General features: G+C 67.6%; 51 protein-coding genes and 1 tRNA gene (2 of these 52 running past the window's edge). 32 read left to right on the top strand and 20 right to left on the bottom strand.

Annotated elements, in window-relative coordinates:
* Window positions 1-1434, bottom strand: partial view of a xanthine dehydrogenase family protein molybdopterin-binding subunit gene (locus GQE99_RS17265; RefSeq protein ID WP_161352876.1) — the 5' portion only. 855 nt of this gene lie to the left of the window's left edge; only the first 1434 of its 2289 coding nucleotides appear in the window; the start codon lies at window positions 1432-1434; its stop codon lies off the left edge, out of view.
* A gap of 30 nt (window positions 1435-1464) precedes the next feature.
* Window positions 1465-2616: a type III PLP-dependent enzyme gene (locus GQE99_RS17260; protein ID WP_161352875.1), complete on the bottom strand. Its 1152-nt coding sequence runs from the start codon at window positions 2614-2616 to the stop codon at window positions 1465-1467.
* 115 nt (window positions 2617-2731) lie between these two features.
* Between GQE99_RS17260 and GQE99_RS17255 the strand changes: the two genes are divergently transcribed.
* From GQE99_RS17255 to GQE99_RS17240, 4 genes are all read left to right on the top strand, one after another.
* Window positions 2732-3163, top strand: coding sequence for an Lrp/AsnC family transcriptional regulator (locus GQE99_RS17255; RefSeq protein WP_161352874.1), 432 nt, complete (start codon window positions 2732-2734; stop codon window positions 3161-3163).
* Between the two features lie 29 nt (window positions 3164-3192).
* Complete coding sequence (locus GQE99_RS17250) at window positions 3193-4821, top strand: alpha-D-glucose phosphate-specific phosphoglucomutase (protein ID WP_161352873.1); 1629 nt, start codon at window positions 3193-3195, stop codon at window positions 4819-4821.
* Between the two features lie 277 nt (window positions 4822-5098).
* Window positions 5099-8191, top strand: coding sequence for a valine--tRNA ligase (locus GQE99_RS17245; protein ID WP_161352872.1), 3093 nt, complete (start codon window positions 5099-5101; stop codon window positions 8189-8191).
* Between the two features lie 175 nt (window positions 8192-8366).
* Window positions 8367-9305: a bifunctional riboflavin kinase/FAD synthetase gene (locus tag GQE99_RS17240; protein ID WP_161352871.1), complete on the top strand. Its 939-nt coding sequence runs from the start codon at window positions 8367-8369 to the stop codon at window positions 9303-9305.
* A gap of 72 nt (window positions 9306-9377) precedes the next feature.
* Here the strand turns inward: GQE99_RS17240 and GQE99_RS17235 are convergent.
* Together GQE99_RS17235 and GQE99_RS17230 are read right to left on the bottom strand one after the other, a co-directional pair.
* Window positions 9378-9464, bottom strand: a tRNA-Leu gene (locus tag GQE99_RS17235).
* Window positions 9465-9552: 88 nt separating this feature from the next.
* Window positions 9553-10068, bottom strand: a complete 516-nt coding sequence (locus GQE99_RS17230) for a DUF2306 domain-containing protein (RefSeq protein ID WP_161352870.1) — start codon at window positions 10066-10068, stop codon at window positions 9553-9555.
* Window positions 10069-10166: 98 nt separating this feature from the next.
* On the opposite strand from GQE99_RS17230, the gene GQE99_RS21890 reads away from it, so the two are divergent.
* The 6 genes from GQE99_RS21890 (at window position 10167) to GQE99_RS17200 (ending at window position 15460) form a co-directional block, all read left to right on the top strand.
* Window positions 10167-10943, top strand: a complete 777-nt coding sequence (locus GQE99_RS21890; protein WP_161352869.1) for a LytTR family DNA-binding domain-containing protein — start codon at window positions 10167-10169, stop codon at window positions 10941-10943.
* A 5-nt stretch (window positions 10944-10948) separates the two neighbouring features.
* Window positions 10949-11599, top strand: coding sequence for a lipoyl(octanoyl) transferase LipB (lipB, locus tag GQE99_RS17220; RefSeq protein ID WP_161352868.1), 651 nt, complete (start codon window positions 10949-10951; stop codon window positions 11597-11599).
* Window positions 11600-11885: 286 nt separating this feature from the next.
* Entirely contained in the window at window positions 11886-12356 is a 471-nt protein-coding gene (locus GQE99_RS17215) for a c-type cytochrome (protein ID WP_161352867.1), read from the top strand.
* 318 nt (window positions 12357-12674) lie between these two features.
* Complete coding sequence (locus GQE99_RS17210; RefSeq protein ID WP_161352866.1) at window positions 12675-14348, top strand: cytochrome c oxidase subunit I; 1674 nt, start codon at window positions 12675-12677, stop codon at window positions 14346-14348.
* Window positions 14349-14417: 69 nt separating this feature from the next.
* Window positions 14418-14915 carry a hypothetical protein gene (locus GQE99_RS17205; RefSeq protein ID WP_161352865.1) on the top strand — a complete coding sequence of 166 codons (498 nt, stop codon included), beginning with the start codon at window positions 14418-14420 and terminating at the stop codon, window positions 14913-14915.
* Window positions 14915-15460 carry a DUF2244 domain-containing protein gene (locus tag GQE99_RS17200; protein ID WP_161352864.1) on the top strand — a complete coding sequence of 182 codons (546 nt, stop codon included), beginning with the start codon at window positions 14915-14917 and terminating at the stop codon, window positions 15458-15460. The genes GQE99_RS17205 and GQE99_RS17200 overlap by 1 nt, the downstream gene beginning before the upstream one ends.
* 150 nt (window positions 15461-15610) lie before the next feature.
* Here the strand turns inward: GQE99_RS17200 and GQE99_RS17195 are convergent, their stop codons facing one another.
* The gene (locus GQE99_RS17195) at window positions 15611-16066 is read right to left on the bottom strand and encodes a GatB/YqeY domain-containing protein (RefSeq protein WP_161352863.1); all 456 of its coding nucleotides are present in this window, start codon (window positions 16064-16066) and stop codon (window positions 15611-15613) included.
* 137 nt (window positions 16067-16203) lie between these two features.
* Here GQE99_RS17195 and carA point away from each other — a divergent pair, with 137 nt between their 5' ends.
* Both carA and GQE99_RS17185 read left to right on the top strand, forming a co-directional pair.
* Window positions 16204-17361, top strand: coding sequence for a glutamine-hydrolyzing carbamoyl-phosphate synthase small subunit (carA, locus tag GQE99_RS17190; RefSeq protein ID WP_161352862.1), 1158 nt, complete (start codon window positions 16204-16206; stop codon window positions 17359-17361).
* A 77-nt stretch (window positions 17362-17438) separates the two neighbouring features.
* Complete coding sequence (locus GQE99_RS17185) at window positions 17439-19439, top strand: glycosyltransferase family 2 protein (RefSeq protein ID WP_235917267.1); 2001 nt, start codon at window positions 17439-17441, stop codon at window positions 19437-19439.
* On the opposite strand, the gene GQE99_RS17180 is transcribed toward GQE99_RS17185, so the two are convergent.
* Window positions 19414-20055 carry a GntR family transcriptional regulator gene (locus GQE99_RS17180; protein WP_161352860.1) on the bottom strand — a complete coding sequence of 214 codons (642 nt, stop codon included), beginning with the start codon at window positions 20053-20055 and terminating at the stop codon, window positions 19414-19416. The two genes, GQE99_RS17185 and GQE99_RS17180, sit on opposite strands and share 26 nt — an antisense overlap.
* A gap of 110 nt (window positions 20056-20165) precedes the next feature.
* On the opposite strand from GQE99_RS17180, the gene GQE99_RS17175 reads away from it, so the two are divergent.
* The 3 genes from GQE99_RS17175 (at window position 20166) to GQE99_RS17165 (ending at window position 22325) form a co-directional block, all read left to right on the top strand.
* Window positions 20166-20843 (top strand): pyrimidine 5'-nucleotidase, encoded by a 678-nt coding sequence (locus GQE99_RS17175; RefSeq protein WP_161352859.1) that lies wholly within the window; start codon window positions 20166-20168, stop codon window positions 20841-20843.
* 2 nt (window positions 20844-20845) lie between these two features.
* A complete protein-coding gene (locus GQE99_RS17170; RefSeq protein WP_161352858.1) occupies window positions 20846-22045 on the top strand; it encodes an FAD-dependent monooxygenase in 1200 nt (399 codons plus the stop codon).
* Window positions 22046-22136: 91 nt separating this feature from the next.
* Window positions 22137-22325 (top strand): hypothetical protein, encoded by a 189-nt coding sequence (locus GQE99_RS17165; protein WP_161352857.1) that lies wholly within the window; start codon window positions 22137-22139, stop codon window positions 22323-22325.
* Between the two features lie 10 nt (window positions 22326-22335).
* Here the strand turns inward: GQE99_RS17165 and GQE99_RS17160 are convergent, their stop codons facing one another.
* The 6 genes from GQE99_RS17160 to rpsD form a co-directional block, all read right to left on the bottom strand.
* Window positions 22336-23460 (bottom strand): aminotransferase class V-fold PLP-dependent enzyme, encoded by a 1125-nt coding sequence (locus tag GQE99_RS17160; RefSeq protein ID WP_161352856.1) that lies wholly within the window; start codon window positions 23458-23460, stop codon window positions 22336-22338.
* Window positions 23461-23471: 11 nt separating this feature from the next.
* The gene (locus GQE99_RS17155) at window positions 23472-24296 is read right to left on the bottom strand and encodes an extensin-like domain-containing protein (RefSeq protein WP_161352855.1); all 825 of its coding nucleotides are present in this window, start codon (window positions 24294-24296) and stop codon (window positions 23472-23474) included.
* Window positions 24297-24325: 29 nt separating this feature from the next.
* Entirely contained in the window at window positions 24326-25252 is a 927-nt protein-coding gene (locus GQE99_RS17150; protein ID WP_161352854.1) for a prephenate/arogenate dehydrogenase family protein, read from the bottom strand.
* Entirely contained in the window at window positions 25242-26339 is a 1098-nt protein-coding gene (hisC, locus tag GQE99_RS17145) for a histidinol-phosphate transaminase (RefSeq protein ID WP_161352853.1), read from the bottom strand. Before hisC ends, GQE99_RS17150 begins: the two co-directional genes overlap by 11 nt.
* 116 nt (window positions 26340-26455) lie before the next feature.
* Window positions 26456-26833: a rhodanese-like domain-containing protein gene (locus GQE99_RS17140; protein WP_161352852.1), complete on the bottom strand. Its 378-nt coding sequence runs from the start codon at window positions 26831-26833 to the stop codon at window positions 26456-26458.
* 176 nt (window positions 26834-27009) lie between these two features.
* Window positions 27010-27630 carry a 30S ribosomal protein S4 gene (gene rpsD / locus GQE99_RS17135; protein WP_161352851.1) on the bottom strand — a complete coding sequence of 207 codons (621 nt, stop codon included), beginning with the start codon at window positions 27628-27630 and terminating at the stop codon, window positions 27010-27012.
* A 472-nt stretch (window positions 27631-28102) separates the two neighbouring features.
* On the opposite strand from rpsD, the gene rsgA reads away from it, so the two are divergent.
* The 9 genes from rsgA to GQE99_RS17090 all read left to right on the top strand — a co-directional run bounded on the left by rsgA (window position 28103) and on the right by GQE99_RS17090 (window position 37659).
* A complete protein-coding gene (gene rsgA, locus GQE99_RS17130; protein WP_161352850.1) occupies window positions 28103-29167 on the top strand; it encodes a ribosome small subunit-dependent GTPase A in 1065 nt (354 codons plus the stop codon).
* A 56-nt stretch (window positions 29168-29223) separates the two neighbouring features.
* Entirely contained in the window at window positions 29224-30105 is an 882-nt protein-coding gene (locus GQE99_RS17125; RefSeq protein ID WP_161352849.1) for a LysR family transcriptional regulator, read from the top strand.
* 83 nt (window positions 30106-30188) lie between these two features.
* Entirely contained in the window at window positions 30189-30671 is a 483-nt protein-coding gene (locus GQE99_RS17120) for a formate dehydrogenase subunit gamma (protein ID WP_161352848.1), read from the top strand.
* Complete coding sequence (locus tag GQE99_RS17115; RefSeq protein ID WP_161352847.1) at window positions 30668-32167, top strand: NADH-ubiquinone oxidoreductase-F iron-sulfur binding region domain-containing protein; 1500 nt, start codon at window positions 30668-30670, stop codon at window positions 32165-32167. The genes GQE99_RS17120 and GQE99_RS17115 overlap by 4 nt, the downstream gene beginning before the upstream one ends.
* Window positions 32164-35079: a formate dehydrogenase subunit alpha gene (fdhF, locus tag GQE99_RS17110; RefSeq protein ID WP_161352846.1), complete on the top strand. Its 2916-nt coding sequence runs from the start codon at window positions 32164-32166 to the stop codon at window positions 35077-35079. Before GQE99_RS17115 ends, fdhF begins: the two co-directional genes overlap by 4 nt.
* Window positions 35076-35891 (top strand): formate dehydrogenase accessory sulfurtransferase FdhD, encoded by an 816-nt coding sequence (gene fdhD / locus GQE99_RS17105; RefSeq protein ID WP_161352845.1) that lies wholly within the window; start codon window positions 35076-35078, stop codon window positions 35889-35891. Before fdhF ends, fdhD begins: the two co-directional genes overlap by 4 nt.
* Window positions 35881-36099, top strand: coding sequence for a formate dehydrogenase subunit delta (locus GQE99_RS17100; protein ID WP_161352844.1), 219 nt, complete (start codon window positions 35881-35883; stop codon window positions 36097-36099). The genes fdhD and GQE99_RS17100 overlap by 11 nt, the downstream gene beginning before the upstream one ends.
* A 56-nt stretch (window positions 36100-36155) precedes the next feature.
* Complete coding sequence (locus GQE99_RS17095) at window positions 36156-37052, top strand: alpha/beta hydrolase fold domain-containing protein (RefSeq protein WP_161352843.1); 897 nt, start codon at window positions 36156-36158, stop codon at window positions 37050-37052.
* Between the two features lie 103 nt (window positions 37053-37155).
* Window positions 37156-37659, top strand: a complete 504-nt coding sequence (locus GQE99_RS17090; protein WP_161352842.1) for a fasciclin domain-containing protein — start codon at window positions 37156-37158, stop codon at window positions 37657-37659.
* A 183-nt stretch (window positions 37660-37842) separates the two neighbouring features.
* Here GQE99_RS17090 and GQE99_RS17085 read toward each other — a convergent pair whose 3' ends face one another.
* A complete protein-coding gene (locus GQE99_RS17085; protein WP_161352841.1) occupies window positions 37843-38697 on the bottom strand; it encodes an asparaginase domain-containing protein in 855 nt (284 codons plus the stop codon).
* Window positions 38698-38798: 101 nt separating this feature from the next.
* Here GQE99_RS17085 and GQE99_RS17080 point away from each other — a divergent pair, with 101 nt between their 5' ends.
* The 4 genes from GQE99_RS17080 to GQE99_RS17065 all read left to right on the top strand — a co-directional run bounded on the left by GQE99_RS17080 (window position 38799) and on the right by GQE99_RS17065 (window position 44438).
* Window positions 38799-39890, top strand: coding sequence for an AI-2E family transporter (locus GQE99_RS17080; protein WP_161352840.1), 1092 nt, complete (start codon window positions 38799-38801; stop codon window positions 39888-39890).
* A gap of 1 nt (window position 39891) precedes the next feature.
* A complete protein-coding gene (locus GQE99_RS17075; RefSeq protein ID WP_161352839.1) occupies window positions 39892-40575 on the top strand; it encodes a P-loop NTPase family protein in 684 nt (227 codons plus the stop codon).
* 21 nt (window positions 40576-40596) lie between these two features.
* The gene (locus tag GQE99_RS17070) at window positions 40597-42801 is read left to right on the top strand and encodes an RNA degradosome polyphosphate kinase (protein WP_235917266.1); all 2205 of its coding nucleotides are present in this window, start codon (window positions 40597-40599) and stop codon (window positions 42799-42801) included.
* 101 nt (window positions 42802-42902) lie between these two features.
* Complete coding sequence (locus tag GQE99_RS17065) at window positions 42903-44438, top strand: Ppx/GppA family phosphatase (protein ID WP_161352838.1); 1536 nt, start codon at window positions 42903-42905, stop codon at window positions 44436-44438.
* Between the two features lie 16 nt (window positions 44439-44454).
* On the opposite strand, the gene GQE99_RS17060 is transcribed toward GQE99_RS17065, so the two are convergent.
* From GQE99_RS17060 to fsa, 5 genes are all read right to left on the bottom strand, one after another.
* Window positions 44455-45156: a CDP-alcohol phosphatidyltransferase family protein gene (locus GQE99_RS17060; protein ID WP_161352837.1), complete on the bottom strand. Its 702-nt coding sequence runs from the start codon at window positions 45154-45156 to the stop codon at window positions 44455-44457.
* Between the two features lie 48 nt (window positions 45157-45204).
* Window positions 45205-45516: a hypothetical protein gene (locus tag GQE99_RS17055; RefSeq protein ID WP_161352836.1), complete on the bottom strand. Its 312-nt coding sequence runs from the start codon at window positions 45514-45516 to the stop codon at window positions 45205-45207.
* Window positions 45517-45580: 64 nt separating this feature from the next.
* Window positions 45581-46513 (bottom strand): tyrosine recombinase XerC, encoded by a 933-nt coding sequence (locus GQE99_RS17050; protein WP_161352835.1) that lies wholly within the window; start codon window positions 46511-46513, stop codon window positions 45581-45583.
* 13 nt (window positions 46514-46526) lie between these two features.
* A complete protein-coding gene (locus tag GQE99_RS17045) occupies window positions 46527-47234 on the bottom strand; it encodes a DUF484 family protein (RefSeq protein ID WP_161352834.1) in 708 nt (235 codons plus the stop codon).
* 139 nt (window positions 47235-47373) lie between these two features.
* Entirely contained in the window at window positions 47374-48027 is a 654-nt protein-coding gene (gene fsa, locus GQE99_RS17040; RefSeq protein ID WP_161352833.1) for a fructose-6-phosphate aldolase, read from the bottom strand.
* A 113-nt stretch (window positions 48028-48140) separates the two neighbouring features.
* Between fsa and GQE99_RS17035 the strand changes: the two genes are divergently transcribed.
* Complete coding sequence (locus GQE99_RS17035; protein ID WP_161352832.1) at window positions 48141-50330, top strand: primosomal protein N'; 2190 nt, start codon at window positions 48141-48143, stop codon at window positions 50328-50330.
* Between the two features lie 303 nt (window positions 50331-50633).
* Here the strand turns inward: GQE99_RS17035 and GQE99_RS17030 are convergent, their stop codons facing one another.
* Window positions 50634-51770 carry a Gfo/Idh/MocA family protein gene (locus GQE99_RS17030; protein ID WP_161352831.1) on the bottom strand — a complete coding sequence of 379 codons (1137 nt, stop codon included), beginning with the start codon at window positions 51768-51770 and terminating at the stop codon, window positions 50634-50636.
* A 141-nt stretch (window positions 51771-51911) separates the two neighbouring features.
* On the opposite strand from GQE99_RS17030, the gene GQE99_RS17025 reads away from it, so the two are divergent.
* The 3 genes from GQE99_RS17025 (at window position 51912) to GQE99_RS17015 (ending at window position 56340) form a co-directional block, all read left to right on the top strand.
* Entirely contained in the window at window positions 51912-53513 is a 1602-nt protein-coding gene (locus GQE99_RS17025; protein WP_161352830.1) for a GMC family oxidoreductase, read from the top strand.
* Window positions 53510-54517 carry an inositol 2-dehydrogenase gene (gene iolG / locus GQE99_RS17020; protein ID WP_161352829.1) on the top strand — a complete coding sequence of 336 codons (1008 nt, stop codon included), beginning with the start codon at window positions 53510-53512 and terminating at the stop codon, window positions 54515-54517. Before GQE99_RS17025 ends, iolG begins: the two co-directional genes overlap by 4 nt.
* Window positions 54518-54636: 119 nt before the next feature.
* Window positions 54637-56340 (top strand): ABC transporter substrate-binding protein, encoded by a 1704-nt coding sequence (locus tag GQE99_RS17015; RefSeq protein WP_161352828.1) that lies wholly within the window; start codon window positions 54637-54639, stop codon window positions 56338-56340.
* Window positions 56341-56494: 154 nt separating this feature from the next.
* On the opposite strand, the gene GQE99_RS17010 is transcribed toward GQE99_RS17015, so the two are convergent.
* Window positions 56495-56664: the final stretch of a sugar ABC transporter ATP-binding protein gene (locus GQE99_RS17010; protein ID WP_161352827.1), read on the bottom strand. The gene runs 1339 nt beyond the window's last position; the window shows 170 of its 1509 coding nt (coding positions 1340-1509); its start codon lies beyond the right edge, outside the window; it ends in the stop codon at window positions 56495-56497.

Genomic DNA, 56664 nt, shown 5'->3' with positions numbered 1-56664 from the left:
CCGGCCGTCGTCGGTGAACTCCAGGGTCGCGTCCTCTTCCGGGGCGCCCAGGATGGATTCGATGTAGTATGCGAGCCCGATGCCGCGCAGCTTTCCGGCAGCCTCGGACTGCTCGTGGCGCTTGGTGTAGCCCGCGAGGTCGGCCTCTTCGGCCACGCGCGACAGGACGCGGTTGAAATCGCCGACATCGTAGGTCTCGCCCGAGATCGTGTCGTAGGGGAACGCATCGGCGGGAATGAAATTGCGGCGCCGGATCTCCCACGGGTCGAGCCCCAGCTCGCGCGCGGCGCGGTCCATCATCGTTTCGAGCAGGTAGATCGCCTCGGGCCGGCCTGCGCCGCGGTAGGCATCGACCTGCACCGTGTTGGTGTAGATGCCCCGCGCGTTCTGCCAGGCCACGCGGATGTCGTAGACCCCGGTCAGCACGCGGGCGAACAGGTTGGACTGGATCATCTGCCCGAATTGGGAGCTGTAGGCCCCGAGGTCGCTGAGGGTTTCGACCTTGTAGCCGGTAATCTTGTAATCTTCGTCGAAGGCCAGCGTCGCAGTGTGGGTGAGCGCGCGCCCCGCATTGTCGGAAAGAAGCGATTCCGTGCGGTCCGCCATCCAGCGCACCGGGTGCTTCAGCGTCCGCGCGGCATGGGCCATGACGATGTATTCCGGGTACATCTGCGCCTTCATGCCGAAACCGCCGCCCACGTCGGGCGTGGTCACGCGCAGGTCGTCGGGCTCGATGCCCAGCGCCTTGGCGATCTGGTTCTTCGGGCCCCAGACACCCTGCCCCGACAGCGCGACGTGCAGCCGGCCATCCTCCATCACCTCGGCGAAGCCGCCGCGCGGCTCCATCGACACGGCGGCCACGCGGGTGTCGTCGACCTCGCAGGTGACGACATGCGCCGCCTCGGCGATCGCCGCCTCGGTCGCGGCCTCGTCGCCCAGCCCGAAATCGTAGGCCAGGTTGTCGGGCACGTCGTCGTGGACCAGTGGCCCGCCCGGCGCGATTTCGAGATGCGGCTCGAGCTCGTCGAAATCCAGTTCGATCATCTCGGCCGCGTCCTTGGCGGCTTCGATGCTGTCGGCGACGATGAAGGCCACCGCCTCGCCCACGAAGCGCAGCTTGCGGTGGGCAAGCAGCGGCCGATCCGGCACGGTTCCCTTCGATCCGTCGCGGTTCGGCGTGCGCGCGGCGAACATTTTCATCGCGACGCCGGCCTCGATCAGGTCGTCGGCGGTGAGCACGAGATGCACACCCTCCACCTCGCGCGCGTCCGCGACGTTGAGCTCACCGATCTCGGCATGTGCGACGGGAGAGCGCAGGAAATAGCCGAAATATGCCTTTTCCGGCGCGATATCGTCGATATACCGCCCTTCCCCTTTCAAGAACCGCACATCTTCCAGCCGGGTGAAGGGTTGGGCTCGTCCGAACTTTTCCATTGTGACTCCCGCTCGTTACCGCGGGTGAGACTAGCTCTGCGTCGCGCGATGTCCACCCCGGCGCACGGTCACGATCTCATGTGCCCCGTAGCCGTTGAACCGGGTGTTGGTCGCGGTGGAATAGGCGCCGATGCCGTCGAAGACGAGGTAATCGCCCTCGTGCACGTCGCCGGGCAGCGCCACCTCGCCCGGAAGACGGTCGAGCGAGTCGCAGGTCGGCCCGTAGAGCACGCGGGGAACGGCGGCCCCGCCGCGGGCCTGCCCGTCCGGCGAAACGACGCGCAGACGGACATGCGACCCCATGATCGGAACCTCGGCCAGAAGGCCGTAGATCCCGTCGGTCAGGAACAGCGAGCCGCATTCGCGCACGGCCTTCACGGCGACGGCGAGCGACATCGATTCCGCCACCATCGCACGCCCCGGTTCGCACAGCAGGCGGGGACGGTCGGGGCCGAAGGCTTCCGCCACGCTCCGGGCGATTTCGCCGAAGATTGGCTCGAGCCGCGCGCCCTCGCCCCGGTCCGACGGAAAGCCGCCGCCCACGTTGAGCCGGGACAGCCGCACGCCGGCCTCGCGCGCCACCTCGGCGCAGGTCGCGATGTAGCGCGACCAGGCCGTGGGGTCGGTGCACTGGGTGCCGGGGTGGAAGGTCATCGACGGGGTGAACCCTGCGGCGGCCACCGCGCGCAGAAGCGTCACGCAGCCTTCCGGCCCCTCGCCGAACTTCGCCCCGAAATCATAGGCCGCTCCGGGCACCGGCAGTGCCAGCCGCACGGAGACCTCTGTCCCCCGTGGAACGCGCCCCTCGAGCTTGGCCAGCTCCGACAGCCCGTCCACGGCGTAGGATGACACGCCGGCCGACACCGCCGCGTCGATTTCGCCCGGGCTGCGCACGGGGTTGTTGTAGTGAAGGGCCGCCTCGGGGACGAGACGACGGACCAGGTCGATTTCGTAGGGCGACGCCACGTCGAAGGCCCGGATGCCGGCCTGCGCGAGCGTGTCGGTCACCGCCGGGTTGTCGTTGGCCTTGACCGCATAGGTGACGAGCCCCGGAAAGCCGGTGCGGAACCGCCGCGCGGTCTCCGCCAGCGTCTCGGGCGAGAAATAGAGGACCGGGTGGTCCGGTCCGACGGATTTGATGTGGTCGATCTCGGTCGGCCAGATGCGGGAATGCCTGCTCATTTGATGCCCCTGTTCGACGTGTTTCCTTCAGCGTCCCCCGGAATTCCGTCGATTCAAATGGTCAGATCGGTCGATCTGTGCTTTTCTTTCGTCATACCGACGGAGAAACCGACATATGGACGAAACCGACCGCCGCCTGCTGGCCCGTCTTGGCGAAAACGCCCGCGCCCCGATCGCCACGCTCGCCCGCGATCTGGGCCTCGCGCGCTCCACCGTGCAGGCCCGGATCGAACGTTTGGAACGCAGCGGGGTGATCGCGGGTTACGCCCTGAGACTCGGAGATGCGACGCGGGCCGGCCAGATCCGCGCGACCGTCCTGCTGGCGCTCGAGCCGCGGGCGACGGCCGCGGTTCTGAAACGGCTGGAGAAGATGCCCGAGGTCGAGGCCGCGCATACCGCGTCGGGCCGCGCCGACCTCGTGCTGACGCTCGCCGCGCCGAACACCGCGGCCCTCGATGCCACGCTCGACGTGATCGGGGAGATTGACGGTGTGAAAGGGTCAGAGACGTTGATACATTTATCAACGAAAATCCAACGGCCGGGCTGAGCCCGGCGGGCTACAGGTTTCGAAGCACGATGCAGATCACGACGCACGCCACCCAACCGATCGACGGGCAGAAGCCCGGCACCTCCGGCCTTCGCAAGAAGACCGAGGTCTTCTCCCAGGCCGATTACCTCCAGAACTACGTCCAGGCGATCTTCGACGTGATCGAGCCCGAAGGGCGGACCTACGTGCTGGGCGGGGACGGGCGTTACTTCAATGACCCGGCCATCGCCACGATCCTGCGCATGGCAGCGGCGAACGGGGTGCGCAAGATGATCGTCGGGCAAAGTGGTCTGCTGTCGACGCCCGCGGCCTCGCACCTGATCCGCAAATACGAAACCGACGGCGGCTTCATCCTGTCGGCCAGTCACAACCCCGGCGGGCCGAACGGGGATTTCGGGCTCAAGTTCAACATCCCCAGCGGCGGCCCCGCGCCCGAGGCGGTGACGAACGCGATCCACGCCCGTACGCTGGAGATCACCGAATACCGCACCTCCCGCGACGAGGCCCCCACGGTCGACCAGATCGGCCGCTACGCCCTGGGCGACATGGAGGTCGAGGTCATCGACCCGGTGGCCGACTACGCCGACCTCATGGAAACCCTGTTCGATTTCGACGGCATCCGCGAGCTGATCGCCACGGGCTTCACGCTGCGCTTCGACGCGATGCACGCGGTGACGGGCCCCTACGCGGTCGAGATCCTGGAGCGCCGCCTGGGCGCGAAGAGCGGCAGCGTGGTGAACGGCCGCCCCTCGCCCGATTTCGGCGGCGGACACCCGGACCCGAACCCCGTCTGGGCGCGTGATCTCGTGGGGCACATGATGGACCCCGACGGGCCGGATTTCGGCGCCGCCTCGGACGGGGACGGCGACCGCAACATGATCATGGGCCGCGGCATCTACGTGACGCCCTCCGACAGCCTCGCGGTCATCGCCGCGAACGCCCATCTCGCCCCGGGCTACGCGGGCGGCATCAAGGGGATCGCGCGCTCCATGCCCACCTCCGCCGCAGCGGACCGCGTGGCACGGAAGCTGGGCGTCGAGGCGCACGAGACGCCGACGGGCTGGAAGTTCTTCGGCACGCTCCTCGACGCGGGACGCGCCACGATCTGCGGCGAGGAGAGCGCCGGGACCGGCTCGAACCACGTGCGTGAGAAGGACGGCCTCTGGGCCGTCCTGATGTGGCTCAACATCATCGCGGCCCGCAACCAGACGGTTCAGCAGATCATGGACGATCACTGGGCCGAATACGGCCGCACCTATTACTCGCGCCATGACTACGAGGAGGTGGACAGCGACGTCGCCTCCGCCCTCATGGATGACCTGCGCGCCGCGCTCGAAACACTGCCGGGGAAATCCTTCGCGGGGCTCACCGTCATCGAGGCGGAGGATTTCGACTACACCGATCCGGTCGACGGATCGCAGGCAAAGGCCCAGGGCATCATCCTGCGCTTCGAAGGTGGCGCGCGCGCCGTGCTGCGCCTGTCGGGGACCGGGACGGCCGGGGCGACGATCCGGCTCTACCTCGAAAACCACGAGGCGCCGGACGGCAACCTCGCGCAGGACCCGCAAAAAGCGCTCGAACGGGTGGCGCAGGCGGCCGACGAGATCGCGGGGATCGAGGCGCGCACCGGGCGCGACGTGCCGGACGTGGTCACCTGACCTTCCCCGGAGAAGGCTTCGGTTGAGTTTCAATGCCTTAGTGGGTGCGAAGCTGATCCGGTCAGGGCAAGACCGCGCTTGAGTTGACGGCGGTTCCGGCGCGGAACGCCGGTTAAGGCGGCCGGCGCCGCGCCCGCGCCCCGTCTCAGCCCATTGGTCGCGGGGACCGGGACGGGCGCGGCGAAGCGGCACATTTTGGCACGCCCACTTCCCCTCCCCCGCGCCAGCCGTTATCACGCCACACGACCACAGACGCCCAGAAGACGGGGAAGAACCCATGGCCATGGACAAGACCTTCGACGCCAAGACCGCCGAGCCGCGGATTTCGGCGAAATGGGACGAGGCGAAAGCCTTCGCCGCGGGGGCCAATGCCTCGCGCAAGGAAACCTTCACGGTGATGATCCCGCCGCCCAACGTCACCGGCGCGCTGCACGTGGGCCATGCGTTCAACAACACGCTCCAGGACATTCTCGTGCGCTGGCACCGGATGCGCGGGTTCGACACGCTCTGGCAGCCCGGCCAGGACCACGCCGGCATCGCCACCCAGCTCCAGGTCGAGAAGATGCTGGCCGCCACCCAGCAGCCGTCGCGCCGCGAACTCGGGCGCGAGGAATTCCTGAACAAGGTCTGGGAATGGAAGGGCCAGTACGGCGGCACCATCGTCGAGCAGCTCAAACGCCTCGGTGCCTCCTGCGACTGGGACCGCAACGCCTTCACGATGGCAGGCGCCGACGGCGATCCGCGCACGGGCCACGAGAATTCGCCCAACTTCCACGACGCGGTCATCAAGGTCTTCCTCGACATGTACGGGAAGGGCTACATCTACCGCGGCAAGCGGCTGGTGAACTGGGACCCGCATTTCGAGACGGCGATTTCCGACCTCGAGGTCGAGAACATCGAAGTGCAGGGCCACATGTGGCACTTCAAGTACCCGCTCGCGGGTGGCGAGACATACACCTATGTCGAAAAGGACGAGGACGGGAACGTCGTGCTCGAGGAAGAGCGCGACTACATCTCGATCGCCACAACGCGGCCCGAGACCATGCTGGGCGACGGTGCGGTCGCGGTGCATCCGAAGGACGAGCGCTACGCCCCCATCGTCGGCAAGCTCTGCGAGATCCCGGTGGGCCCGAAGGAGCACCGCCGCCTGATCCCGATCATCACAGACGAGTATCCGGATCCCGACTTCGGTTCGGGTGCCGTGAAGATCACCGGCGCGCATGACTTCAACGACTACGGCGTCGCCTCGCGGAACCGCATCCCGATGTACCGGCTGATGGACATGGCCGGGCAGATGCGCGCGGACGGCGAAGACTACGCGACCTGCGCGCGCCGCGCCCAGGAGATCGCCGAGGGCGGCGACTTCACCGGCGCCGAGGTCGACACCCTGAACCTCGTCCCCGACGACCTGCGCGGCCTCGACCGGTTCGAGGCGCGCGAGCGCGTGGTCGACCAGATCAACACCGAGGGCCTCGCAGTCATGACGACCGACGAGGACGGCGATCCCGAGCCTTACGTCGAGAACAAGCCGATCATGCAGCCCTTCGGCGACCGCTCGAAGGTCGTGATCGAGCCGATGCTGACCGACCAGTGGTTCGTGGACGCGGAAAAAGTCGTGGGCCCCGCGCTCGACGCCGTCCGCGAGGGGCGCACCAAGATCATCCCCGAGAGCGGCGAGAAGACCTATTACCACTGGCTCGAGAACATCGAGCCGTGGTGCATCAGCCGCCAGCTGTGGTGGGGCCACCAGATCCCGGTGTGGTACGGGCTCGACCTGTCCTACACCGATTACGTGAGCGCCGATGGCGACCTCGACGAGGTCGAGATGCTCAAGGTGCTGATCGGCGGGCTCGTCCACCGCGGCGAGGTCCACCATGCCGCCGAGACCTTCGAGGGCGTGACGGACGCCTTCATGGACGAACTGGCCGACACGCCGGTCCCGATCATGCATGCCCGCGTGATCGAGGTGGCCGACAAGAAGGAAGCCATCGATCGGCTCGCTGAAAGCCTGGCGCAGTACACTGTCGACCAGGATCCCTCGAAGCTCGTCTACCCGGTCTGGCGCGACCCGGACGTGCTCGACACCTGGTTCTCGTCGGGCCTTTGGCCCATCGGCACGCTGGGCTGGCCGGAAGAGACGGAGGAGCTGAAGAAGTACTTTCCGACCGACGTGCTCGTCACCGGGTTCGACATCCTGTTCTTCTGGGTCGCGCGCATGATGATGATGCAACTCGCGGTCGTCGAGAAGGAGCCCTTCCACACCGTCTATCTTCACCAGCTCGTGCGCGACGAGAAGGGCAAGAAGATGTCGAAGACGACCGGCAACGTCATCGACCCGCTGGAAATCATCGACGAATACGGCGCCGACGCGCTGCGCTTCACCAATGCCTCGATGGCGGCCATCGGCGGCGTTCTGAAGCTGTCCGAAGAGCGCATCAAGGGCTACCGCAACTTCGGCACGAAGCTGTGGAACGCCGCGCGCTTCGCCGAGATGAACGAATGTCGCCCGGACCCGGCGTTCGACCCGGCCGGCGTCACGGCCACGGTGAACAAGTGGATCGTGGGCGAGACGGCGCGCATCCGCGAGACCGTGGACGAGGCGATCACCGCCTACCGCTTCAACGACGCGGCGAACGGGCTTTATGCCTATGTCTGGGGCAAGGTCTGCGACTGGTACCTGGAATTCGCCAAGCCGCTCCTGGCCTCCGACGATGCCGGGGTCGTGGCCGAGACGCGCGCGACGATGGCCTGGGTCATCGACCAGTGCCTGATCCTCCTGCACCCGATCATGCCCTTCATCACCGAAGAGCTCTGGGGCCAGATCGCCGAGCGCGACACGCTGCTCGTGCACAAGGATTGGCCGACCTACGGCTCCGAGCTGATCGACCCGGCGGCGGACCGCGAGCTCAACTGGGTGGTGCGCCTGATCGAGGAGGTGCGCTCGGCGCGCGCCCAGATGCACGTGCCGGCCGGGCTCAAGATCCCGATGATCCTGCGCGACCTCGACGAGGCGGGCCGCGCGGCCTTCGCCACCAACGAGGCGCTGATCCTGAAGCTCGCCCGCCTCGACAGCGTGACCGAGATGGCCGACCTGCCCAAGGGCAGCGTCACGATCCCGGTCGAAGGCGGCACCTTCGCCCTCCCGCTGGCCGACATCATCGACGTGGACGAGGAGAAGGCGCGGCTCGAGAAGGCGCTGGGCAAGCTCGAGAAGGAGATCGGGGGGCTCAAGGGCCGGCTGAACAACCCGAAGTTCGCCGAGAACGCCCCCGACGAGGTGGTCGCCGAGGCGCGCGCCAACCTCGAGGCGCGCGAGGCGGAAGCCGCCAAGCTGCGCGAGGCGCAGGCGCGGCTGGCCGAACTGGGCTGACGGGGCGCGCCGGGTCCCGGGCCCGGCGCACGCGGCAAGGGGCTGCAAGGGGGCTGTCCGCCCCCTCGCGGCTGCGCCGCTCACCCCCGAAGGTATTTTCGAAACGAAGAAGGGGACGCCGGCGCGCGACGCCTTCGCGCTTGCACGGGCCCTGCGGCGAGGCTACTTCCGAACCATGCGGATCATCCGGGATTTCCAATTCGTCGACGAGCAGGACCGGGGCGCTTCGGCCGCCATCGGAAATTTCGACGGCGTCCACCGTGGCCACCAGTTCGTCATCGACATTGCGCGGCGCGAAGCGAAGGCCCTGGGCGCGCCCCTGGGCGTGATGACCTTCGAGCCGCATCCGCGCGAATATTTCGCCCCCGGCGGCCCGCCCTTCCGGCTGATGAACGCCGAGGCGCGTGCCAACCGGCTTGAATGGCTCGGGGTCGACCGGCTCTACGAGCTGACGTTCAACGACACGCTCTCGGCCCTCACGCCCGAGGCCTTCGCCCGGCGCGTGATCGTCGAGGGGCTGGGCCTGCGCCACGTGGTGGTGGGGGCGGATTTCCACTTCGGCGCCAAGCGGGCCGGCACCCCCGACACGCTCACCGCGCTCGGGGAAGAGATGGGCTTCGGCGTGACCATCGCGCCGCTCATGCATGACGACTCGGTCGAGATCAGCTCCACCGCGATCCGCACCGCGCTGAGCGAGGGCCGCCCGCGCGACGCGGCGCGCATGCTGGGGCACTGGCACAGGGTCGACGGGGTTGTGATCCGGGGCGATCAGCGCGGCCGCGACCTGGGCTATCCCACGATCAACATGTCGATCGCAGGCCTGCACCCGCCGCGCTACGGGGTCTATGCCGTGAAGGCCGACGTGCTGACCGGCCCCCATGCCGGGGCCTACGGGGGGGCCGCTTCGATCGGGGTGCGTCCGACATTCGGGGAGAATCTTCCCAACATCGAGACCTTCCTGTTCGACTTCCAGGGCGACCTCTACGGCGAGCACATCTCCGTGGCGCTGGTCGATTACCTGCGCCCCGAGGAAAAGTTCGACGGGCTCGATGCCCTGATCGCGCAGATGGACGACGATTGCGCGAAGGCGCGCGCGGTGCTGGCGGCGCTCTGAGCATCACCGCGCCAAAGGCCGCCGGAACTCCGGACATTGCCAACAAAAAAACCCGCCACGAGGGCGGGTGATTGGTGCGGTCGAGAAGACTCGAACTTCCACGGGTGTTACCCCACAGCGACCTCAACGCTGCGCGTCTACCAATTCCGCCACGACCGCACTGTCTTGGCTTGGTGGCGCGCTGAATAGCGTGGGATTCGGGGGATGTGAAGGGGGTATCTGCGCCATTTGCAAAAAACTCGGTCCCTCAGCGCGCAGGGGCGGCCCGCCGGTCGCGCGCGGCCTTGAGCAGGGTATACGCGGCGGCGATCCCCACGACCGAGAACGACAGCCACAGGCCGGGGTTCGTCCCATCGTTCGGGGCCGGGCCGAAGACCACGTCGTGCATCAACCGGCCCGGCACGAAGGTGAGACCGCCGGCCACGCCGAGCCCCCAGAAGGCGGTCTGTTTCATGATCCCTTCGTGGGCCCGGATGTCGCGCCTGCGGATCGCGCGGATCGCCCAGACCACGTTGAACAGAACCAGCAGCGACAGCGCATGGATCGGGCCGAAGGGACCGATCAGCCCGAAGCCGGAAATGAAGAAGGACGAGAACGCCGCGATCAGCATGTTGGTCGACCAGGCGTACCCGGCGATCTTGTGTATCCGGTCGCGTCGCCTGCGAAAGAGCGCGAAGGGCGTCAACACGATGGCCTCGATCGCGGAGAGGGCATGGATCTGCACGGCGAGGTCGGCCTGGAAAAGAGGGGCTGGGTCGAGCATGGCTTGTCTCCCTGGACTGCAACGGTGAAACTGGATCCTGGATGGACCCGCACGCCGGCCGGGGCGAGCGCGGATACGTGAAACGGGGAGTGGGCTGCGTGAGTGACAGCGCCTTGCAGATCGCGAAGCGTGAAATGCAATCGCTCGCGACGAACCGCGTGGTCTGGGTCGCGCTTGGTGCCACCGGCGTGATTCTGGGGCTCGCAGGCCCCTTCGGCACGGGCGACGTGATGCGCACCCTGCCCCGGCTCGTCTACTGGCTTCTGGTCGCTGTCTCGAGCTTCTTCGTGGGCAGCGCGGTCGCCACGCTCATCGCCGAGGGGCTGCGCAGCCTGTCCGTGAACCGCTGGATCGCCGTGAGCCTGGCCGGGATTGCCGCGGGCGTCGTCAACTTCGTCCTGCTGCTGGTGGTGAACGTCCAGGTCTTCGGCCCCGCCTTCCTGAGCCCCGACGCGCTCACCGGCTTCGCGGTGAACATCGCGGTGATCTCGGTGATCATCGCCGGCGCCTACGTGATGATCGAAAACCAACTCGGGCGCGACACCCCGCGGGTGGCCGAACCGCCGCGGCTTCTCGCCCGCCTGCCGGTGGGGAAGCGAGGGCGGCTGATCTCGATCTCGGTGGCCGATCATTACGTCGAGGTCGCCACGTCGGCCGGCAGCGCGCTCATCCTCATGCGCCTGACGGACGCGATGGCCGAGACCGGGGACACGCCGGGGCTTCAGGTGCACCGCTCCCACTGGGTGGCCACCGGCGAGGTGACGGCGGCCCGGCGCGACGGGGCGCGCGCGATCCTGACGCTGTCGGACGGGCGTGACATTCCCGTCAGCCGGACCTATGTGCCTGCGGTGAAGGAGGCGGGGCTTCTCCCGTAGTGCGCATGGTCGAATGGCAGATCACCGAGGGGCTGACGGAATACGATACGGCCGTCGCATTCATGGAAGCGCGCGCGGCCGCCATCGCCGCAGGCGAAGCCGACGAGTTGATCTGGCTGGTCGAGCACCCGCCGCTCTACACGGCCGGCACGTCCTCGAACCCCGCCGACCTGGTCGATCCCGACCGCTTCCCGGTCCACGAGACCAAGCGCGGCGGCCAGTACACCTATCACGGGCCGGGGCAGCGCGTCGTCTACGTGATGCTGGACGTGGGCCGGCGCGGACGCGACGTGCGCGCCTTCGTCAAGCAGCTCGAGGGCTGGGTGATCGCGACGCTGGACGCCTTCAACGTCAAGGGCGAGATCCGGGAAGGGCGCGTGGGCGTCTGGGTCGCACGCACCGACAAGCCGCGCACCGTGACGGGCGCCGCGGCCGAGGACAAGATCGCCGCGATCGGCGTGCGCCTGCGCAAATGGGTGAGCTTTCATGGCATCTCGATCAACGTCGATCCGGATCTCGACCATTTCACGGGAATCGTGCCGTGCGGGATCACGGAACACGGGGTGACCTCGCTCGTCGACCTGGGCCTGCCGGTGACGATGGAGGATCTGGACGTGGCGCTGCGGCGCACCTTCGACGAGGTTTTCGGCGACTGAGCGCCTCGAGCGGCGCCCTGCCCACAAGAAAGCAATATCTCACATTGATTGGCGCGATATGTGAGCGCCGGACCTGCGACACGCGCAAGTCCTGCGGGAAATTTGCATGAAAACATGGCCCCAGCGCGTCCCGGCGCGGTTCCGGCGCGGTCCCGCCGCCATCGGCCTGCGACCAACCGCGCGGTTGTCCCGGATTTGCATCGCCTGCAACTTGCCGCCAAGCTGCGCGGGAAGGATACCGTCCGATTCCCGCGGCGGTGAAGAATTGCAAAAAGCGAGGAACGCCATGAAAGCCATCTTGACAACTGCAGCAACCCTGGTCGTCCTGTCGGGCGCCGCCTTCGCCGAAAGCCACGCCGCGATGGGCGATGCCGAGGCCGGCGAGAAGGAATTCCGCAAGTGCAAAGCCTGCCACGCCATCGTCGACGACGAAGGCGAAGCCATCGTGCGCGGCGGCAAGACCGGCCCGAACCTCTACAACATCGTGGGCAGCCAGGCGGGCTCCGACCCGGAGTTCAACCGCTATTCCGACACGATCGTCGAGCTCGGCGAAGAAGGCCTGGTCTGGACCCCGGAAGAGCTGGCCGCCTACATCCCGAACGCGCGCGAGTACCTGCAGGAAAAGAGCGGCGACTCCTCCGTGCGCTCGGCGATGACGCCCCAGCGCCTCGACAACGTGGATGACATGGTCGCCTACCTCGTCTCGGTTTCGCCCGACTACGACCCGGAAGAAGAGATGGAAGACAGCGACAGCTGATCGCGCAGCGGCCCGGGCCGCGCGGAAGAAAACGGACGCCGCCCTTCACGGGGCGGCGTTTTTCGTTCGCAGAGGCCCGGCCGCGACTCGGAGCCGGGCGGCTGTCCTTGAGCCGGATCAAACCGGCCCCTCGTGCGACATTTTGCCCGGAATCGGTCCGGCGGCATTGATCCGGCGCCGTTTTCCCGTTGGTTTACATGCACGAAGGCGAAGATTTGATCGCGCTGAGCGTTGCCCTGTGCAACTTGTCGCAGTAAACACATCGCAATTTCGCGGGGACGACTCCCCCGCGGCTATGGACAGCTAAGGGAGACCTCAATGGCGGACGCAGCCATCCAGGGCCATGACCACGAAGATACCCGCGGGTTCTTCACGCGGTGGTTCATGTCGACGAACCACAAGGATATCGGCATCCTCTACCTGATCACGTCGGCCATCGTCGGCCTGATCTCGGTCAGCTTCACGGTGCTGATGCGCCTTGAACTCATGGACCCGGGCGTCCAGCACATGTGTCTCGAGGGCTTCCGCCTGTTCGCCGACGCAAATGCGGAATGTACGCCCAACGGCCATTTCTGGAACGTCATGATCACCTATCACGGTGTGCTGATGATGTTCTTCGTCGTGATCCCGGCCCTGTTCGGCGGTTTCGGCAACTACTTCATGCCGCTGCAGATCGGCGCGCCGGACATGGCGTTCCCGCGCATGAACAACCTGTCGTTCTGGCTCTACGTCACCGGCACCGCGCTGGGCGTGGCCTCGCTGCTTTCACCGGGCGGCAACGGCCAGCTGGGCTCCGGCGTGGGCTGGGTTCTCTACCCGCCGTTGTCGACGACCGAGGGTGGCTATTCCATGGACCTCGCGATCTTCGCGGTGCACGTCTCGGGCGCCTCGTCGATCCTCGGCGCGATCAACATGATCACCACCTTCCTGAACATGCGTGCCCCGGGCATGACGCTCTTCAAGGTGCCGCTGTTCGCCTGGTCGATCTTCGTGACCGCGTGGCTCATCCTGCTGGCCCTGCCGGTGCTCGCCGGCGCGATCACCATGCTGCTGATGGACCGCAATTTCGGGACGACCTTCTTCGACCCGGCCGGCGGCGGTGACCCGATCCTCTACCAGCACATCCTGTGGTTCTTCGGCCACCCGGAAGTGTACATCGTGATCCTGCCCGGCTTCGGCCTCGTCAGCCACGTCTTCGCGACCTTCGCCAAGAAACCGATCTTCGGCTACCTTCCGATGGTCTGGGCCCTGATCGCCATCGGCGTCATCGGCTTCGTCGTCTGGGCGCACCACATGTACACGGTCGGCATGTCCCTGCAGCAGCAGTCCTACTTCATGCTCGCCACCATGGTCATCGCGGTGCCCACCGGCATCAAGATCTTCTCGTGGATCGCGACGATGTGGGGCGGCTCGGTCGAGTTCAAGACGCCGATGCTCTTCGGCATCGGCTTCCTGATCCTGTTCACCATCGGCGGCGTGACCGGCGTGGTCCTGTCGCAGGCGGGCGTCGACCGCGTCTACCACGACACCTACTACGTCGTGGCGCACTTCCACTACACCATGTCGATGGGCGCAGCCTTCACCATCTTCGCCGGGATCTACTACTGGATCGGCAAGATGTCTGGCCGCCAGTACCCGGAATGGGCCGGCAAGCTGCACTTCTGGCTCTTCTTCATCGGCGTGAACCTGACGTTCTTCCCGCAGCACTTCCTGGGCCGTCAGGGCATGCCGCGCCGCTACATCGACTACCCGGAGGCCTTCGCCTACTGGAACAAGATCTCGTCCTGGGGCGCGTTCATCTCCTTCGCTTCGTTCGTGCTGTTCTTCGGCATCATGATCTACACCCTGCTCGCGGGGCGCCGGGTCACCGAGAAGAACTACTGGAACGAATACGCGGACACCCTGGAGTGGACCCTGCCCACCCCGCCGCCGGAGCACACTTTCGAGCAGCTCCCGAAGCGCGAAGACTGGGACAAGTCGCACGCCCACTAAGGCCCGCGACCTGAGACAAACGAACGGCCCGGGTGGAAACGCCCGGGCCTTTTCAATGGAGGCTCCCCAGTGGTCCTGACCTGGCCCTATCTTCTCGCCGCCCTGCTGCCGCCGCTGGCCGTTCACCTCATGGGCCGCCGCGCGAGCCTGGTGATCGCGGCCGGCGCGCTGTCGATCGGCGCGCTGACGTTGGCACACCGGATCCTCGCCGACGACCTCGTGACCGGGGGCGCGGAGGGCGCCCCGGTGTCCGTCCCCTACGAAACCCTCGCGGTGTTCGCCCTGCTCCTCGGCACCTTCGTGGCGCTGGCCGTGGCGGCCGTCGCGCAGGCGATCAAGGAACGGCGGGGCGCGCCCGCCCGCACCCTGACGCTCTCGGGCTTCTGGCTCGCCCATACCGGCCTCATCGCCAGCCTGACGGGTGCCACCTTCGCCGCCGGCCCCCCGCGCGACACGCTCGCCACCCTTGGCGACACGGTCGCCCTCGCGGGCTGGCTGGTGCTCCTCTTCGCCATCGCCCTGCGCCCGGCCCTGCGCGCCGCCGGGCGGCTGCTCGGGAGACGCTGATGCCCTACGAATGGGACACTCCGATCACCCGGGCCCCTGCGCCGGATGCGCCGGGCCACGACGCGGGGGGCGCCCCCATCGCGGTGCTTCACCTCTGGCCCTACCGGAGCCTGCCCAAGCGTGGCTTCGCCTTCGCCATCGGGTTCGCCTACCTGATGCTGATGATCCCGGTGGCGGGCTTCGTGGGCACCGCCGCGATGTGGTGGCTGTTCTTCCCCGGCCTGATCGCCATCGTCGGCCTGTGGTGGTTCCTCGGCAAAAGCTACCGCGACGGCGAGATCCTCGAAGAACTCACGATCTGGCCCGACCACGTCCGCCTGACCCGGACAGGCCCGAAGCGCAGCCACGCCGAATGGGAGGCGAACCCGCACTGGGTCACCGTCCAGCGCCACCCCACGGGCGGCCCGGTGAAGGACTACATCACGCTGAAGGGTGGCGCCCGGGAGGTCGAAATCGGCGCCTTCCTGCACGAGGACGAGCGCCCCGCCCTCTTCGACGAGCTCACCCGCGCCTTCACGCTGGCGAAATCACGCCGGATGCCCTGACCCCTTCTCCGGTCCGGAAATATCCCGGGGGAGCGCGAGGGGGCAGCGCCCCCTCGTCCGGGCGTGGACCTGCCGAAGGCAGGACCGCGCCACATCCCGCGCGCGCGTCAGCGCGCACCGTTCGAAAAGACAGCGGAAAAACGCCGGGCCTCAGCCCAGCCGTGCTTTCACCTTCGGGCCCACCGTGCCGAAATCCATCCGGCCGGTGTATTTGGTCTTCAGCGCGCCCATGACCTTGCCCATGTCCCGGATCGAGTTCGCCCCCACGTCGGAGACGGCGTCGTCGATCGCCTTGTCGACCTCGGCTTCGGACATCTGGCGGGGCAGGAACTCCTCGATCACCTTGATCTCGCCGCGCTCGCGCTCGGCCAGTTCCAGCCGCCCGCCCTCTTCGTAGGCGCGCGCCGATTCCTGTCGCTGCTTCACCATCTTGCCCAGAATGGCCAGGATATCGTCGGAGGTGAGCTCCCCCGCCTCGTCGCTTTCACCGCGCAGCGCGATCTCACGGTCCTTGATGGCCGCATTGATCAGTCGAAGCGTCGACAGACGCTCCGTGTCCTTTTCCCGCATGGCGGTCTTCAGCGCCTCGCTCAGCCGCTTTCGCATCTGGTGGAATCCTTCCCAAGCCCCGTCACGAAACCCGGAAAATACACCCGTCCAAAGCCGGAAACAAGCGTTGGCGACCCCTTGACGCTTCGCGGGCGCGCCCGTAATGACCACCCGATCCGACGCGGGAGCCGACCATGCCGACCAAGACCAAACCGACCGCCTGCCTTGCCCTGGCAGACGGCACCGTTTTCTACGGCACAGGGTTCGGGGCGAGTGGCATCACCACGGCCGAACTGTGCTTCAACACCGCCATGACGGGCTACCAGGAAATCATGACCGACCCGTCCTACGCGGGCCAGGTGGTGACCTTCACCTTCCCGCATATCGGCAACGTGGGCGTGAACCCGGAAGACGACGAAACGCAGGACCCGGTCGCCGACGGCATGGTCGTGAAATGGGACCCGACGGAGCCCTCGAACTGGCGCGCGGCCGAACCGCTCTGGACCTGGCTCGAGAAGCGCGGGCGGATCGGGATCGGCGGCGTGGACACCCGGCGCCTGACCCGCGCGATCCGACAGCAGGGCGCGCCGCACGTGGCGCTGGCCCATGACCCCGAGGGCAACTTCGACCTGGAGGCCTTGGTCGCCAAGGCACGCGAATTCCCCGGCCTCGTGGGGCTCGACCTCGCCAAGAAGGTCACCTGCGCCCAGAGCTACCGCTGGGACGAAATGCGGTGGGCCTGGCCCGACGGCTACCCCCGGCTCGAGAAGCCGGTCCACAAGGTCGTGGCGATCGATTACGGCGCGAAGCGCAATATCCTGCGCTGCCTGGCTTCGGCCGGCTGCGACGTGACAGTTCTGCCCGCCACGGCCACGGTGGACGAAGTCATGGCCCATTCGCCAGACGGGCTCTTCCTGTCGAACGGTCCGGGCGACCCGGCGGCCACCGGCGAATACGCGGTGCCGATGATCCAGTCGATCCTGAAGGACACCGATATCCCGGTCTTCGGAATCTGCCTTGGTCACCAGATGCTGGCCCGCGCGCTCGGGGCACAGACCGTGAAGATGAACCACGGCCACCACGGCGCGAACCACCCGGTCAAGGACAAGACCACCGGCAAGGTCGAGATCACCTCGATGAACCACGGCTTCACGGTGGACAGCCAGACCCTGCCGGCAGGCGTCAAGGAAACCCACGTGTCGCTCTTCGACGGATCGAACTGCGGCATCGCGATGGACGACCGGCCGGTCTTCTCGGTGCAGTACCACCCCGAGGCCTCGCCGGGCCCGATGGACAGCTACTACCTGTTCGAGCGCTTCGCCGACGCGATGGCGGCGCGCAAGCCGGCCTGATCCTTTCCGTGGACGGGCGGGTTTAACGGTCCGTTAACGAAATGCGCGCACCCTGTCCCGACGGACAGGGGAGCCGGATGGCACATGGGCCTTACAGACAGGTTGAAAGGCAGGCGCTCGCGGAGGCCCCCGCGCGGGAGCCGCCGCCGTGGCACCTTGTCCCCCGGCCGCGCCCGCGCCTCGCGATCGACAATCCCCCGCCGCCTGTCCCCGCCTCCCGCGACCTCGGCGACATCCTCGTCGCCGGGGGCCTGCTGCGGCAGGACGAACTCGACGATGCGCGGCGCAGCTGCCGCGGCAGCGTGCTGCGGCTGGGCGACGTGCTCCTGTCACGCGGGCTGGTCGGGCGCGGCGCCTTCTTCCGCGCGCTGGCCCGCGCCCATCGCACGGAGCTTGTCGACCTGGTCAAGGCGCCCCCGGACGTCCGCCTGATCGACGAAATCGGTCTGCCCCCCTGCCTCGAGGCCATGTGCGTGCCGTGGAAGCGCGTGGGCGACACGCTGATCCTGGCCTGCGCCTTTCCCGACCGGTTCCCCCGCCTGCGTCACGCGTTCGACGAACACGGCGCCGAGGTGCGCATGGTGGTCGCGCGCGACGACCAGATCCGCACGATCCTCTCGTCCCAACGAAACGAGGCGATGGTCGAACGCGCCGAAACCCGCGTGCCGGGCGACCTGGCGTGCCGCACCTGGCGCACGGGCGCCGCATGGCGCGTCTGGGCCCTGCTGGCCGCGCTCATTGCCGCCCTCCTTGCCCTGTCGCCGGTCACGGCCTGGGCGCTCCTCACCGGCTGGGCGGTCCTGACGCTGCTCGCCACCAGCGGGGTGAAGCTCGCCGCCGTCCTGACGCGCCCCCGCGCCCGCCACGGCCCGCGCGCGGCCCTCCCACGCGCCGCGCCGCACGATCCGCGCCGAAGCCCCGTGGTAACGATCCTCGTCCCCCTCTTCCGGGAACGCGAGATCGCCGGACGACTCGTCAAGCGGCTGGAGCGGCTGACCTACCCGCGCGAACGGCTCGATATCTGCCTCGTCGTCGAAGAGGACGACACCCTGACGCAGGGCACGCTGGCCGGCGCCCGGCTGCCCCCGTGGATGCGCCAGGTCACCGTCCCGCGCGGGAGCGTGCGCACCAAGCCGCGCGCCCTGAACTACGCGCTGGATTTCGCGCGCGGCACGATCATCGGCATCTACGACGCCGAGGATGCGCCGGACCCCGACCAGATCGACCGAATCGCGGCCCGTTTCGCAGAGGCGGGACCGAATGTCGCCTGCCTGCAGGGCACGCTCGACTACTACAACGCGCGCACCAACTGGCTCAGCCGCTGCTTCACGATCGAATACGCGACGTGGTTTCGCATCGTGCTGCCCGGGCTTGCCCGCATGGGCTTTGCCGTGCCCCTGGGTGGCACCACGCTGTTCCTGCGCCGCGCCGCGCTCGAGGCGATGGGGGGCTGGGACGCACACAACGTGACCGAGGACGCCGACCTGGGCATCCGGCTTGCACGGGAGGGGTTTAGCACCGAGTTGATCGACACGGTCACCGGGGAAGAGGCCAATTGCCGGGCGTGGCCTTGGATCAAGCAGCGCTCACGCTGGATCAAGGGCTACGCGATGACCTACGGCGTCCACATGCGCGACCCCGTGCGGCTGTGGCGCGAACTGGGGGCGCGGAAGTTCCTTGGCTTCCAGCTCGTGTTCCTGGGCACGCTGTCGCATCTGCTGCTCGCCCCGGTGCTCTGGAGCTACTGGGGTGTCGCCTTCGGCCTGCCCCACCCGCTGGCCCCGGTGATCCCCGGCTGGGCCGCCTGGACGATGCTCGTCGCCTTTCTCGGGGCCGAGGCGATCAATCTTGCCTGCGGGCTGATCGCGGTGTCGGGCAAGGAGCACAGGTTCCTGCGCATCTGGGTGCCCACGCTGCACCTCTACACGCCCCTCGCCTCGCTCGCCGCGCTCAAGGGGTTGGCCGAGATCCTTCGCAATCCGTATTTCTGGGACAAGACGCAGCACGGCCATGACGACCACGCGGAGGCCGGGCCACGGCCCGACCCGGGGGTCACGGCGCCTTCGAATCCAGCGTGAGCCGCGTCTCGAACGCCTTGGAGATGTGGGTGCGCAACGCGTCGTCGGCCGCATCCGCATCGCGCGCCTCGATCGCGCGCACGATCGCGTCGTGCTCTTCGATCGCCACTTCCGAGCGCCCCTCGGCCGCCAGCGACGTGGTAGCCAGAAGCGCCATCGTCCGATGCACGAGGTCGAGCTGCTGCAGCAGGTAGCGGTTGTGCGACGCCAGGTGGATCTGCCGGTGGAAGCGCCTGTTGGCGCGCGCCAGCGCGGCGGGGTCGTCGATCAGGCCGCGATCCTCTTCGATCATCGCACGCAACACCTTCTGCTCCTCGGGTGCGGCGTGCTGGGCGGCCAGCCGCGCGGCCAGCCCCTCGAGCTCGGCGCGCACCGAGTAGAGTTCGGCCAGCTGGTTGTGATCGAGCGATGCCACGATGAGCGAACGGCCATCGCGGTTGAGAAGCCGCTGCGTTTCAAGCCGCTGGAGCGCCTCGCGGATGGGCGTGCGCGACACGCCGAAACGCTCGGCCAGCTCGCTTTCGACCATCCGGTCGCCGGGCTTGTAGGTCCCGGCATCGATCGCCTCGAGGATCAGCTCGTAGGCATCCTTGGGTCCGGTCTTGGTCTCGGTCACGCAACGCTCCCCCGTTTCCATCCGGTGACTATGCCCAAGCAGCGCTCACAATCAAGCAACCCGGTCATTTCGGGGTCGAAGGCGACCTTGTGCCGCAGTAACAAGGGGACATGGTAGCTGATCGTTTCTCTCACGTGACCGACTGGGTCTTCGACCTGGACAACACGCTCTATCCGCCCTCCGCGCGGCTTTTCGACCAGATCGAGGTCCGCATGACCGACTGGGTGATGCGCACGCTCGGCGTCGACCGGGCCGAGGCCGACCGCCTGCGCGCGAAATACTGGAAAAGCCACGGCACGACGCTGGCGGGGCTGATCGAGGTGCACGGCATCGACCCGGACGGCTACATGCACGAGGTGCACGACATCTCGTTCGACCCGCTGGATCCCGACCCGGTGCTGGCCGGGCATATCGGCGCCCTGCCAGGGCGGCGCATCGTCTATACCAACGGCTCCGAATCCTACGCCCGCAAGGTCCTGACCGCGCGCGGGCTCGACGGGCTGTTCGACGCGGTCTACGGGGTCGAGCACGCGGGCTACCAGCCCAAACCCCGGCGCGCGGCCTTCGATGCGGTCTTTGCCATCGACGGGCTGGACCCCACCACGTCGGCGATGTTCGAGGACGATCCCCGCAACCTCGCCGTTCCCCACACGCTGGGGATGCGCACGGTGCACGTGGCGCCCGAGCCGCACGTGGCCGACCACATCCACCACCACACCGACGATCTCAGCGCCTTTCTGTCGCAGCTCGGCGGCTTGGCCCGGGCCGACAAGGCGCCTACATCGTGACCATGACACGGCACGAGGCGGATATCTTCATCTCCGGTGGCGGGATCGCCGGACAGGTGGCGGCGGCCGTTCTGGCCGCGCGCGGCTATTCCGTGGTCCTGGCCGACCCGGTGCCCCCGGCGACGGGGGCCGACCGCGCGGGCGCCGACCTGCGTTCGACCGCCTTCCTCCAGCCCGCCCGCGACCTCTTCGTCTCCTGCGGCCTGTGGGAACGGCTCGCGCCGCTGGCCACGCCGCTCGACCGGCTACAGGTCATCGACACGACCGGCTGGCCGCCCGTGGAAGGCGAGCGCCGGGTATTCGAAGCCGCCGACATGTCGGACGAGCCGTTCGGCTGGAACCTGATGAACTGGGTCGTGCGCCGCGAGCTGTGGGATTACCTCCAGGCCGCGCCACGCGTCACCGCGCTCTACGGCACGGGCTTCAAGTCGCTGGTCAACCGCACCACGGAAACCATCGTCACGCTCACCGACGGCTCGAGCGTGCGCGCCAAGCTCGCCATCGCCGCGGACGGGAAGCTCTCGCCCCTGCGCGAAGCGGCGGGCATCGGCGTTACCACCACCCGCTACGGCCAGAAATCGTTGGCCTTCACGGTCACGCACGAGCTGCCGCACGACAACATCTCGACCGAGATCTACAACGAGGGCGGGCCGTTCACCATCGTGCCGCTGGCCGATCTGGACGGGCGCCCGGCCTCGGCCATCGTGTGGATGAACAAGGGGCCGCGCTCGGTCGAACTGATGGAGATGGAGGTCGAGGCGTTCGAGCAGGTGATGTTCGAACGCTCCACCGGGCTCCTGGGCTGGATGCAGCTCGAAGGAAACCGCTCGATCTGGCCGATCATCACCCAGACCGCCGACCGGCTCGTCGAGGGCCGGGTCGCCGTGGTGGCCGAGGCCGCCCACGCCCTGCCCCCGATCGGCGCGCAGGGGCTCAACACCTCGCTCAACGACATCGCGGCCCTCGTGGCGGCGCTGGAGGCGCACCCGGCGGACCCCGGCGAACCCCATGTGCTTGCCAACTACGAACACGCCCGCAAGGCCGACATCCGGGCGCGCGCCCGGGTGATCGACCTTTTCAACCGCGTCGCGGGATCGGGCGAAGCGCAGGTGCAGGCGCTGCGGCAGATGGGCCTACGCGCCGTGCATGATATCGCGCCCGTGCGCCGCGGCGTGATGCGCGCGGGGCTCGGCCCCGCCTGACGGCGCCGGCCTGTGTCAGTGTGCCACGCTGACCCCGGCGCCCGAACATCTAGATCAGGTCCCGAACACACGGATCGGAAAGGATTGATTCATGGCCAGCAACCAGGACACCGCACAGGAACGCAAGGAAACCCTCTGGGGCTTCATCATCGCCCTCGCGATCATCGTCGTGCTTGGCGGCGCCTACGCGATTTTCGGGCTGCCCGGGGCGGCAATGGTGATGGTCATTGCCACCCCGATCCTCGTCGCGATGCTCGTGCTCCTGTCGATCGGCAAGTAGCCCGCCGGGCTCAGGTGACCGCGTCGAGCGCGGTCTCCAGCCGGGCGACCGAGGCGTCGACGTCGTAGAGCTTGTCGAGTCCGAAGAGGCCCAGGCGGAAGCTCTTGTAGTCGTCGCCCTCGCCCACCATCAGCGGCACGCCGGCAGCGATCTGGACGCCCTGCGACAGGAACGCCTTGCCGGTCTGGAACTCGGGGTTGTCGGTGTAGACCACCACGACGCCCGGCGCCTCGAACCCGGGCGCGGCCACGGATTTGAAGCCGCGCTCCGCCAGCAGCGCGCGCACCCGCCGCCCCTGCTCCCACTGGGCTTCCTTCAACCGCTCGAACCCGTAATCGCGGGTCTCGAACAGCGCGTCGCGGAAGGCGCGCAGAGCATCCGTGGGCATGGTCGCGTGATAGGCGTGGCCGCCGTTCGTATAGGCCTCCATGATCGCGATCCACTTGCCCAGGTCGATGGCGAAGCTGGTCGAGGTGGTGGCCTTGGCGGCCGCGAGCGCGGTCTCGTTCATCATCACGAGCCCGGCCGAAGGCTGCGCCGACCACCCTTTCTGCGGGGCCGAGATCAGAACGTCGACGCCCAGCGCCCGCATGTCGGCCCAGATGGTCCCCGACGCGATACAGTCGAGCACGAACAGTCCGCCGTGGGCATGAACGGCCTCGGTCACCGCCTTGATGTAGTCGTCGGGCAGGATGATGCCCGCCGAGGTTTCCACGTGCGGGGCGAAGACCACGTCGGGCTTTTCCTCGGCGATCTTGGCCACGACCTCGTCGATGGGACAGGGCGCGAAGGGCGCCTGCGGGTCGTTGCCGGTGCGCCGGGCCATCATCACGGTCTCCTCGGCCGGGATGCTGCCCATTTCGAAGATCTGCGACCAGCGGTAGGAGAAGAAACCGTTGCGGATCACCATGACGCGCTTGCCGGTGGCGAACTGGCGCGCCACGGCTTCCATGCCGTAAGTGCCGCCGCCGGGGACGACCGCGACCGCGTCGGCCTGGTAGACGTCGCACAGCCCCTCGGAGATGTCGCGCATGACCTGCTGGAAGGCGGCCGACATGTGGTTGAGCGAGCGGTCGGTGAACACCACCGAGAATTCGAGAAGGCCATCGGGATCGATATCGTTGCGCAGCGCCATGTTCTTTTTCCTCAGCGACAATAGGACCCGGAGCGATAGCGCGCCGTGTCCAGGTGGAAGTGGTTCTTGTGAAAGCGGTCGGAATTGGGGCCCAGGACAGTGCCGAACGGTCCGCAGGCCCCGCGCCACATCGCCTGCATCACCTTGCCGTGCTGCGGGTGGCGCCAATGGTCGAGCACCGAGAGCTCGACCCCGTTCTTCAGGATGATGCCGGCGACGTCGACCGCGCGGCCCCGGCCGTGTTCCGAGATCTTGGCCCCGCGCTGGTTGTTGCGGGTGCGGCAGGCATAATGCGCGATCACGTGGACCTCGCCGACGCCGCCGCCGAGGCGGCCGACGCTGGGGATCACCGTGTCGCTCACCCAAGTGTTGAGCGCCTTCGCGGTGGGGCAATCGATGGTCGGGTACTGCGACAGCGGTATGCCGGAGACCGACGTGACCTTGACCGGGTTTTCGACGCCACAGCCGCGGATGCGCCCGGGGATCGACTGGAGTGGCACGCCCTTGATCGCGGGCACGCCGCAGATCGACCCGGCCCGCGTCACCCGCTGCGCCTCGCGCGACGGCGCGGCCATGCCGGTGCGCTGGACGGTGCTGCGCCGCACCAGGTTGTCGGGACGCTCTCGCGGGACCAGCGACCTGGCGACCGCCAGCCGCGTGCGCGACGACGATTGCGCGGCGCTCATCTGCACCACCTCGGTGCCCGCGCCGGGGCGCGGTTCGGGGCGGACGATGTCCGCGATGAGTGCGTCGATCGCGTCGCCCGGGCGGTCCGGCGGGATCGGGGAACGGGTCGGCGCTTCGGCCACCAGCGCGGTGGTGAAGAGCGTGGCCATGAGCGCCGCCGATATCCCGGCGCGCGCCCTCACTCCGGCTTCACCCGTCCGAAGTCCGGGGCGTCGGTGTCCTGACCGGCCTCGATGATGCCGCGCCGGATGGCCCGCGTATGTGTGAAATAGTCAAACAACTGCTCGCCGTCCCCGGTCCGGATGGCCCGCTGAAGTGCGAAAAGTTCTTCCGTGAAGCGCCCGAGGATCTCCAGCGTCGCATCCTTGTTGGTCAGGAACACGTCACGCCACATGGTCGGGTCCGAGGCCGCGATCCGGGTGAAATCACGAAAGCCCGCGGCGGAATACTTGATGACCTCGCTGTCGGTCACTCGGCGCAGGTCGTCGGCCACGCCCACCATCGTGTAGGCGATGAGGTGCGGGGTGTGGCTGGTCACGGCGAGGACGAGGTCATGGTGATCGGCATCCATTTCGTCCGTATGCGCGCCCAGCCCCTGCCACATCGCCTCGAGCCGGGCGACGGCGTCGCGGTCGGACCCTTCTACCGGCACGATCAGGCACCAGCGGTTGTCGAAGAGCGTCGCGAAGCCCGAACGCGGCCCGGAATGCTCGGTCCCGGCCAGCGGGTGGGCGGGGATGAAATGCACCCCTTCGGGGATATGCGGACCCACCGCGTCGATCACCGCGCGCTTGACCGAGCCCACGTCGGTCACGGTCGCGCCGGGTTTGAGGTGCGGGGCGATCTCCTCGGCCACCGCCGCCATCGCGCCCACCGGCACGGCGAGCACCACGAGGTCGGCATCGACCACCGCCTCGGCCGCCGTATCGACCACCCGGTCCACCAACCCGATCTCGCGCGCGATGTCCCGTGTCTCGGCCGAACGGGCCGTACCCACGATTTCACCGGCAAGCCGCCCCCGCCGCATGGCGAGCGACATGGACCCGGCGATGAGCCCCAGCCCGATCAGGGCGACGCGGTCGTAGATCGGCGCTTCAGCCGGCATCGGACACGCTTCCCTTGAACTGCCCGATCAGGTGCGCCACCCGGCGGCAGGACGGCTCGTCCCCCACGGTGATGCGCAGGCAGTGCGGCAGCTTGTAGCCCCCCACCTGCCGCACGATGATCCCGTTGGCCTTGAGGTAGTTGTCGACTGCAGTCGCCTCTTTCTCGTCCGTGAAGCGCGCCAGCACGAAGTTGGCGCAGGAGGTGTCGGACGGCACGCCGTGCTCGGCCAGCGCTTCGGCCATCCAGGCGCGCAGGCGGGCGTTTTCCGACCTGCAGCGGTCCACGTGCGCCCGGTCGCGCACGGCGGCCTCGGCGACGGCGAGCTGGGTCGAGGACAGGTTGAAGGGCCCGCGGATGCGGTTGAGCACGTCGATGACCTCTTTCTGGGCATAGCCCCAGCCGATCCGGAGCCCGCCCAGCCCGTAGATCTTCGAGAAGGTCCGGGTCATGATCACGTTCGGGTGCCGCTCGACCAGCGAGGCGCCACCGTCGAACCCGTCGACGTATTCGGCATAGGCCCCGTCGAGCACTAGCACCACGTGACCCGGCAATTCGCGCGCTAGACGCGACAGTTCCTTCTGGCCCACCATCGTGCCCGTCGGGTTGGCGGGGTTCGCGATGAAGACGACCTTTGTCTTGCCCGTCACCGCCTTCAGGATCTCGTCCACGTCGACGACGCGTTCGCGCTCCGGCACTTCGACCGGCTTCGCCCCGGCCGCGCTGGCCGAGATCTTGTACATCGAAAAACCGTGCTCGGTGTAGATCACCTCGTCGCGCGGGCCGGCATAGGCCTGGCAGATGAAGGTGATGATCTCGTCCGAACCGACACCGCAGATGATCCGCTCGGGGTCGAGCCCGTGAACCTCGCCGATCGCGGTGCGCAGGCTCTCGTGATCGGTGTTCGGGTAACGGTGCAGGTTGTGACCGGCGCGTTGATACGCCTCCATCGCTTTCTCGGAGGGACCCAGCGGGTTCTCGTTCGAGCTCAGCTTCACCACGTTGTCGACGCCCTCCACCTTGGAGGCGCCACCCTGGTAAAGTTCGATGTCCATGATGCCGGGCTGCGGCTTGGGCGACTTGGTCATATTCATCCCCGGAATTTGCCCGCCCGTCATAACGTTGACCGATCTTCAGGGCCAGAACAAACCACCCGTGCACCGCGGGGCCCGCCAAGCGTGGCCCCGCAGCAATGGTCCGGGCGTCAGGCGGTCTTCACCTCGGGCGCGCCGGTGGACATGTTGGTCCCGAGATAGGGCAGGCCCGCGTTTTTCCAGGCCGCAAAACCGCCGTCGAGATGCGCGATCTTGTCGAACTTCTTGGCAAGGCAGATCTCGGCCGCCTTGCGCGAGCGCATGCCGGAGCCGCAGTAGAGCACGACATGCTTGCCCAGCCCGGCCGGCAGGGCCTTGGACGAGATGTGGCTCATCGGCGCGAGCAGCGCGTCCTCGATACTCTCGAACATGTATTCCTGCGGGGTGCGCACATCGATCAGCACGATCTTCTCGTCCCGAAGCCCCTGCGCCACCTCTTCCGGTGTCCAGGTCTCGAGCGTCTTTCCGTTCACGTCTTCGGTCTTCATGGTGTTCTCCGATCCGGCCCGCGGGCCATGGGTTTCGTTACCCCCCGAGCTAGTCAGCCCGACTGCAGGTGAAAAGACCCAATCAAAAATTTGAATATAAAGAAGACACCAGCGCAACGAAAACGGGCCGCACCTTTCGGCGCGGCCCGTGATGTTCGATCTGTATCGGCCCGAACTTAGTTCTGGGCGTAGAATTCGATGACGAGGTTCGGTTCCATGTGGACCGGGTACGGCACGTCCGAGAGACCCGGGGTGCGCACGAAGGTGGCCTTCATCTTGGAATGGTCGACATCGAGGTAGTCCGGAACGTCACGCTCCGGCAGTTGCGAGGCTTCCAGAACCATCGCCATCTGCTTGGACTTCTCGCGGACCTCGATCACGTCGCCTTCCTTCACGCGGTAGGACGGGATGTTCACGCGCTTGCCGTTCACCAGCACATGGGCGTGGTTCACGAACTGGCGGGCGGCGAAGATGGTCGGCACGAACTTGGCGCGGTAGACGACGGCGTCCAGGCGACGCTCGAGCAGGCCGATGAGGATCTCACCGGTGTCGCCCTTGCGGCGCTCGGCCTCGGCGAAGATGCGGCGGAACTGCTTTTCGGTCAGGTCGCCGTAGTAGCCCTTGAGCTTCTGCTTGGCGCGCAGCTGGAGGCCGAAGTCGGACATCTTGCCCTTGCGGCGCTGGCCGTGCTGGCCGGGGCCGTATTCGCGGCGGTTGACCGGGGACTTCGGGCGGCCCCAGATGTTTTCGCCCATGCGGCGGTCGATCTTGTACTTGGCAGACGTGCGTTTGGTCACGGCTGATCTCCTTTATTGTGGCTCCGCGACCGACCCGAGAACCGGTCCCCACTTTGCGGGTCGCGGACGCGGGCGTCGCTCGACCGTGGGGCTTCGATTGCCGGACCCGCCTTGGGGCCGTGTGTAAAGGGCGTTGTCCTCTCCCCGGACTGCCCCTCGCGGACCAGCGACCCGGGTTGACAGGCTTCCCCTTGCGGGGGCCACCAACACCAATGAAACCGGCCCCACGCGGGGGCCAGATGGCGGGCTTATAGCGTCCGCGCGGCGGGAGTCAACGCCCCTTGCAGGATTGGCGCATCACCGCTTGCCGCGCGCCCCGCGCCCCCGTATGATTCCGGTGACGAAAATGGAGCGTTGATGACCTGGTAAGGCCGGGGGCCGATGGCCCTCCCCGCAGACCGACACGACCAGCCCGCACCGCGGGGCAATGTCGGCCGCGCCGCCTGAACTTCCCTTCCAGAGAGACATATCCATGACACGGGACTATTCCCAACTCTTCCCCGGCTCCACGCCCACCACGCCCCCGAACCCGCTGCGCGCGCTCGGATGGCAGAGTTTCTTCGCAAGCCAGCTCGACGCCGACGAGATGACCGAAACGCCCCCGGTCCGGGTGACCGAGGTGCACCGTTCCGGCCTGCGCGCGCGGGGCGCGGCGGGCGACGTGCAACTGCCTCCGGATGCCGACGTGACCGTGGGCGACTGGCTCCTCTACGACGCCGAGACGCCGGGCCGGTCGCGGCGCCTCGAGCGCAAGAGCCTGATCCAGCGGCGCGCCCCGGGGCGCGAGACCCGGATGCAGCTGATCGCGGCCAACCTCGACACGGTGTTCATCACCACGTCCTGCAATGCGGATTTCAACGTCGCCCGGCTGGAACGCTACGTGGCGCTCGCCTTCGAGGCGGACGTCACGCCGGTGATCGTGCTGACCAAGGCCGACCTCGAGGATCCCGCGCCCTACGTCGAACAGGCCGAGGCGATCTCGGCCCGCGTGCCCGTCATCGCGCTCGACGCACGTGCGGACGACGTGCAGGCCGCGCTCGCCCCCTGGGCCAAGCCGGGACAGACGGTGGGTTTCCTGGGCTCGTCGGGCGTGGGCAAGACCACGCTCACCAACGCGCTGGCGGGGACCGAGGCCGCGACGCAGGACATCCGCGAAGATGATGCCAAGGGCCGGCACACGACCCGCCACCGCGAGCTCTACATCACTGGCACAGGCCCGGTCGTGCTGGACACGCCGGGCATGCGTGAATTGCAGCTGGCGGACGTCTCGGCCGGTCTGTCCACGCTCTTCGCGGACATCGAGGAGCTCGCCACCACCTGCAAGTTCCGCGATTGCGCGCATGAAACGGAACCGGGCTGCGCCGTGCGCGCGGCCATCGAAGCGGGCGATCTCGATCCCGAACGGTTGATGCGCTGGCGCAAGCTGGCCGCCGAGGAGGAGCTGAACGCGGCCACGGTCCATGAAAAGCGCGACAAGGCGCGCGCGACCGCGAAGATGTACCGGCGCGTGCAATCGGAGAAGAAGAACCGCCGCTAGGGCACTCGATCGGCTTTTTCGATGGACCTGCGCCACGGCGATGGTAAGGACCGACCATGCTCGGAAAGCTCGAAATGTTCATCGCCCTGTCCAACGAACGCCACTTCGGGCGGGCGGCGGAAAGCCTGGGCATCACGCAGCCGACACTGTCCGCGGGGATCAAGCAGCTCGAGGCCGAGCTGGGCGTCAAGCTCGTGCAGCGCGGATCACGCTTCGGGGGCTTGACGCCGGAGGGTGCGCGCACGCTGGAATGGGCGCGCCAGATCGTGGGCGACGCGCGGCGGCTGCGCGAGGAGATGCGGTTTTCGCGCGAAGGGTTGTCGGGCCACCTGCGGCTGGCCGTGATCCCCACCGCGCTAACCTGGGCCTCGCGCCTCGCCGCCCGCTTCTCGGCCGCCCACCCCAACGTGACCTTCACCATCCTGTCGCGCGCCTCGACCGAGATCCTCGACATGCTCGACAACCTCGAGACGGACGTGGGGCTGAGCTACCTCGACAACGAACCCCTGGGCCGCGTGACGACGCAGGAGCTCTACCGCGAGACCTACGCGCTGGTCTGCGCGCCGGACGATCCGGCGGCGGCGAAGGAAACGCTGCAATGGGCCGACCTGGAGGGACAATCGCTGTGCCTGCTGACGCCGGACATGCAGAACCGGCGCATCATCAACCGCGCCTTCATGGACGCGGGCCTCACCCCCGAGGCGCGGATGGAGTCGAATTCCACCGTCGTGCTGGTCACTCACGTGGAACAGGGCGGATGGTCCACGATTCTGCCCACCGACATGGCCAGGTCGCTGGCCAAGGGGCGGGATCTTGCCGTCGTACCCATCGCGCGCGACCTGCCGGGCCCTTCGGTGGGCCTTGTCGCGCCGTACCAGGAGCCGCAAACCCCCGTTTTGCAAGCTCTTTTGGATGAAGCGCGCGAGCTTGCCAATTGATAGATAATTTCTATCAAGCAACGAAACCGCGATATTGAAACACCTAGTGACACATGCGATCTTCCGTCAACTTCGGAGGACCCATGCAAGCCAGCACGCCAGCAGCCGCGCCCGATGAGGCCGCGATCCGTGAGGTGATCGACGCCCACACCCATCTCGAAGGCCCGCTTCTGCCCATCCTGCACGGGATGATGGAAGCGTTCGGCCACGTTCCGGAGACGGCCGTGCAGCCGATCGCCGACGCGCTCAACATCGGGCGCGCCGAGGTGCACGGTGTCATCAGCTTTTACCACGACTTCCGCACCCTCCCCGCCGGCCGGCACATCGTTAAGATCTGCCGGGCCGAGGCCTGCCAGGCGCTGGGGGCGAACGGGCTGGCCGACACGGTGCTGACCAGACTGGGCACCTCCTGGCACGGCACCACGCCCAACGGCGCGGTGACCATCGAGCCGGTCTATTGCCTCGGCCTCTGCGCCAACGGCCCGGCCGCGATGGTGGACGACAAGGTCGTCGCGGGGCTGGACGAAGCGAAGCTGGAACGCGTGATTTCGGAGGCGGGCGCATGAAGATCTACCTGTCGCAGGACGCGGTCGCACGGGCGCTCGGCGCCGACGATGTGGCGGCCGAGATCGCCAAGCACGACGTGGAGCTGATCCGCGTCGGGTCGCGCGGCATGACATGGCTGGAACCGCTGGCCGAGGTCGAGATCGACGGCATGCGCCATGCCTTCGGCCCGGTGTCGGTGGAGGACGTCGCCGCACTTGTCGACGGCACGCTCGAGGGCCACGGCCCGACCGAGGAGATCCCGTTCTTCGCCAACCAGACCCGCCTCACCTTCCAACGCTGCGGCGTAATCGACCCGCTCGATCTCGACGCCTACCGCGCCCACGGGGGCCTTTCCGGGCTCGAGCGCGCGCTGGACATGGAAGGCCTGGGCATCGTCGAGGAAGCCAAGGCCTCCGGCCTGCGTGGCCGGGGCGGCGCTGGCTTTCCCACCGGCGTGAAGTGGGAAACCGTGGCCAAGGCCGAGGCGGACCAGAAATACATCGTCTGCAACGCCGACGAAGGCGACAGTGCCACTTTCGCCGACCGCATGATCATGGAAGGCGACCCGTTCTCGCTCATCGAAGGCATGATCATCGCGGGCGTGGGCGTGGGTGCGACCAAGGGCTACGTCTACCTGCGCTCGGAATACCCCGACGCGATCCGCGTGATGAACGCGGCGGTGAAGATCGGCCGCGAGGCGGGCCTGCTGGGTCACAGCGTGCTGGGCCGCGGTCCGGCCTTCGACATGGAGATCCGTGTCGGTGCGGGCGCCTATGTCTGCGGCGAGGAAACCTCGCTCCTGAACTCCCTCGAAGGCAAGCGTGGCGTGGTGCGCGCCAAGCCCCCTCTGCCGGCGCTCGAGGGGTTCCTGGGCAAGCCGACGGTCGTGAACAACGTCATATCGCTCGCCACCATTCCGGTGATCTTCGAGAAGGGCGCGGAATACTACGCCGATTTCGGACTGGGCCGCTCGAAGGGCACGATCCCGCTCCAGATCGCGGGCAACGTGAAACACGGTGGGCTCTACGAGGTCGCCTTCGGCCTGCCCTTGGGTGAAATCGTCAACGACATCGCCGGCGGCACCCGTTCGGGGCGCCCGGTCAAGGCGGTGCAGGTGGGCGGGCCGCTCGGGGCCTACATGCCGGTGTCGGCCTTCGACACACCCTTCGGCTACGAGGAGTTCGATGGCGCCGGGGGCCTGATCGGCCACGCGGGCCTCACGGTGTTCGACGACACCGCCGACATGCTGGGCATGGCGCGTTTCGCGATGGAGTTCTGCGCGGTCGAGAGTTGCGGCAAATGCACCCCTTGCCGGATCGGCGCGGTGCGCGGGGTCGAGACCATCGACCGCATCGCGCAAGGCGATGACGCGGCGAAGGACCTGCTCGCCGACCTCTGCGAGACGATGACCGACGGATCGCTCTGCGCGCTCGGAGGCTTCACCCCCTACCCGGTCATGTCCGCCCTCACCCATTTCCCGGACGATTTCGCCACCGCGAAGGAGGCAGCCGAATGAAAGATTTCATCATCCCCTGGAACGACCCCGACATGGGCACGCCCGCCAAGACCGGCGCGCCCGTCACGCTGACCATCGACGGCGCCGCCGTGACCGTGCCCGAGGGCACCTCCGTCATGCGCGCCGCTTACGAGGCCGGGATCGCCGTGCCGAAGCTCTGCGCGACCGACAGCGTCGAGGCCTTCGGGTCCTGCCGGCTCTGCGTGGTCGAGATCGAGGGGCGGCGCGGCACGCCCGCCTCCTGCACGACGCCGGTGAGCGAGGGCATGGTGGTGCACACCCAGTCCTCCAAGGTTCAGAAGATCCGCAAGGGGGTGATGGAGCTCTACATCTCCGACCACCCGCTCGACTGCCTGACCTGTTCGGCCAACGGCGATTGCGAATTGCAGGACATGGCGGGCGCCGTGGGCCTGCGCGACGTGCGCTACACGCCGGGCGAGAACCACTACGACCCCACCGGGACCGGCGCGCTGTCGGCGGCCGACGCCAAGGGGCGCGAGGGACCGGGGAACTTCCGCTACATCCCGAAGGACGAGTCGAACCCCTACTTCACCTACGACCCGTCGAAATGCATCGTGTGCTCGCGCTGTGTGCGCGCCTGCGAAGAGGTGCAGGGCACCTTCGCGCTGACCATCGAGGGGCGCGGGTTCGAAAGCCGCGTCTCCGCCGGTGGCGCGGTGGACGATTTCCTGTCGTCGGACTGCGTGTCCTGCGGCGCCTGCGTCCAGGCCTGCCCGACCGCGACCTTGCAGGAAAAGAGCGTGGCCGAGCTCGGCACGCCGACGCGCAGCGTCGTGACCACCTGCGCCTATTGCGGCGTGGGCTGTTCCTTCAAGGCCGAGATGAACGGCGACCAGCTTGTCCGCATGGTGCCCTACAAGAACGGCAAGGCGAACCGCGGCCACAGCTGCGTGAAGGGCCGCTTCGCCTACGGCTACGCCAGCCACCAGGACCGCATCACGAGCCCGATGATCCGCGAGAGCATCGACGAGCCGTGGCGTGAAGTCTCCTGGGACGAAGCGCTGAACTTCGCCGCGGGCCGGCTGAAGGGCATCCAGGAGAAATACGGGCGCAAGTCCGTGGGCGTCATCACGTCGAGCCGCTGCACGAACGAGGAGACCTTCCTCGTCCAGAAGCTCGCCCGTGGCGTCTTCATGAACAACAACACCGACACCTGCGCACGCGTGTGCCATTCGCCCACCGGCTATGGCCTGGGCCAGACCTTCGGCACGTCGGCGGGCACGCAGGACTTCGATTCCGTCGAGCACACGGACGTGGTGATCGTGATCGGGGCGAACCCGACCGACGGGCACCCGGTGTTTGCCTCGCGCCTCAAGAAGCGTCTGCGCGCCGGTGCGAAACTTATCGTCATCGACCCGCGCCGCATCGATCTCGTGAAATCCGCGCATGTCGAAGCGGCCCATCACCTGCCCCTGCGCCCCGGCACCAACGTGGCCGTGGTCACGGCGCTGGCGCATGTGATCGTGTCCGAAGGGTTGATGGACGAGGACTTCATCCGCGAGCGCTGCGACTGGAACGAGTTCCTCGAATACGCGGAATTCGTGAAGCAGGAGCGTCATTCGCCCGAAGCCACGGAAATGCTGACCGGCGTGCCCGCCGAAACGCTGCGGGAAGCGGCGCGCACCTTCGCGCGCGGCGGCAACGGCGCGATCTATTATGGCTTGGGCGTGACCGAGCACAGCCAGGGCTCGACCACGGTCATGGGCATCGCGAACCTCGCCATGCTGACCGGCAACATCGGGCGCCCCGGCGTGGGCGTGAACCCGCTGCGCGGTCAGAACAACGTGCAGGGGTCGTGCGACATGGGCTCGTTCCCGCACGAGCTGCCGGGCTATCGCCACGTGAAGCTGCCCGAGGTGCGCGAGACGTTCGAGGCCGCCTGGGGCGTGACCATCGACCCGGAACCGGGCCTGCGCATCCCCAACATGCTCGATGCCGCCGTGGATGGCACCTTCAAGGGCCTCTACTGCCAGGGCGAGGACATCCTGCAATCGGACCCGGACACCAAGCACGTGGCCGCGGGCCTTGCCGCGATGGAATGCGTGATCGTTCACGACCTTTTCCTGAACGAGACCGCGAACTACGCCCACGTCTTCCTGCCCGGTTCGTCCTTCCTCGAGAAGGACGGCACCTTCACCAACGCCGAGCGTCGCATCAACATGGTGCGCCGCGTGATGGCACCGAAGGCGGGCTACGCCGACTGGGAAGTCACCCAGCTCCTGGCCCAGGCGATGGGCGCGGACTGGAACTACACCCACCCGCGCGAGATCATGGCCGAGATCGCGGCGACCACGCCGTCCTTCGCCGGCGTGACCTATGAGCGGATCAACGAGCTGGGGTCGATCCAGTGGCCGTGCAACGACAGCGCGCCGGAAGGTACGCCGCTCATGCACGTGGACGAGTTCAAGCGCGGCAAAGGCCGGTTCATGATCACGGAATACGTGGCGACGGACGAGAAGACCGGCCCGCGTTTCCCGCTTCTTCTGACCACGGGCCGGATTCTCAGCCAGTACAACGTGGGCGCGCAGACGCGGCGCACGGCGAACTCGACCTGGCACGAGCAGGACCTGCTCGAGATCCATCCGCACGACGCCGAGGTGCGGGGCGTGAACGAGGGCGACTTCGTCAAGCTCGCCTCGCGCTCGGGTGAGACGACGCTGCGCGCGACGATCACGGACCGGGTGAGCCCGGGCGTGGTCTACACGACCTTCCACCACCCGGACACGCAGGCCAACGTGATCACCACCGACTTCTCGGACTGGGCCACGAACTGCCCAGAATACAAGGTGACGGCCGTGCAGGTCAGCCCGTCGAACGGGCCGACCGACTGGCAGGAGCGCTATTCCGAGCAGGCGGCGCAGTCGCGGCGGATCCTTCCGGCGGCGGAATGACGGACGCGGCGAAATCGCGCCCCGGGCAGGCCATGTCCCACACCGGGACACGGTCGGTGACGCGCACGCTGCCGGAGGAAACGCCGGTGGCGATGACCTTCGACGGCACGACGCTCGCCGTGATGATGGCCTCGCCGGCCGATCTCGAGGATTTCGCGGTGGGCTTCGCGCTCACCGAACGCGTGATCGAGCGCCCCGAGGATATCGAGGAGCTGGAGATCCTGCATTTCGACGCGGGCATCGAAGCGCGGATGCTTCTGCGCGACGACCGCTCCGAACAGTTGCGCAGCCGCCAGCGTGCCCTGATGGGCCCGGTCGGCTGCGGGCTCTGCGGCATCGACTCGCTTGAGGGCGCACTGCCCCGCCTGCCGGCCGTGTCCGCCGACCCGACGTTCAGCCGCGACGAGGTCGCCACTGCGACCGACACGTTGCGCGAACACCAACCGCTCCATGATCTCACGCGCGCCGTCCACGCGGCCGGCTTCCTCCTCCCCGGCCGCGGCATCGTCATGGCGCGCGAGGACGTGGGCCGGCACAACGCGCTCGACAAGCTGATCGGGGCGCTGGCGCGGGCCGGGATCGACCCGGCCGAGGGCGCGATGGTGCTCACCTCCCGCGTGTCGGTCGAGATGGTGCAGAAGACCGCGCAGGCCGGATCGGCCGTCATCGTCGCGGCCTCGGCCCCCACCACCCATGCCCTGCGTCTCGCCGACGAAGCGCAGATCACCCTCGCCGCCTTCGTGCGCGGCGAAAGCTTCGACCTTTATTCCCATCCGCACCGGATCAAGACGGGAGCCACCGATGTCGCCTGAAAAGATGGTCACAATGGCCAACCAGATCGCCACGTTCTTCGAGACGCAGCCGGGCGAGGATCAGCTCGGCCGTTTCGCCGACCATATCAACGACTTCTGGGAACCCCGGATGCGGCGCCAACTGCTAGACTACATCGCGGCCGGCGGCGAGGGGCTGAAGCCGATGGTGACGGATGCGGCCGACCGCATCGCTGAGCCCGCGGAGTAGGACTTGCAGCGCCCCGCCCTGCACGCTTGAGTGGCGTGAGGACAGGGGGGCGAGGCATGGCGGAGAGATTTCACCCGGACCTGAAACGGGCGCGGCGGATGTCGCGGCAGGCGGTGTCGCCGGCCACCCTGCGCCCCTACCGCGCACTTCTGTCGCTGGGCGGCGCGCTGACGGGGCGCGGCGTCGAGAAGGCGGACGGCCCTACCGGGCAACCGATCTGGGTCTATCGCCCGACCGTGGATGGACCGCACCCGGCGCTTCTGTGGATCCATGGCGGCGGGCTCGTCTTCGGCCATCCGCTTACAGAGCGCCGGTTCGCAACCGACGTCCGCGACGAGCTGGGCGCGCTGGTCGCCTGCCCCACCTACCGTTTCGCGCCCGAGCACCCGTATCCGGCAGCCCTCGACGACGCGTATGCCGCTCTCACCTGGCTGGCGGAGCAGCCCGGCGTAGATCCCGATCGCATCGCCGTCGGCGGGGACAGCGCCGGGGGCGGCCTCGCCGCCGCGCTGGCGATCCGCGCGCGTGACCGGGGCGGGCCGAAGATCGCCTTCCAGCTCCTGCACGAACCGATGCTGGACGAGGCCACCCGGCACGCACCGCCGCCGGCCCCGGACACGCTGCGCCTGTGGTCGCACGGGATCAACCGTTGGGCCTGGGACGGCTACCTGAGTGGCGTTGAGGGCGACGTGCCCGCCACGGCCTCGCCCGCCCGGCTCACCGACGCGTCGGGCCTGCCGCCCGCGTGGATCGGCGTGGGCACCCGTGACCTGTTTCATGGAGAAGCCACCGCCTATGCCGCCCGCCTTCGCGACGCCGGCATCGCGACCGAGCTTCACGAGGTCGATGGCGCGTATCACGGCTTCGTCCAGACCGAGGGCTCCGCCCCCGTGGCCCGCGATTACGTGGCCCGGATGAAGGCCGCGCTTGAACGCGCATGGCACGTGACCTGACGCGTTGATCACGTGCGGTGACAGCTTCGTTATTCCCCTGATCAGCTTCCGAAGACCCCGCGTAATCGTGGGCATTAGGACGACAGACAGGAGGAAATACCCAATGAAGAAGATCATGATGACCGCCGCCGCCGCCGTTCTGGCCGCCGGCACCGCCACCGCCGACACGATCGCCGAGATCGCCGCCGGCAACGAAGACTTCTCGACCCTCGTCACCGCGCTCGACGCGGCCGGCCTGGTCGAGACCGTGAGCGGCGAAGGGCCGTTCACCGTGTTCGCCCCGACCAACGACGCCTTCGCCGCGCTCCCCGAGGGCACGGTCGAAAGCCTGCTCGAGCCGGACATGAAGGACGACCTGACCAACATCCTGCTTTACCACGTGGTGCCGGGTGCCGTGATGTCGGGCGACCTCTCGATGGGCACGACCGCCGTGGAAACCGCCGCGGGCCCGACGCTCTGCGTGATGGCCGGCGACGACGGCGTGAGCCTGATGGACGGCGCGGGCAACACCGCGATGGTCGTCACCGCCGACATCGAGGCGGACAACGGCGTGATCCACGTGATCGACACCGTGGTCATGCCGGGTGAATCCGGCGCCTCGTGCTGAACCTGAGCGGGCAGTGACACTTTTTTCGCGATAGCGGGGAACCATATCCCACCCTCGCGCGTAGAGTAGGTGTCCCATGACTGTCCCAGCCGGGGCACCCCAATCCCCGGCATCGGTGCGGGCCTCTTTCCCGGAGGTCCGCACCATTTTATTTGGCCCAATGAAAATTGGGATTTCGGCCCTTCAGGCGTCCAGCCAGAGCCGCGCGAGCGCCGCTTCCGGCGTCTCGCGCCCGCCGTTCTCGACCCCCGCCGCCCACAGGGGCGCACCGGCAGCATAATTCCCCGGCGCGAGTCCGCCTTCTTCGCACTGGCTGACCGCCCGCAGGCGCTTGCCCTGGCCGGTCGCGTCCCGCAGCGCCGCGTGGATCGCCGGATCGTCCATGACCGTGCCGGATCCGAAGACCCGCAGCACCGCCCCGTCGAGCGCCTCCAGCGCCCCGGTGAGCGCCGCGGCCGGCAGCCCCGGCGTCAGCGCAAGCATCGCGAACCGCCTGTCGGGGGCAAACCGGCGCGCCCCCGGTGCGGGCAGGGGGGCCTGCGGCACCGAGCGGAACGCATCGTCCCCGCGCGTGTCGTGTTTCACGAGCCCGCCACCCTCCAGCACCTTCTGCGCGAAGGCGCATTTCACGCCGCTCCAACCCGGGGCCAGGGACATCGCGACGGCAAGGGTGAGGTTCGCCCGCGCCCCCTCGCCCGCCCCGAGCGGCGCCATCGCGCCGCAGAGCATCACGCGCCGGTCCAGACCGGCGAGGGCGGCGGCCAGTGCGGCCCCCGTGAAGGACATCGTGTCGGTGCCATGCGTGATCAGGATCGAGGCCTCCGGGTCGGCGTCGACCAGGTCGAGCATCCGGTTCCAGTCGGCGGGCCCGACGCTCGCGCTGTCGAGAAGCGGATCGAAGACATGCGTGGTGAGCCGGGCGCCCTTGGGCATGAGCGCGGCGACGGCGTGTTCCACCCGCCCGCGCTCGGGCACGAGCCCCTCGGGAGAGGGCGCCATGCCGATCGTGCCGCCGGTGTGGATCAGGCAGATATCCATGCCCCGGGTATGACCGCCCGCCCCGCGCCCGACAAGGCCGAGGATGCTTGATCCCGGCCCGCAAACCCGCCAAGACTGGCCGAAACCCCGAAAGGAGCGTCATGGCACTGCCGGTTGGCACACAATTCAGGTACTGGGCGGTCGCCGCAGTCGTGTTCTTCGCGCTGCTGTGGTTCCTGGGCGACGTGATCATGCCGTTCCTGATCGGCGGCGCGATCGCCTATTTCCTCGACCCCGTGGCCGACAAGCTGGAAGCCTGGGGGATGAAGCGGATCTGGGCGACGGTGACCATATCGTTCCTCGCGCTCATCGTCTTCATCCTGCTGATCCTGCTCGTGGTGCCCTCGCTCGTGAACCAGGCCGCGCAGCTGGTGAACGTGGCGCCGCAGATGGCCGGCAACGTGCGCGATTTCCTGATCGAGACCTTCCCGGACGTGGTCGACGAGGACAGCGTGCTGCGCCAGTCGCTCGACAGTCTCGGATCGACGCTGAAGGAACGCGGGGGCCAACTGCTCGATGCAGCCCTGTCCTCGGCGATGGGGATCGTGAACGTGGTGCTCCTGTTCGTGATCGTGCCGGTGGTGACCTTCTATCTCCTGTGGGATTGGGACCGCATGGTCGCCAAGGTCGACGACCTTCTGCCGCGCGACCACGCGCCGGTGATCCGCGATCTCGCGCGCCAGATCGACCGCACGCTGGCGGGCTTCATCCGGGGCCAGGGCACCGTCTGCCTGATCCTGGGCACCTTCTACGCCGTGGCGCTCATGCTCATCGGCCTGCAGTTCGGCCTGATCGTGGGGGCCGTGGCGGGCTTTCTGACCTTCATCCCCTACGTCGGCGCGCTCGTCGGCGGGGCGCTGGCCATCGGGCTGGGCCTGTTCCAGTTCTGGGGGGAATGGTGGCTCCTGGGCGGCGTGGTCGCGATCTTCCTCGCCGGCCAGTTCGTCGAGGGCAACATCCTGACGCCGAACCTGGTGGGCACCTCCGTGGGGCTGCACCCGGTCTGGCTCATCTTCGCGCTGTCCGCCTTCGGCACGATCTTCGGTTTCGTGGGCATGCTGGTGGCCGTCCCCGTCGCCGCGGCGATGGGCGTGATCGCGCGCTACCTGATCCAACGCTACAAGGAGGGGCGGCTCTACAAGGGCCTGTCCGAGGGGGCGTTGTTGCCGCAGGATCAGGACGACAAACGCTGACATGGCCAAACAGCTGACTTTCGATCTGCCCGTGCGCACGTCACGGGACCGGGGCGATTTCTTCGTCGCCGACTCCAACGCCGTGGCGCTGGCCGCCGTCGAAGGCTGGCGCGACTGGCCCGGGCGCAAGCTGGTCCTCACCGGCCCCAACGGATCCGGCAAGAGCCACCTGGCGCAGGTCTGGGCCGCGCTGTCGGGTGCCGCCATCGTGCCCGCCGCGCAGCTGCCCGCGCTCGACACTGCCGCGCTCGCCGGCCATTCCGTCGCGGTGGAGGATGCCGACCGCGTCGCGGGACTTGCCGAGGCCGAAGCCGCACTCTTTCACCTGCACAACCTCGTGCTGGCCGAGGGCGGCTCCCTGCTTCTCACGTCGCGCGCGGCGCCCTCGCGCTGGGGGCTGGACCTGCCCGACCTCGCCAGCCGGATCGAAGGCACGCCGATGGTCGCGCTCGAGGCGCCCGACGAAGCCCTGATCTCGGCGGTGCTGGTCAAGCTCTTCGACGACCGGCAGATCGCCGTGGCGCCGAACGTGATCGCCTACCTCGCCCCGCGCCTGCCCCGTTCGCTGGCGGCCGCACAGGATTTCGTCATCCGGCTCGATGCGCTGGCACTGGCCGAAAAGCGGGACGTGACGCGGGCGCTGGCGGCCAGATTGCTGGACAGTGACGGGCCGGAGGGCGCATAACGTCACAGAAAGGTTACGTGAATGCCCGATACCGCCCGCATGACCGAACACAACGTCAATGCAGATTTCCTGGAGTCGGATTTTCCCGCCCCCGTGACGCTCGACGCGGCCGAATACGCCGGCCCCAAGCGGTTCTTCAATCGCGAACTGAGCTGGCTGGGCTTCAACTGGCGGGTGCTGGAAGAGGCCGAGAACCTGCGCGTGCCGCTGCTCGAGCGGCTGCGGTTCCTGTCGATCTCGGCCTCGAATCTCGATGAATTCTACACGGTGCGCGTCGCGGGCCTGCGCGAGCTCGCCAACGCCGGTCACACCACGCCGGGCGCCGACGGGCTGTCGCCTGCCGACCAGCTCGTCCTGATCAACGCGGACGCGCGCAAGCTGATGGCGCGCCAGCAGGAGGTGTTCGACGAGCTCGCCCGCGACATGGCCGCGACCGGCATCTCGATCTGCACGCGCGACGGGCTGGACGCCGAGGACCTCGAATTCCTCGACGGGGTCTTCCTGCGCAAGGTCTTTCCCGTGCTCTCGCCGCTGGCGATCGACCCGGCCCACCCGTTCCCGTTCATCCCGAACCTCGGCTTCGCCCTTGCGCTGGAGCTCGAACGCAAGAGCGATCGGCGCAAATTGCAGGCGCTCCTGCCGATCCCGCACCAGATCGACCGCTTCGTCCGCCTGCCCGATCGGGGCGGCGCGATGCGCTACCTGCCCCTGGAGGAATTGCTGCTTCTCAACATCGATTCCCTGTTTCCGGCCTATTCGACCAAGGGACATTGTGCTTTTCGCGTATTGCGCGACAGCGACCTCGAGGTCGAGGAAGAAGCCGAGGACCTGGTGCGCGAATTCGAGACTGCGCTCAAGCGCCGCCGGCGGGGCGAGGTCGTGCGCATGAAGATCTCGGCCGACGCGCCGCGGGAACTCCTGTCGCTCATCAAGCGTGAACTCCACGTCAGCGACGACGAGGTGGTCGAGGTGGACGGGCTCATCGGCATCTCGGACCTGTCCGAGCTGGTGACCGACGACCGCCCCGACCTGCTCTGGCCCTCCTTCACGCCCCGCATCCCGGAACGGGTGCAGGACCACGACGGCGACATGTTCGCGGCGATCCGCCAGAAGGACATGCTGCTCCATCACCCTTACGAGACTTTCGACATGGTGGTGCGGTTCCTGGAACAGGCCGCGCTCGACCCCGACGTGGTGGCGATCAAGCAGACCCTCTACCGCACCTCGCGCAACTCGCCCATCGTCTCGGCGCTCTGCGAAGCCGCCGAGGCGGGCAAATCCGTGGTCGCGCTGGTCGAACTCAAGGCACGCTTCGACGAGGCCGCCAACATCCGTCAGTCCCGGCGGCTGGAGCGCGCGGGCGCGCATGTCGTCTACGGCTTCATGAACTACAAGACGCATGCCAAGATCTCGACCGTGGTGCGCCGCGAGGGCGACGACCTTGTCACCTACACCCACTTCGGGACCGGCAACTACCACCCGATCACCGCGCGCATCTACACCGACCTGAGCCTCTTCACCTGCGACGAGGCACTGGGGCGCGACGCGACGCGGGTGTTCAACTACCTCTCCGGCTACGCCCAGCCCGAGAAGCTGGAAAAGCTGGAAATCTCGCCGCTCACGCTGAAGTCCGAGCTGATCGAACTGATCGAGCAGGAAGCGAAATACGCCGAGGCCGGCAAGCCCGCGGAAATCTGGGCCAAGATGAACTCGATCATCGAGGAAGACGTGATCGACGCGCTTTACGCGGCCAGCCAGAAGGGCGTGAAGATCACCCTCGTGATACGCGGCATCTGCGGGCTCCGGCCCGGCATCAAGGGTCTGTCGGAGAACATCCGGGTGAAGTCCATCGTGGGCCGGTTCCTGGAGCACAGCAGGATCGTCTGCTTCGGCAACGGCCACGGGCTTCCGTCCAAGAAGTGCCGCGTCTTCATGTCTTCGGCCGACTGGATGGGCCGCAACCTGAACCGCCGGGTCGAGGCGCTGGTCGAGACCACGAACCCCACGGTGAAGGCGCAGATCGTCAGCCAGATCATGGCCGCCAACCTGCATGACGAGGCGCAGAGCTGGGTCATGCAGCCGGACGGCAGCTTCCTGCGCCCCGACCTGTCGGGCAACGAGACGCCGTTCAACTGCCACCGCTTCTTCATGGAATACCCCTCGCTGTCGGGCCGCGGCACGGCCGGCGCGGCGGACGTGCCGGAACTGGCCCACAGCCACGACTGAAGCGAAACATCTCGCCCGCCCCCGGCGTTGCCCGCACAAACGGGGTTGCCGCGCGTGGCGGGTGCGGTCCATAAACCGGGACAAGCGACCGGGAGACGACGATGGACGGAAGCGAGGAAGGCAAATGGGGCCCGTTCGGGCGCCCGCTCTTCGAAGATCCCAGATCCCGCAACCTCAGCCGCGTCGGCGTCGTCGACATCGGGTCGAACTCGGTCCGGCTGGTTGTGTTCGACGGGGCCGCGCGCAGCCCGGCCTATTTCTACAATGAAAAGATCATGTGCGGCCTGGGCGCGGGGATTTCCAAGACCGGGCGACTGAACCCGGAAGGACGCCAGCGCGCGCTGAAAGCGGTGCGGCGGTTCCAGCTTCTGGCGGCCGGCATGAAGCTCGCCCCCCTCACCGCGGTGGCCACGGCGGCCGTGCGCGACGCCGAGGACGGGGCGGAATTCTGCGACGAGATCCTGAGCGAAACGGGCCTCCGGGTCCACGTGATCGACGGGCGCGAAGAGGCCCGCCTGTCGGCCCAGGGCGTGCTCCTGGGCTGGCCTGACGCCGACGGGCTCATGTGCGACATCGGCGGCTCGTCGATGGAGCTCGCCGTGATCAAGGACGGACAGGTCGGCAAGCGCATCTCGTCCGGCCTCGGCCCCCTCAAGCTCGAGAGCATGAAGGGCGGCAAGAAGACCATGCGCAAGCACATCACCGCCGTGCTCGAGGAGCTGGCGGAAGAGATCGGGACCGGTCACAAGCGCCTCTACCTCGTCGGCGGCTCGTGGCGCGCCATCGCGCGGCTCGACATGTATCGCCGCAACTACCCGCTGACCGTGCTCCACGAATACCGCATGGCGCCCAAGGCGCTGGGATCGACGCTGAAATGGATCGGCAAGACGGACCTGAACGAGGTGCGCAGCCACACCGGCACGTCGGCCACGCGCATGGCGCTCGTGCCCACCGCGTCCGAAGTGCTCAAGCGCCTGGTGCGCACCTTCAAGCCCAAGGAGGTCGCGGTATCCTCCTACGGGATCCGCGAGGGGCTGCTCTACGAACAGATGCCCGAGCGGCTGCGCCAGCGCGATCCGCTCATGGAAGCCTGCCAGTTCTCCGAGCAGAAGGACGCGCGGATGCCCGGCTTCGGCGCGTCTCTCTACGCCTTCATCCGCCCGATCGTGGCCAATGAGCCGTCCCACCGGCGCCGGCTGATCAAGGCGGCGTGCCTGCTTCACGACGTGACCTGGCGCGCCCATCCGGATTACCGGCACGAGGTCTGCTTCGACAACGTCACGCGCGCGAACCTGGGCGGGCTCACCCACAAGGAACGGGTGTTCCTGGGGCTCGCGCTTCTGCACCGCTACAAGAACAGCCGCGAGAACAACCGTTTCGACCGGGTCTTCGAGATCCTCGACGAAAAGCTCATCACCAAGGCCGAGATGGTCGGCAAGGCGATGCGCTTCGGCGCGATGTTCGCGGTGGACGAGCCGCACAAGAAGGCCGCGCTGGCCTGGCGTCCGAAGCGGCGCGAATTGCACCTGACGATCGAGGCGGAGGCGGCCGGGCTCTTCGGCGAAGTGGCCGAGGCGCGGTTCCAGAGCCTCGCCAACGCCCTCGGGGCCGAGCCCGTGGTGCACATCCGGAACTGAGGCGGCCGGTGGCCCGTCAGGCGCTTTGGCGGCGGGCGGGCACGATCTGTTGCAGGATGCCGGCCAGGAGCAGGTAGACGCTGGTCACCACGAGGCCCCAGTGCGCCCAGCTGCCCGGGGCGAAATCGACCCAGGCCGCCCAGCCCGCGAACCCGGTCCAGGCGATGGCAACGGGCAGCGACACCGGGCGCCAGCGCTCCGTGCGCGCCGGGTGGATGAACTTCAGCGGGGTGAACATCGCCACGGCCAGCACGACCACGAGGCCGAGCGTGAACCAGAAATTCGGCGCGGTCGCGAAGAGCACGACCACCACCATGTTCCAGCAGCCAGGGAAGCCCGCGAAGGAATTGTCCTTCGTCTTCATGCGGCTGTCGGCGTAGTAGATCGCGGACGTGTAGGTGATCAGGATGATCGCGATCCAGCCGGTCCAGCCGGGCAACAGCCCGGATTTGAACAGCGCGTAGGCGGGGATGAACACGTAGGTCAGGTAGTCGATGATCAGGTCCATCAGGACCCCGTCGATCTGGCCTGCGTATTTCTTCACCTCGTAGCGGCGCGCCAGCGGTCCGTCGATCCCGTCGACGATGAAGGCAACGACGAGCCAGACGTACATCAGGCCCCATTCTTCCTGGACCGCTGCGAGCATCGCCAGCATTGCGAAAATGGCGCCAAGCGCGGTGAACAGGTGGACGGCCAGCGCCTTCAACTCACGATTCATGCCCCACGTCTTGAACGATCAGCGGTCGTTTCTCAAGCCCGCCGTGCTTCAGCGCAGGCTGCGCATTTCGTGATAGAGCCGGTGGATCCCCTCGACACTGGGCGCGATGGGCCCCTGCGACACCGGCGGTGGTGGTGGCAGCGGCGCGCCGTCATGAAGCTCTAACGTCTTGGCCGCCCCGGAGATTGCGCGCCCGGCGCCGTCACCTTGGATGCCGAGCTCTTCCAACTGCGCGCTCAGCTTGTCGACCGAGCTCTGGAACGACCGCTCCTGCGCGTTCGAGGCAATGGTCGAGATCGTGTTCAGCGCCTTGCCGGCAAGCGCGATGGGCGCGGCGGCGCCAAGGATGGCTGGAACCATGGCTTTTCCTTTCTGGACAAGCGAATCTGTCCGGCCACCATGGCGGGCGTGTCTGAAAATTCTGCTAACGCGCGCGGGGATGGGCGCGGTCGTAGACCTCCATCAACCGCGCGGTATCCACGGCCGTGTAGGCCTGCGTGGTCGAAAGGGAGGCATGGCCCAGAAGCTCCTGGATCGCGCGCAGGTCGCCGCCGGCATCCAGAAGGTGGGTCGCGAAGGAATGGCGCATGGCGTGCGGGGTCGCCGTCGCGGGCAGCCCCAGCTGAAGCCGGGCCCGCTCCATCGCTTTCTGCACGGGACGCGGCGACAGCGCCTTGCCGCGCACCCCGTAGAAGAGCGGCGTCTGCGCGTTCACCGGGTAGGGGCATAGAGTCACGTAGGCCGAAACCGCCTGCCGCGCAGCGGGCAGGACCGGAACGATACGTTCCTTGCCGCCCTTGCCGGTGATGCGCAGCACCTCCGGCAGCGGGTGATCGGCGCCCCGCAGGCCCAGCGCCTCTGAAATCCGCAGGCCGCAGCCGTAGAGCAGCGTCAGCACCGCCGCGTCGCGCGCGCCGACCCAGCCGTCGGGGGCCTGCGTGCCGGCGGTCGCGATCATTTCAGCCGCCGCCTCGCTCGAAACCGGGCGCGGCAGCTTGGCCTTGAACTTGGGCGCGCGGGTGGACAGCACGGTCGACGCGTCGAACCCGTCCCGGTCGGACAGCCAGCGGTAGAACCCCTTCACCGCCGACAGGGCCCGCGCCAGCGAGCGCGCGGACAACCCGCCGGCCCGCTCATGCGCCATCCAGGCACGCATGTCGCGCAAGCTGACATCGGCCAGCGCGGCCCGCCCGTGCGACCGGCCGTGATGTACCGACAGGAAGGCGAGGAACGCGACCACGTCCTTGCGATAGGCCTCGATCGTGTTCTCGGCCGCCCCGTCGAGCGCGCGCAGGTGATCGAGCCAGCCCGACAGCGCGTCGCGCGCGCCGGCCGAAATCTCGATCCCGTGGGTCATGGTGAAAGCCCGGTCAGGCCAGCCAACGGCGCATCGAACGTTCGAACACGCCGCCGAAGAAGGCGAGAAGATCGGTCCCCTGCCCCGGCTTGAACTGGTTCGGATCCTCGACGCCCATGATCAGCATCGCGGGCAACCGCCCTTCGCCCAGGTCGAGACGGAGGATCGCCTCGGACCGGATCCAGTAGCCGCTATCGCCGTAGAGCCGCTTGTCCTGCTCCTGAACCTGGCGCAGCACCACGTTCGGCCCGCCCGCCTCGTAGGGCACGCCCGCGTAGCTGTCGGTGAACCCCGCCGGCATGGTGACCAGCACGTCACCCAGCCTGCGGATCGCGGCGCAGTCTTCCTCCTGCTCCGTTTCCAGCACGAGACGGATGCAATCGACCCGCAGCACGTCCGCGATGTCGGTGCCCAGGTCGTGGATGAAGCCCTCGAAATCATCCTGTTCGAGCACCCGGAGCGCCGCACGGTGGATCAGGTTCATGCCCGCCAGGTTTTCGTAGGCGGCCGCGATCACCGATTGATGGGTGTCTTCCAGCCGGTCGAGCCGGCTTTCCAGCCGCTCCATCGCGATCCCGCGCAAATCCACGATATTCGCGCCCATGGCGCGTTCGTTCGCCTGGATGAGCGCGCGCATCATGTCGTGGTCTTCGAGGATGACTTCGGGCCGGGTGAGAAGGTGCTCGCGCACCTCGTCGCTGATCGGGACGTTCGTCGCCATTTGCCTGTCCTACTGCTGCCGTTTGTTCCTTCTTTGCAGACAAGTCTAACAGGTCGCGAATCGGATTTCCGCAACTTTTTTCAACAAAAGCGGGGCCCGAAGGCCCCGCTGTGTCGAGTGCGCCGGTGTCGCGCGTATCTCAGAGGATCTTGATCCCGGCTGCCTTGCTGTCGGCGAGGAAGGCGGCAAGGCCCTTGTCGGTCAACGGATGGCTCGCCAGGGACTTGATCACGCCCGGCGGCGCGGTCATCACGTCGGCACCGATCATCGCGGCATCCTTCACGTGGTTGACGGTCCGGATCGAGGCGGCGAGGATTTGCGTCTCGAACGCGTAGTTGTCATACACTTGGCGGATCTCGGAGATCAGTTCCATGCCATCAAGGTTGATGTCGTCCAACCGCCCGATGAAGGGCGAGATGAAGGTCGCGCCCGCCTTGGCGGCAAGCAACGCCTGGTTGGCCGAGAAGCAAAGCGTCACGTTCACCATGTGGCCGTCTTCGCTCAGAACCTTGCAGGCCTTCAGCCCGTCCAGGGTCAGCGGCACCTTAACGGCGATGTTGTCGGCGATCGCGGCAAGCTTCTTGCCCTCGGCGATCATGGCGTCGGACTCGGTCGCGATGACCTCGGCGGAGACGGGACCGTCGACGATGTCGCAGATCTCCTTCGTCACCTCGAGGATGTCGCGCCCCGATTTCATGATCAGCGACGGGTTGGTCGTCACGCCGTCGAGCAGTCCGAGCTCGTTCAGCTCGCGGATCGCATCGACATCGGCGGTATCGGCAAAGAATTTCATGGCAGGCTCCCAGGTTCGGCGGATGGAAAATGTTAGCGGTGTCATACAGGAGCTGACGCCGCGCAAAAAGCCCCCGAATGGCGATTCGCGCGACTTTGCCGGGACGGTCACGCATGGCTGAATTCTTCGACGAGGGCGCGCGGGTCGCGGTGCTGACGACCCAGCCGCTCGACCGGCTCCTGACCTACCGCGCGCCGGAGGGCGGCTGCTGGCAGGGCGCATATGTCGAGGTTCCGCTGGGGCCGCGCAAGGTCATGGGCACGGTCTGGGGCCCCGGCGAGACGGGGTTCGATGCCGCGAAACTGCGCGCTATCATCCGGGTGCTCGATGTCCCCCCGATGCGCGCGGAGATGGCCGAGTTCCTGACCCGCGTGGGCGACTACACCCTGACGCCGATGAATTTCATGCTGCGGCTCGCCACCCGTGCGCCGGGGCTCACCAACCCGCCCTCGATGCGCAAGATCTACCGGCTGGGCCACCGCGAACCGGACCGGATGACCGATGCCCGCGCCCGCGTGCTCGAGGTGCTGGAGGCGCAGGCGCACGCCGCCTTCACGCTCAAGGAACTTGCCGACGAGGCCGGGGTCACCTCCTCCGTCATCAAGGGGCTGGTGAAACAGGGCGCTGTGCTGGAAGAGGAAAGCCCCCGGGACCTGCCCTACCCCCATCTCGACCCCGCCGCCCCCGGCAAGACCCTGACGGGCGACCAGGCCGAGGCGGCGAAGGTGCTGACCGAGGGCGTGCGCGGGGGGCAATTCGGCGCGACGCTCCTGCGAGGCGTCACCGGGTCGGGCAAGACCGAGGTCTATCTCGAAGCGGTCGCGGCCTGCCTTGCCGCCGGGCGCCAGGCGCTCGTCCTGCTGCCCGAGATCGCGCTCACCTCGGAATTCCTCAAGCGCGTCGAGGAACGCTTCGGCGCCAAGCCCGCCGAATGGCACTCCGGCGTCACCATGACCGAACGGCGCCGCGTCTGGCGCATGGTCGCCGAGGGCGGCGCGCAGATGGTGATCGGAGCGCGCTCGGCGCTCTACCTGCCGTTTCGCGACATCGGGCTCATCGTCGTCGACGAGGAACACGACGGCTCCTACAAGCAGGAGGACGGCGTGCTCTACTCGGCTCGCGACATGGCGGTGCTCCGGGGCTCGATCAACGGCGCGCAGGTCGTGCTCGCCTCGGCCACACCGTCGCTCGAAACCTGGGCGAACGCGGAAGCGGGCAAGTACAAGCGCCTCGACCTCACCAGCCGCTTCGGCGACGCCGTCCTGCCCGAAATGCGCGCCATCGACATGCGCAACGAACAGCTGCCCGCGAACCGCTGGATTTCACCCACGCTGGCGACGGCGGTGCGCGGCCGGATCGAGGAAGGCGAACAGGCGCTGATCTTCCTCAATCGGCGCGGTTATGCCCCGGTCACGATCTGCCGCGCCTGCGGCCACCAGATCGGCTGCGATCATTGCGACGCGCGCATGGTCGAGCACCGCTTCCTCAAGCGCCTCGTCTGCCACCAATGCGGCGAAACGAAACCGATGCCGGAGAAATGCCCCTCCTGCGAGGCCGAGGGGCGGCTCGCCCCGGTGGGCCCCGGGGTGGAACGCATGGCCGAGGAAGTGGCCGAAACCTTTCCCGAGGCGCGGGTGGCGGTGCTGTCCTCGGACCTCTTCGGCTCGGCCCGCGCGCTCAAGGCCCAGATCGAGCTCATCGCCCAAGGGGGCGCCGACATCATCATCGGCACGCAGATCGTGGCCAAGGGCCACAACTTCCCAAAGCTCACGCTGGTGGGGGTGATCGACGCGGACCTCGGGCTCCAGGGCTCTGACCTGCGCGCCGCCGAGCGCACGTTCCAGCTCATCCGCCAGGTCGCGGGACGCGCCGGGCGCGGCGACGTCTCCGGCCTCGCGCTGCTTCAGACCTTCCAGCCCGAACACCCCGTGATCCGTGCGATCCTGTCGGGCGACGAGGAAGGCTTCTGGCGCGCCGAGGCCAGCGAACGCCAGGCCGCGGGCGTCCCCCCCTACGGCCGCCTCGCGGGCATCGTGATCTCTTCGCCGGACCTCGATGCCGCGATGGGGCTGGGCAACACCATGGCGCGCAACACGGCCCCCCTCGACCGGATCGGCGCCCAGGTCTTCGGCCCCGCCCCCGCCCCGATCGCGCGCGTGCGCGGCCGCCACCGGGTGCGTCTGCTGGTGAAGGCCCCCAAGACCGCCCCGCTGCAACCGGCCCTGCGCACCTGGCTCGAGCCGCTCTCGCTCAAGGGCGACATCCGCCTCTCGGTCGATATCGACCCGCAGAGCTTCTACTGACGCCCATTCATCGTTCCGAAAGGTGCTGACGGACTGTTTGGAATTCGTCTCAGCCAGGGCAGTTCCGCTGTCCCTTATTCCGCGCAGAGACCCCGCCACTCGGTCAGAGCGGCGGCGCGGTTGGCCAGCATCGACTTTGCCGGCTTCGGTGTAGACCGGCCGGCATTGTCAGAATGAAGGTTGCCCCCGCCAAATTGGCTCCGGATGAAAACGACAATGTTTGTTGGGCGACGGCCAAGCAGGAGGCGTCCAGTAGCACCGAGATTGGCACCTCCAACCCCGTCGGAGCGATGTCGTCCACTTTCAAGGCCCCGGTCTGAGGCTGACCCAGCGGCGCGTTGCGCTCGAGGACTGGATCGCCTCGACCGTCCTCTGCACTTCGTAAGCCTCGCGGAAATCCGGGCCGACCGCGGGACCGCCGGCGTGGGCGGTGAGCAAGTCGGCCACTTCGATCACCTTGAGGTCGTTGAACCCCAGGTGGTGCCCCGGCGCCGGGCAGAACCGGCCGTAGGGCGGATGGGCCGGCCCCGCCTCGATCCGGGTGAAGCCGCGCCGCCCGGGCGCATTCGAATAGAGCAGAAGCTCGTTCATCGCCTCCTGGCTGAAGGCGAGCGCGCCACGCGTGCCGGTGATCTCCCACGACAGGTCCATGGTGCGGCCGGTGGCCGCCCAGTTCGCCTCTAAGCTGCCGGACACGCCGGAGGCGAAACGCACCAGCGCGTGGGTCATGTCGTCCACCTCCACCGGCAGGCGCTCATGGCTGCCGGGTTCGGCCGGACGGGTGGCATGGAGCGTGCGGCACTCGCCCTGCACCTCGTCGATCGGACCCAACAGGAAGCGCGCCATGGATATGATGTGGCTGCCGATGTCGGCCAGCGCCCCGCCCCCCTGCGGATCGGTCCGGAAGGAATGCGGCGCGTCCGGGTCCGCCATGTAGTTCTCCGCGTGGCGTCCCCGGAAGCCCGTGACCTCGCCGATCTCGCCGCTGTCGATGATCTCGCGCGCGAGCCGGATCATGGGATTGCGCAGGAAATTGAAGCCCACCAGTGTGACGACACCCGCCGCCTCAGCCGCGCGGGTCATCTCGAGCGCGGCCTCGGCGGTCGTGGAGAGGGGCTTTTCGCAATAGACCGTCTTGCCGGCCGCCGCAGCGGCGTTGGCGATCGGGGCGTGGAGCACGTTGGGCGCCGTGATCGCCACGATGTCCACGTCGTCGGCGTCCACCAACTCATTCCAGTCGCCGGTGCCGCGTGCGAACCCCAAGGTGGCTGCCGCGCGCGCGGCCAGGTCGTCGGTCGCATCCGCGAGCACCCGGAGTTCCGGTTCCGCGGCCACGTCGAAGAGACCCGCCACCGAACGAAACGCGTTCGCGTGGCAGCGCCCCATGAAGCCGGACCCGACCAGTCCGATTCCGACCTTGGGTTTGCGCTTGGCGGTCATTCTCCCCTCCTCTTGCCCGTTGCCAGCAGAATGGAACTCGCCCGCGCACGCCGCGACCGGCGTTCTGTCCAGATCTGACATTTCGAGAATTCCAAGCCCCCCCGGTTTCCGGCAGCTTCGAGCCAGACAAGGGAGGTTCACATGGCGCAGCAGGTTTACGACTACATCGTGATCGGGGCCGGCTCGGCGGGCTGCGCCGTCGCCGGTCGGCTGGGCGAAGCCGGGCATTCGGTGCTCCTGCTCGAAGCGGGCGGTCGTGACCGCAACCCTTTCATCCACATCCCGCTGGGCTATTCGCTGCTCTACGCCAACCCCAAGGTGAACTGGTGCTATGAGAGCGCGCCGGAGCCGCACCTGAACAACCGCCGCCTGTTCCAGCCGCGTGGGAAAGTGCTGGGCGGGACCGGGGCGATCAACGGCATGATCTACATGCGCGGGCAGCCCGAGGATTTCGACGGCTGGAAAGCGGCGGGCTGCGAGGGGTGGGGTTGGGACGACGTGCTGCCCTTCTTCAAGTCCTGCGAGGACCAGGAACGCGGGGCCGACGACTTCCACGGCACGGGCGGCCCCGTCTCGGTTTCGGACATCCGCACGGACCACGCCTTGGGCCAGGCGTTCCACGCCGCTTCCGAGGCGCTTGGCGTGCCGCGCAATGGCGATTTCAACGGGGCCCAGCAGGAGGGCACCGGCTACGTCCAGACGACGACGAGGAACGGCATGCGCTGGAGCACGGCGGCGGGCTACCTGCGCGGCTCGGCGATGGAGAAGATCGATCTGCGGCTCAACGCGATGGTCGAACGGATCATTCTGGACGGAAAACGCGCGACCGGGGTGCGTTGGACGGATCGTTCCGGCCCGCAGGAGGCCCGCGCGCGACGCGAGATCATCCTGAGCGGCGGCACGTTCAACTCGCCGCAGATCCTTCAGATGTCGGGGATCGGCCCGGCCCCGCTTCTCAGGTCGCACGGAATCGACGTGCAGCATGAGCTCAAGGGTGTGGGCGAGAACCTGCAGGACCATTTCGGGATCGGGGCGGAATATCGTTCCACCGTGCGCTCGACCGTCAACGACCTCTACAACAACAAGATCAAGGGCGGTCTGCAGCTGCTGCGCCACCTTGTCTTCCGGACAGGCCCCTTCGCCGACAACGGCAATTATTCCAACACCTTCATCCGGTCGGGGCCGGAGATCGACCGGCCCGACATGATGGTGACGTTCATGGCCTGGTGCACCGACGAACAGCTCAAGCCGCACCCGTTCTCGGGCTTCACCATACTGGCCGAACACATGCGCCCGACGTCCCGCGGCCACGTGCGTATCACCGGCGCGGCCCCCACCGATCAGCCGGAGATACAGTTCAACTTCTTCGCCGAAGAGGCCGACCGGAAGGCCGCGATCGCGGGTCTCAAGTTCGGACGTCGCATCGCGCAGACCCCGCCGATGGCGGATTGCGTCGACCACGAGATTTCCCCCGGGCCAGAGGTCCAGAGCGAGGCGGAGCTGCTGGAATACTGCCGGGCGAACGGCCTGTCGTTGCTGCACCCCGTCGGGACCTGCAAGATGGGCACCGGTTCGGACGCGGTCGTCGACCCGCGCCTGCGGGTCCACGGGATCGAGGGGCTGCGCGTCGCCGATGCCTCGATCATGCCGCGCATCGTCACGGGCAACACGAACGCATCCACTATCATGATCGGGGAGAAGGCCGCCTCGATGATCCTCGAAGACGCAAAGGTGACGGCATGACCACGACACTCGGCATCGCGCTCATGGGCACCGGCCGCATGGCCCATGTCTATGGCCCCAAGATCAACGCGCACCCCGGCCTTTCGCTGGAGGTGATCTACAACCCGCGCATGACGTCGGCGCAGAAGGCGGCCGCGCAATACGGCGGACGGGCGATGGACGACCTCGACGCGGTCCTGTCGGACCCTGCCGTGGACGCGGTGGTCATCGCGACGCCCACCGACACGCATGTCGACTACATCGAACGTGCGGCCCGGGCCGGCAAGCCGATCTACTGCGAAAAGCCGCTCGACCAGACGCTGGAGCGGGTCGGTCGGGCGATGGATGCCCTCGAAGCCCACCCGGTGCCCTTCATGCTGGGCTTCAACCGCCGCTTCGATCCCGACAACCGCGCCCTGCGCGAGGCCGTCGCCCGCGGCGAGATCGGGCGCCTGAACATGCTGATGAGCTCGTCGCGCGAACCGGCCCCGCCCCCGATCGAATACGTGAAGGCGTCCGGGGGCTACTTCGTGGACGCCACGATCCACGACATCGACCTTCTGTGCTGGATCGCGGGCGAGCGTCCGGTCGAGGTGCAGGCTTTCGGGTCCTGCCAATTCGACCCGGACATCGGGGCGCTGGACGATTTCGACATGACGATGACCACGCTGAAGATGCCGTCGGGCCTTCTGTGCCACATCAACAACAGCCGCAGTTGCGCCTACGGCTTCGATCAGCGGCTCGAAGCGTTCGGCGACACCGGCATGGTCCAGACCGTCAACCACCGGGACGACACGCTGGTGCGCTGGGACGCCACGCGCACGGAGGCGCGCGAGCCGCTCAAGCACTTCTTTCTCGAGCGCTACGACCAATCTTTCTACAACGCCCTGGACGAATTCCACAGCGCCCTGACGGAAGGGCGTGCGCCGTCGGCCACCGCCGCGGACGGCCGCGCGGCGCTTGCCATCGCGCTGGCCTGCGCGCGTTCGGCCCGGGAAGGGCGCAGCATCGCGCCGGACTACTGAGCTGCCCGGCAGGCCCGGACGCCGAAAAATCAGAAATGGACAAAACGGCGCTGGCGGACCCCGCCCGGGCGCCGTTTTCTGGTAGGATCATGTCATCCGGCGTGCTGGGAGGACGGACCATGACGCGTGAGGAACTGCTACGCATCCTGAATTTCGTGGATTCCAACCGCGAGATATCCGAGAAGCGGACCCCGCTCGCCACGGTCGATCCGCGCTGGAACATCATCTCCTACGCAATGCGCCGACACCTCGAGGGAAAGCTGCTGACCGTGACGTCAGCGGCGATGGCCGCCGACGTGCCCTACGGCACCGCCATGCGGCGGATTTCGGAGCTGATGGACGAAGGGCTCCTGCACAAACGCCCGAAATCAAAGACCGGGAAGTCCTTCTCGCTTCACCCGACACGCAAGCTGATCGAGGAATTCGAAAGCTTCGCGCTGCAGCTCAAGGCGATGGTCGGCAACACCTTCGGCTTTCGAAACGGCGACGGGGAAATCGGCGATTTCTACTTCGGCGGCTACTACATGGCCTCGCGCATCCTGCCCTACCCTTCGGCGATGCGCTCGGGCGTCGGGATCGACCGCACGATACGCATCCTTTGCCCTATCGACCCGACCTTCAAGACGCTGAGTGAATACTCGTCCAATCTGGACGAACTGTGCGGCACGAGCATCGAGATCGTGAACCTGCCGCTCGACGAGCTGCACGGCGAGATCATGGAAAACGCGAAACGTCCGGTTTCGAAATACGATCTCGTCGCGGTCGACCTGCCGTGGATCGGCCAGCTCGCCACGGAGGGCGTGATCGACCCGCTGGACGAGCTCATGCAGGAAGAGCGCTACAACCCGTCCGACTTCCACAGCGCGGCCTATCGCGGCTCGTCCTGGAACAAGAACCAATATGGCCTGCCGATCCAGCCGACCGCGGAACTTCTTTTCTGCCGGTCCGACCTGTTCGCCGAAGCGGGACTGCCGATCCCCAAGACCACCGATGACGTGCTCTTTTCGGCCCGCGCGCTGCACCGGGCCGGCTTCGGCCTGTCCGGTATCGTGATGAATTTCGGCAAGGGCACGCCGGTCGCTCATACCTTCGTGCAGACGCTTGCGGATTTCGGTCAGCCGATCATCAACCTCACGCCGCTGGGCGACGAATTCGACCTGACGGTGATCGAGAAGGACAATTACCGCCCCATGCTCGACACCGACCCGGCCCGGCGCGCGGCCGAGTTCCTGCTGGAGCTCTCGGCCTACGCCCACAAGGAAAGCCTGGTGTGCAACTGGGATCGGCGCATCGCCATCTTCTCGCGCGGCGAGGCGGCGATGACCTACGGCTGGAGCATCCGCGCCGCCGCCTTCGAGAAGAACGAACACGCCCCGGCCCACGGCAAGGTGACCTTCCTGCCCCATCCCCATGCCCCCGGCTGCCGCACGGTCACCCCGATCGGCGGGTTCTCCCTGGCCATTCCCGCCGGGCTCGACCCGTCACGGCGCAAGGCGTCCTGGAAGGTGCTGGAGTTCCTCACGCGCCCCGAGATGCTGAAGTGGAACGTGCTGAACGGCAACCTGACGAGCCCGCGCTTCTCGACCAGCGCGGACCCCGAGGTGCAGGCCAGCAGCGAGATCATCAGCAAGGTCGACGGCATGGAACGCCGCGGCGAGCTTCAGTCCTGGCCGCGCCCGCCGATCCCGGAGTTCAGCGCGGTGCTCAACGTGTTGGGCGAGGAGATCCACATGATGCTGCAACGCGCGCAGGGCGTCGACGAAGCGCTGGCCCGGTCGCAGAACCGGATCGACGCGATCATGCGCGAACGCGGACACTACTGAGCGCCGGTTTCAGCGAACGGGCACGAAAAAAGGGCCGCGTGATCCCGCGCGGCCCGTTCGATGGTCGACTCGCGCCTTGTCCGTCGTGGCCCACCACCGGCGCAAGCAGAAGGCAGCGCGCGGCACTCGAGTTCGCGCCACCGGTACATGTGTTTCACTCTGCCGCCACCGGTTCGCGCGCATGGGAAACCGCGTCGATCAGGTGCTCCTCGGTCATCGCCGCGCCCTCGAACTCGGCCACCACCGATCCTTCCGACATGGCAAGCACCCGGTGGCTGACGCCAAGCACCTCGGGCATCTCCGAGGAGATCACGATCACGGCGA

Origin of the sequence: Maritimibacter harenae, from assembly GCF_009882975.1 — a bacterium.
GTDB lineage: Bacteria > Pseudomonadota > Alphaproteobacteria > Rhodobacterales > Rhodobacteraceae > Maritimibacter > Maritimibacter harenae.
This window is presented reverse-complemented; position numbering and strand designations above follow the sequence as displayed.

Excerpts from the sequence above, each read along its gene's own strand:
- iolG (WP_161352829.1), top strand. The coding sequence starts at position 53,510 with ATGACCACGACACTCGGCATCGCGCTCATGGGCACCGGCCGCATGGCC.
- GQE99_RS17080 (WP_161352840.1), top strand. The coding sequence starts at position 38,799 with ATGGCACTGCCGGTTGGCACACAATTCAGGTACTGGGCGGTCGCCGCA.
- fsa (WP_161352833.1), bottom strand. The coding sequence starts at position 48,027 with ATGAAATTCTTTGCCGATACCGCCGATGTCGATGCGATCCGCGAGCTG.
- GQE99_RS17245 (WP_161352872.1), top strand. The coding sequence starts at position 5,099 with ATGGCCATGGACAAGACCTTCGACGCCAAGACCGCCGAGCCGCGGATT.
- GQE99_RS17195 (WP_161352863.1), bottom strand. The coding sequence starts at position 16,066 with ATGCGAAAGCGGCTGAGCGAGGCGCTGAAGACCGCCATGCGGGAAAAG.
- GQE99_RS17120 (WP_161352848.1), top strand. The coding sequence starts at position 30,189 with ATGCAAGCCAGCACGCCAGCAGCCGCGCCCGATGAGGCCGCGATCCGT.
- GQE99_RS17065 (WP_161352838.1), top strand. The coding sequence starts at position 42,903 with ATGGACGGAAGCGAGGAAGGCAAATGGGGCCCGTTCGGGCGCCCGCTC.
- GQE99_RS17160 (WP_161352856.1), bottom strand. The coding sequence starts at position 23,460 with ATGGCGCTGCGCAACGATATCGATCCCGATGGCCTTCTCGAATTCTCG.
- GQE99_RS17140 (WP_161352852.1), bottom strand. The coding sequence starts at position 26,833 with ATGAAGACCGAAGACGTGAACGGAAAGACGCTCGAGACCTGGACACCG.
- GQE99_RS17230 (WP_161352870.1), bottom strand. The coding sequence starts at position 10,068 with ATGCTCGACCCAGCCCCTCTTTTCCAGGCCGACCTCGCCGTGCAGATC.
- GQE99_RS17210 (WP_161352866.1), top strand. The coding sequence starts at position 12,675 with ATGGCGGACGCAGCCATCCAGGGCCATGACCACGAAGATACCCGCGGG.
- GQE99_RS17215 (WP_161352867.1), top strand. The coding sequence starts at position 11,886 with ATGAAAGCCATCTTGACAACTGCAGCAACCCTGGTCGTCCTGTCGGGC.
- GQE99_RS17045 (WP_161352834.1), bottom strand. The coding sequence starts at position 47,234 with ATGGCGACGAACGTCCCGATCAGCGACGAGGTGCGCGAGCACCTTCTC.
- GQE99_RS17055 (WP_161352836.1), bottom strand. The coding sequence starts at position 45,516 with ATGGTTCCAGCCATCCTTGGCGCCGCCGCGCCCATCGCGCTTGCCGGC.
- GQE99_RS17175 (WP_161352859.1), top strand. The coding sequence starts at position 20,166 with ATGGTAGCTGATCGTTTCTCTCACGTGACCGACTGGGTCTTCGACCTG.
- GQE99_RS17060 (WP_161352837.1), bottom strand. The coding sequence starts at position 45,156 with ATGAATCGTGAGTTGAAGGCGCTGGCCGTCCACCTGTTCACCGCGCTT.
- GQE99_RS17250 (WP_161352873.1), top strand. The coding sequence starts at position 3,193 with ATGCAGATCACGACGCACGCCACCCAACCGATCGACGGGCAGAAGCCC.
- GQE99_RS17115 (WP_161352847.1), top strand. The coding sequence starts at position 30,668 with ATGAAGATCTACCTGTCGCAGGACGCGGTCGCACGGGCGCTCGGCGCC.
- GQE99_RS17030 (WP_161352831.1), bottom strand. The coding sequence starts at position 51,770 with ATGACCGCCAAGCGCAAACCCAAGGTCGGAATCGGACTGGTCGGGTCC.
- GQE99_RS17260 (WP_161352875.1), bottom strand. The coding sequence starts at position 2,616 with ATGAGCAGGCATTCCCGCATCTGGCCGACCGAGATCGACCACATCAAA.
- GQE99_RS17200 (WP_161352864.1), top strand. The coding sequence starts at position 14,915 with ATGCCCTACGAATGGGACACTCCGATCACCCGGGCCCCTGCGCCGGAT.
- GQE99_RS17075 (WP_161352839.1), top strand. The coding sequence starts at position 39,892 with ATGGCCAAACAGCTGACTTTCGATCTGCCCGTGCGCACGTCACGGGAC.
- GQE99_RS17255 (WP_161352874.1), top strand. The coding sequence starts at position 2,732 with ATGGACGAAACCGACCGCCGCCTGCTGGCCCGTCTTGGCGAAAACGCC.
- GQE99_RS17085 (WP_161352841.1), bottom strand. The coding sequence starts at position 38,697 with ATGGATATCTGCCTGATCCACACCGGCGGCACGATCGGCATGGCGCCC.
- GQE99_RS17035 (WP_161352832.1), top strand. The coding sequence starts at position 48,141 with ATGGCTGAATTCTTCGACGAGGGCGCGCGGGTCGCGGTGCTGACGACC.
- carA (WP_161352862.1), top strand. The coding sequence starts at position 16,204 with ATGCCGACCAAGACCAAACCGACCGCCTGCCTTGCCCTGGCAGACGGC.
- GQE99_RS17170 (WP_161352858.1), top strand. The coding sequence starts at position 20,846 with ATGACACGGCACGAGGCGGATATCTTCATCTCCGGTGGCGGGATCGCC.
- GQE99_RS17095 (WP_161352843.1), top strand. The coding sequence starts at position 36,156 with ATGGCGGAGAGATTTCACCCGGACCTGAAACGGGCGCGGCGGATGTCG.
- lipB (WP_161352868.1), top strand. The coding sequence starts at position 10,949 with ATGGTCGAATGGCAGATCACCGAGGGGCTGACGGAATACGATACGGCC.
- GQE99_RS17070 (WP_235917266.1), top strand. The coding sequence starts at position 40,597 with ATGCCCGATACCGCCCGCATGACCGAACACAACGTCAATGCAGATTTC.
- GQE99_RS17050 (WP_161352835.1), bottom strand. The coding sequence starts at position 46,513 with ATGACCCACGGGATCGAGATTTCGGCCGGCGCGCGCGACGCGCTGTCG.
- GQE99_RS17185 (WP_235917267.1), top strand. The coding sequence starts at position 17,439 with ATGGCACATGGGCCTTACAGACAGGTTGAAAGGCAGGCGCTCGCGGAG.
- fdhD (WP_161352845.1), top strand. The coding sequence starts at position 35,076 with ATGACGGACGCGGCGAAATCGCGCCCCGGGCAGGCCATGTCCCACACC.
- GQE99_RS17125 (WP_161352849.1), top strand. The coding sequence starts at position 29,224 with ATGCTCGGAAAGCTCGAAATGTTCATCGCCCTGTCCAACGAACGCCAC.
- rsgA (WP_161352850.1), top strand. The coding sequence starts at position 28,103 with ATGACACGGGACTATTCCCAACTCTTCCCCGGCTCCACGCCCACCACG.
- GQE99_RS17165 (WP_161352857.1), top strand. The coding sequence starts at position 22,137 with ATGGCCAGCAACCAGGACACCGCACAGGAACGCAAGGAAACCCTCTGG.
- GQE99_RS17100 (WP_161352844.1), top strand. The coding sequence starts at position 35,881 with ATGTCGCCTGAAAAGATGGTCACAATGGCCAACCAGATCGCCACGTTC.
- GQE99_RS17155 (WP_161352855.1), bottom strand. The coding sequence starts at position 24,296 with ATGGCCACGCTCTTCACCACCGCGCTGGTGGCCGAAGCGCCGACCCGT.
- GQE99_RS17150 (WP_161352854.1), bottom strand. The coding sequence starts at position 25,252 with ATGCCGGCTGAAGCGCCGATCTACGACCGCGTCGCCCTGATCGGGCTG.
- hisC (WP_161352853.1), bottom strand. The coding sequence starts at position 26,339 with ATGACCAAGTCGCCCAAGCCGCAGCCCGGCATCATGGACATCGAACTT.
- GQE99_RS17240 (WP_161352871.1), top strand. The coding sequence starts at position 8,367 with ATGCGGATCATCCGGGATTTCCAATTCGTCGACGAGCAGGACCGGGGC.
- fdhF (WP_161352846.1), top strand. The coding sequence starts at position 32,164 with ATGAAAGATTTCATCATCCCCTGGAACGACCCCGACATGGGCACGCCC.
- GQE99_RS17090 (WP_161352842.1), top strand. The coding sequence starts at position 37,156 with ATGAAGAAGATCATGATGACCGCCGCCGCCGCCGTTCTGGCCGCCGGC.
- GQE99_RS17015 (WP_161352828.1), top strand. The coding sequence starts at position 54,637 with ATGACGCGTGAGGAACTGCTACGCATCCTGAATTTCGTGGATTCCAAC.
- GQE99_RS17025 (WP_161352830.1), top strand. The coding sequence starts at position 51,912 with ATGGCGCAGCAGGTTTACGACTACATCGTGATCGGGGCCGGCTCGGCG.